Genomic DNA, 49512 nt, shown 5'->3' on the forward strand with positions numbered 1-49512 from the left:
CCGCACTGCGGCTTTATTGCGCCCGATTCGGGCTGTCGATGCAGGCTGTCATTGCTGTGCTGCTCGCCGCTTCGCATGAGCACCAGCCTGCCGGCAGTTGAAAACGGAATTGTTCAGGGCGGACTGGATACCTTCACGGGTTTGTTTGCGCCAAAAATGCACGGCACACCTTGCGTGCCTGCCGTTGATAGCTGCGCATCAGCTGCGTCAGGTGCTCTCTGGGTTCGCCATCCATCAACTCGGCGGGTAGTAGAGGGTCGCGCAGCAGTGCTGCAATCGTGTGGCGTCCCAGCAGCAATGACTCGCGCGTGGCGTCCGCCAGTGGCATCGCTGGCAACCGTCGGGCGCTTTCCTGCAACGAGTCAGCCATGGCACTGTAGCGCTGTGGCAGCTGCAGGCTGTCCCACAGCCGGTCGGCGCGGTTGCGCGCCTGTGCGTCCAGGCCCTCCATGCGCACGACCAGCGCCTGGGGCGCCAACCCCAGGGTGCGCACGCTGGCCTGTTCGGCCTTCACCCCTCCTCGGAGGTTGTCGGGGCGCAGCCACAGGCCGGGAGACAGCGCGGCAAAGCCGCGCAACTGCAAGGCGAGTTGGTGGCGCCGCCAGGTCTTTTGGTTCTGGCGGCGCACGTCGCCGTCGATGACTGCAATCCAGCCTCCCTGCCATGGCAGTTGATGGTGCTGGTGCCGCCACCAGCGATCCACGGCATCGGTCAGCGCGTGGCGGCGGCGTTCGATCACATAGCTTCCCCGTCCACTACGGCTGATCTTGCCTTGGGCCAGGAGACGCGTGAGGGCCACGCGCACCACCTGGGCCTCGATGCCCATCAGCGCACCCGCCCGGCAGATGGCCGCCGCCGAGAGCGTGCCACCGTCGGCCACCAGCAGGTCGAGCACCAGCTCGGGGGCGGTGGGTGCATTGCCAAAAATATTTCCTTGATCTTCCATATTTGAGAAATATTGAAATATTTCCTAGGATTTTGGCATTCCTTACCAACGCCAGGAGACACGATGACCAGTGACGATGTGCTGTTTTCCACCGATGGGCCGCTGTGCCGGATCACGATGAACCGGCCCGACAAGCGCAACGCGGTGCATGGCCCGATGGCCCGCGCGCTGCGCGATGCGTTTGAGCGTTTTGAGGCGGATGAGCAATTGCGGGTGGCCATCCTGCACGGCGGCGGCGGGCATTTCTGCGCCGGTGCCGACCTGGGGGCCGTGGGCGATCCGCAGTTGTGCAATGAGCTCGACCCCGATGGCGGGGGCAGCGGCCCGATGGGGCCGACGCGGATGGCTCTGTCCAAGCCGTTGATCGCGGCCGTGGAGGGTTATGCCGTCGCCGGCGGCCTGGAGCTGGCGCTGCTGGCCGATTTGCGCGTGGCGGCCGAAGACGCCGTTTTCGGTGTGTTCTGCCGCCGCTGGGGCGTGCCCTTGATCGATGGCGGCACGGTCCGCCTTCCTCGGGCCATCGGCATGTCGCGCGCGCTGGATCTGATCCTGACCGGTCGCCCGGTCGACGCCCGGGAGGCGCTGGCCATGGGGCTGGCCAACCGCATCGCGCCTCCTGGCGGCGCGCTGGCCGCGGCCGAGCTCCTGGCGCGCCAGATTGCCGGTTTTCCTCAGCGCTGCATGCTGGCCGACCGCGCTTCGGCCTACGCCCAATGGAGCCTTCCCCTGGCCGATGCCCTGCGCCAGGAGGGCCGCTGGAGCACCCCCATCGTGGCGGCCGAGGGCGTGGGCGGCGCCCGGCGTTTTGCCGAAGGCGCCGGGCGCCACGGCATGTTTGACCGCAGCGAATGAATCAAAGCCCCTTCACTGCCTTGACTTTCCCAACACCAGGAGACGAACCATGACCACCAACGCCGGCGCTGCACGCCAGCCCACCTATCTTGAGCTCATACGCCGGGGCGCCGCCTTGCATGGCGAGCGCGTGGCGATTACCTGCGGTGTGCAGAACCTTACCTTCGACCAGGTGGACGCCCTCAGCAGCCAGCTGGCCCATGCGCTGATGGCGCGGGGCGTGCGCCAGGGCGAGCGCGTCGCGCTACTGCTCAACAACGGCATCTACAGCGTGCCGACCGACTTCGCCTGCGTGAAGGCCGGACTCAACCGCGTGCCGCTCAATGCCCGGCTGTCGCTGGACGAGCACGCGCGCATGCTGCAGGAGACAGGCTGCACCACGCTGGTGTTCGGCGCCGATCTGCAGGAGCGCGCCGCCGCGCTGGCCGCCCGCCTGGGTGGCCTGCAATGCCTGGGGCTGGATGCGCAGGTGCAGGGCGGCGCCGACCTGGTCGCGCTCGCTGCGCAGCAATCTGCCAAGACGCCGGACATTGCGGTGCACCCGGACGACATCGTGCTCACGCTCTTCACCAGCGGGACGACCGGCACGCTCAAGGCGGCGCAGCACACGCAGGCGTCCTACGCCGGCGTCTGCCGCAACGTGCTGCTGAACCTGATGCCCGTGGGGCCTGACGACGCAATGCTGCACGCGGCCTCGCTGATCCATGCCTCCGGCGTGTTCGTGCTGCCGTTCTGGCTGCGCGGGGCGCGCACGGTCATCATGCCGGCGTTCGAGCCGGGCGCCTATCTGCGCCTGCTGGCCCAGGAGCGCATCACGACGATCAACATGGTGCCGACGATGCTGCAGATGCTGCTGTCCCACCCGGACTTTGCCGGCACCGACGTCTCGGCGCTCAAGGCGGTGATCTACGGTGCGTCTCCGATGCCGCGCGCGGTCATCGAGCGCGCAATGGCCGCCTGGGGGCAGCACCGTTTCTGGCAGTACTTCGGCCAGACCGAGGTGCCGCTGTGCCTGGCCGTGCTGCGTCCGGAGCACCATGTGGGTGAGTTGCTGGACGCGTGCGGCCAGCCGGCCATCGACGTGGAGCTGCGCATCGTCGGAGACGACGGCCGGGATCTGCCGCAAGGGGAGATCGGCGAGGTGCTGGTGCGCGCGCCCTCTGCGGTCTCCGGCTACCTGAACGCGCCTGCCCTGACCGCCGAGACCTTTGACGCCGAGGGCTGGGTGCACACGCGCGACATGGGGTTGCTCGACGCGCGCGGGTTCCTGCATCTGCGCGACCGCAAGTCCGACATGATCATCACCGGCGGGTACAACGTCTATCCACAGGAGGTGGAAAACGCCCTGATGGCGCACCCGGCGGTGCGCGAATGCGCCGTGGTCGGAACGCCGCACGACAAGTGGGTGGAGATGGTGACGGCCGTGGTCGCGCTGCAGCCCGGGGCGCAGGTGGACGAGGCGGCGCTGATTGCGCATGTGGCCGGGCAACTGGCGGGCTACAAGAAGCCCGGCCGCGTGGTATTCGTGCCTGAAATTCCCAAGACCGCGGTGGGCAAGCTCAGCCGCCGCGCGGTGCGCGAGCAGCTTCAGTCCTGAAACAGTGGTTGATCAGCTGCCCTTTTCGATGTCGCCAGGCAGTCACTGATGCATGCCATGCACCCACTCGCATGGAGCGGCAAACGGCGCGGTGGCTTGCGCTGAATGCAGATGTGTGGCGGAAAGGCATGGGAGTCGAACCCACCCGGCGGCGCTTGGCGCCGCCCACCGGGTTTGAAGCCCGGCCCACCCACCAGGATGGTTGCCCTTCCGTATCGAAATCTTCGTCAGGCCCTGCTGGGGTGCGCGGCCTGCGGCGTTTTCGCTGAAACCGGTTCGGCTGTGAACAGCGTGCTGTCGCTGCGCAGCCGGTGCTCCACGCCTACGCGGCGCGTGAAGCCGATGCGGTCGAAGTATTCCAGAATTTGAATGGCCCGCTTGCGTCCCAGGCCTGTTGCGTCGCGAAAAGGCGCTGCCAGTGCCACGCCGTCGTTGGCGGCGCCCACCTGGCGTGCCAGTTGCGCCAGTCGGGCCATCGTCGCGGGTGGGTAGAACAGATCCTTGACGATCTGGTGCAACTCGCCGCGGCGCGCCAGCCGTGCCAGCGTGGTGCGCACCAGCGGCTCGGGCTCGGCGGCGTTGCGGGCCAGGTCGCGCGCCCAGGCGCCCTCGAAGCCGGCCTCGGCCAGCGCCGGCGCCACCTTTTCGGCAATGCGTGTCTCCACCGCCGACAGCTGCGCGCCGTGATCCGGCAGGTGAACGACGGCGCCGCGCTGCACGACGCGCCCCTGCACGGCCAGTTGCGCCAGCAGGCCCTGCCACAGCGGCAGCGGCAGGCGCGGCAGCGCCAGGCGGCGCAGGCGCGCGGCGTCGGGGCCGAGTTCGTCGGGGGAGCGTTCATGGAACTGCGCAAGCGCCTGCAGTGCCGCGGCGTCGCAGGCCTGTACCTGCGCCGCGCCCAGCGCGTGGCCGGCGTGCACCAGCGTGCCATCCGGGGTGGCGAGGGCGTCGCCCGCGCGCAAGCCTTGCGCCGTGGCAAAGCGCGCCAGGTCCACGCCGTGGAGCGCGACCTGCAGCAGCGCGGCCAGGCGCTCTGCGGGCGTGGGCTGCTCCAGCGCGGCCAGCTCGGCCAGGCGCTGGGGTGTGCGGCGGTAGCGCGTGGGCGCCAGCGGGTCGAGCACGACGGCGCCGGCGATGGCGCGGCTGGCCGATGCGTCGCGCAGCAGCACGCGCTCGCCATGCCAGGCGCCCACGTCCTGGTGCAGCACCAGCTGCGCCAGCGCCGAGGCGCCGGGCGCCAGTTGCGCGGCATCGAGCAGCGCGATCGAGGCGTTGGTGTGCGCCGCGCCCAGGTGCAGCTGTACCTGAATACCGGAGCGCAGCGCCTTTGCCTCGCCGGGCCACAGGGTCAGGCGCACGTCGATGCGGTGGGTCTGCAACTGCACGGCGGGCGCGACCAGCCACTGGCCGCGCTCTACCTGCTCGCGCGCCAGGCCGGCCAGCGCGACGGCGCAGCGCTGGCCGGCGTGGGCGGTCTGCACCGGCTGGTTCTGCGCGTGCAGGCTGCGCACGCGCGCGCGCTGGCCGCCGGGGGCGAGCACCAGTTCGTCGCCCACGTGGATCTGCCCCGCGTGCAGCGTGCCGGTGATCACGGTGCCCGTGCCCTGCAGCGTGAAGGCGCGGTCGATGGCCAGGCGCGGTGCATGCGTGCCGGCATCCGGCGGGGCGCTGGCGGCCTGTTGCTGCGCTGCGTCGTTCAGCAGCTGGCGCAGCGCGTCCAGCCCCTGGCCGGTCTGGGCCGAGACGGCCAGGATGGGTGCGCCCTCGAGCGTCGTGCCCCGCAGCAGCGCCTGCATCTCAGCGCGCACCTCGCCGACGCAGCCGTCGGCGGCACGGTCGGCCTTGGTGATGACGACGGCGCCGCGCGTGATGCCCAGCAGCGAGAGCACGGCCAGGTGCTCGCGCGTCTGCGGCATGGGACCGTCGTCGACGGCGACGAGCAGCAGCGCGTAGTCGATGCCGCTGGCGCCGGCGACCATGGTGTGCACCAGGCGTTCGTGGCCGGGCACGTCGATGAAGCCGATGCGCTCGCCGCACGGCGTGTCCAGGTAGGCGTAGCCCAGCGCAATGCTGATGCCGCGCTTTTTTTCCTCGGGCAGGCGGTCGGTGTCCACGCCGGTGAGCGCCTGCACCAGCGTGGTCTTGCCGTGGTCGATGTGGCCCGCGGTGCCGACGATCATGGCGCCTCCATGGGCAGCGCATGCAGCTGGCGCGTGAGGTCGGCCGGGTCTTCCAGGCAGCGCAGGTCAAGCAGCAGGCGGTCTTGCGCAATGCGGCCGATGACGGGCGTGGGCAGGCGGCGCAGCGCGGTGGCCAGCGCTTCGAGCTGCCGTCCGCTGGTCTTGGTGTGCACCGGGGCAATGGCCAGGCCCGCGGACGGAAGGCGCTCGATGGGCAGCGAGCCGGAGCCGATCTGCCCCTGCAGCGCCACCTGCTCGACCTGCCAGCGGCTGCCCAGCGCCTGCTGCAGCGCGGGCAGCAGGGCCTGCGCGGTGGCCTCGATGTCGGCCAGCGGCCGGGTCAGCAGGCGCAGCGTGGGCAGCTCGCGTGTCAGATGTTCGGGGCGCAGGTACAGGCGCAGCGTTGCTTCGAGCGCGGCCAGCGGCAGCTTGGAGAGGCGCAGTGCGCGCTTCATCGGGTGTTTCTTGATGCGCTCAATCAACGCCTTGCGCCCGACGATCAGCCCGGCCTGCGGCCCGCCCAGCAGCTTGTCGCCGCTGAAGGTGACCAGGTCGCAGCCGGCGGCCAGCATTTGCTGCGGCGTGGGCTCGGGCGGCAGGCCAAGCGCCGCCATGTCGACCAGTGCGCCGCTGCCCAGATCGGTGACCACCGGCAGGCCGTGCACGTGGGCAATCGGCGCCAGCTGCGCCTCGCTGACGCTGGCGGTGAAGCCCTGCACCGCGTAGTTGCTGGTGTGCACCTTCATCAGGAGCGCCGTGTGCTCGCCGATGGCGTTCTCATAGTCGCGCGGATGGGTGCGGTTGGTCGTGCCCACTTCGACCAGGCGCGCGCCGGCGCTGGCCATCACGTCGGGCAGGCGGAACGCGCCGCCGATCTCCACCAGCTCGCCGCGCGAGACGATGGCCTCGCGCCCGTGGGCGAGGGCGGCCAGCGTCAGCAGCACGGCGGCCGCGTTGTTGTTGACGACGGTGGCGGCCTCGGCGCCGGTGAGCTCGCACAGCAGGCCTTCGACGAGGCTGTCGCGGTCGCCGCGCGCGCCGCTGGCCAGGTCGTATTCGAGGTTGTTGGGCTGGGCCATCAGCGCCTGTATTTGCGCCAGCGCCGCTTGCGGCAGCACGGCGCGCCCCAGGTTGGTGTGCAGCACCGTGCCGGTGAGGTTGAGCACTGCCTGCATGCGCGGCGCAAGACGCGCATGCACGCGCAGCGCCAGGGCGTCGGCCAGCGCGGCGTCGGTGATGTGCTGCGCAGCCAAAGTGCCGGCCACGGCCTGGCTGCGCAGGCCGGCCAGCAGCGCGCGCGCCTCCTGGGTGACCAGCGTGGCGCCGTGCGCTTCCAGCAGCGCGCTGCATGCGGGCAGGCGCAGCAGCCGGTCGAGCGCGGGCAGTGCCTTGGCGGGAACGATTGCAGCGCCATCGGGCCGCTGCGGTGCTGTGGTGGAGGGGGCGGTGTCGGTGCCTGCAAGATGCTGCGCCTGCGCCCCGTGAGCCACGGAAGGCAAGGGCTGATCCATCAATGCACTCCGGTGTCCGCCTCCTGGGCTTCTTCCTCGGCCTCGCCAAACAGCAGCAGCAGGTTGGTGCCGTGGCGCTGCATGCCGGTTTCGGACACCAGCAGATCCAGCGTCAACGAGGCCAGGTCGTCGGCCAGGGGCTCGACGTGCAGATCCTGCGCCATGTGCACGACCTTGAGGTAATGGTGGCAGGCGTCGCAGGTCTCGGCCTCGATGGATGGGCGCTGCAGCGGCTTGCCGTCGCTCTGCACGGCCTGCAGCGACTGGTACTGGATGCCGTCGGTGGCGCCGCAGTGGGTGCATTGCACGCGGTTCATGTGCCACTGCGTGTTGCACAGGGTGCAGTGCAGGTAGCGCTGGCCTTCCTGGGAGCCGCCCAGGCGTGTGATGCTGGCCACCGGCAGGCTGCCGCAGCAGGGGCAGCGCGGGCTGTGCTTGCCGGGTGCGTGGTGGGGCAGCAGCGCGGCGCCGGCGGCGGCCGCCAGCTGGGTGAAGTACAGCTGCAGGCCGGCGGCCACCAGCGGTGCGGTGGCCATGTCCAGCCCCAGCGTGATGCCGGCCAGCAGCCGGTTGGCCTGCTGCTCCAGCGTGTCGTCGTCCAGCGCCGCGGCCTGCTGCACCACGGTGCGCGCGGGGCTGTCGGCCGGCAGCTTGTCCAGCACCTGCACCAGCAGCGCGCGCAGTTGGCTGCGCCACTGCGCGTCGCGCGGCCAGTGCACCGCATCCAGCGCGGGCTCGCCCGCCTGCGCGGCCGCCTCGCACTGCGCAGCCGTCGGCGCGGGGACGTGCAGGCCGCCCTGCGCCTGCGTGTGCTGCGCCTCGCAGACCACGGCCAGCAGCATCAGGTAGTCGCGCATGGCATGGCCCGCGGCGAGCTGGCGCAGGCGCAGCGCGCGCTCGGCAAATACCTGGTCGGGGCGGGGCAGCAGCAGCGCCGGAATTTCCTGTCCGCTGCGGTTCAGGATCTCTTCAGGCGTGCGGGTGATGGTGGTCGGTGTGGGTTTGTTCAAGGTCGTGTCACTCACAAAAAAGCTGCCGCCAGTGTGTTGCACCGTGCGGCAGCTGTCGAGGGGGAAACCCAAGGGGCAAAGGGTTGTTGTCCGCCCCGTGGCTGGGTGTTGAGAATTTGTGCAGTGCGACCGGCTGTGGCTGGATTGCGCGAGCCGGCGCGCACCGTGCGTTCTCCTACTTGCGCTTGATGCCCTGGGCCTGGATCTGCTCGCGGAACCACCGTGGGTGGTGGTGGCGCGCCCAGCCCAGCGTGACGCTGCCGCGCACCATGGCGTGCAGCGTGCCTTTGACCCAGATGGCGGCGTAGACGTGGACGATGAACGTCAGCACCAGCACGAAGGCGGCAATGGCGTGCAGCGTCACGGCCACGCGTTGCAGTGGAATGGGCACGCTGGAGGCGAACCATGCCTGCCAGAACAGCAGCCCGGTGGCGAGCAGCACGATCAGGCTCAACGTGAAGGACCAGAAAACGAGTTTCTGCCCGCCGTTGTATTTGCCCGTCTTCTGCGGGATCTGCACCTTGTTGCCTTCGGAGACCACCTTGCCGGCCGTGGCCAGCCATTCGGAGTCCTCCCCGCGCCAGAGGTTGGCGGCGGCAAACATGATGAACATGCCCAGGAAGAACACGAACATCGCGATGCCCAGGTAGGGATGCAGAATGCGCGCCCATTGCGGCCCGCCCACCAGTGCGGTGAGCCAGAACAGCGCGGGGTGGAACAGCGCAAACCCCGAAACGGCGGCCAGCACGAAGCACAGCACGACCATCCAGTGGTTGGAGCGCTGACCCGCGCTGTAGCGTTGCAGCTGTAGCGGTTTCATGACTGCTCTCCTTGTGTCGCCTCGTCGGCGGCGGCCTGCTCATCTTCCTCGCTGATCTCCAGCGGGCCCTTGCGCAGATAGTGGAACCACCCGGTCAGTGCCGCTCCTGCCATGGCAGCCAGCGCCACCGGCTTGGTCCAGCCCTTCCAGACCGACACCCAGGGGCTGATGGCCGGCTGCTTGGGCAGGTGGGTCAGCTCGGGCTGGTCGGCGTGCTTGAGCACGTACATGACGTGCGTGCCGCCCACGCCCTCGGGGTTGTACAGCCCCGCGTTCTGGAAGCCCCGCTCCTGCAGCTCGCCGGCGCGCTGCTCGCCGTAGGCGACCATGTCCTCCTTGGTGCCGAAGGTGATGGCGCCGGTCGGACAGGTCTTCACGCAGGCGGGCTCCAGTCCCACCATCACGCGGTCGGAGCACAGTGTGCACTTGTAGGCTTTGTGGTCTTTCTCGCTGATGCGCGGGATGTCGAACGGACAGCCCTTGATGCAGTAGCCGCAGCCGATGCAGTGCTCGCTGATGAAGTCCACGATTCCGTTGGCGTACTTGACGATGGCCCCCGGCGATGGGCAGGCCTTCAGGCAGCCTGGATCCTCGCAGTGCATGCAGCCGTCCTTGCGGATCAGCCACTCCAGGTTGCCGGGCTCGGGCTCGACCTCGAAGAACCGCATCACCGTCCATGACTGGGGCGTGAGATCCGTCGGGTTGTCGTAGACACCGATGTTGGTGCCCACCTCGTCGCGCAGGTCGTTCCACTCCATGCACGCCACCTGGCAGGCCTTGCAGCCGATGCACTTGGAGATGTCAATGAGCTTGGCGACCTCGGGCACGTGTTCGCGTGCCTGCGGCGGCGGGGTGGTCGTGGCCGAGCGGGCGACCACATTCTGTGATTGCAGACTCGACATGGCTACACCTTTTCAATGTTGACGAGAAAGGCCTTGAACTCGGGCGTTTGCGAGTTGGCATCACCAACGAACGGGGTCAGCGTGTTGGCGATGTAGCCAGGCTTGGTCTGGCCGGTGAATCCCCAGTGGAAGGGGATGCCGACCAAGTGCACCTGCTGGCCATTGACCGGGAACGGCTTGATGCGCTTGGTGACCACCGCCTTGGTCACGATGTGACCGCGGTTGCTGCTCACCTTGACGCTGTCGCCGTGCGCAATGCCCTTTTCCTTGGCCAGCTCCTCGCTGATTTCCACGAAGGCCTCGGGCTGCACGACGGCATTGAGCCGTGCGTGCTTGGTCCAGGTGTGGAAATGCTCGGTGAGCCGGTAGGTGGTCGCGGCGTAGGGGAACTCCTCCTTCTTGCCAAAGGCGTCCATGTCGCTCTTGAACACCCGGGTCGCAGGGTTGCTGATGGCCTTGGGGTTGTCCGGGTGCAGCGGGTTGACGCCGATAGGGGTTTCAAACGGTTCGTAGTGCTCGGGGAAGGGGCCGTCGGCCATGCCGATGGCGTGCAGGCGTGCCACGCCCTCGGGGTTCATGATGAACGAGCCCATGCCGATTTCGGGCGCCGCCGTGGGCAGCATGTCAGGCACGTCGGCGCCGGTCCAGGTCTTGCCGTTCCAGTACTCGTACTTCTTGTTTGGCGCCCAGGGCTTGCCGTCCTTGTCGGCGCTGGCGCGGTTGTACAGGATGCGGCGGTTGGCGGGCCACGAGAAACCGAAGTTCTGGTACACGCCCAGGCCGGTCGGGTCGTCGAGGCTGCGTCGCGCGGTGAGGTTGCCCGCCTCGCTCCAGCAGCCCGAGTACAGCCAGTTGCCGCAGGCGGTCGAGCCGTCGTCGCGCAGCATGGCAAAGCCCGGCACCTGCTGGCCTGCCTTGACCAGCACCGCACGCGCCGCACCCGGGTTGTTCGGGTCGGGTGGCGCGAGCACGTCACTGATGGCCTTGCCGCTGATTTCGCGCAGCAGCTCGGCGGCCGACGGCACCAGTGGGCGGGTGTAGTCCCAGGCCATGTTGAGGATGGGCTCGGGCAGCGCGCCGCCGTCCTTGGCGTACATCTCGCGCAGCCGCATGAACAGCCGCGCCATGATCTCCGAGTCTGGCTTGGCCTCGCCCTGCGGCTCGACCGCCTGATCCTTCCAGATCGCGATGCGGCTGGAGTTGGTGAGCGAACCTTCCTCTTCTGCAAAGCAGGTGCTGGGCAGGCGGAAGACTTCGGTCTGGATGCTCTCGGTCTGGACGTCGTTGAGCGCGCCGTAGTTCTTCCAGAACTCGCCCGTCTCCGACTCCAGCGGGTCGATGATGACCAGGTACTTGAGCTTGGCCAGTGCCGACGACAGCTTGTTCTTGTTGGGCACCGTGGCCAGCGGGTTGAAACCCTGCGAGATGAAGCCGTTCATCTTGCCCTGGTGCATCAGCTCGAACAAATGCATCGCGTCGTAGCCGCCCGGGAACTTGGGAACCCAGTCGTAGCAGAAGTTGTTCTCCGGCTGCGCTGCCTTGCCGTAGTACGACTTCATCAGGCTGTTGAAGAAGCGCGGGAAGTTGCTCCAGTAGTTGAACTGGTTGGGCCGCATGGCCTTGGGCGTGAGCCGCTTGATGTAGCCCTCGTAGGTGGTATCGGAATCCATCGGCGCACCTAGATAGCCCGAAAACACCTCGGCATAGGCGTTCATGTCGGTCACGCCCTGCACGTTGGAGTGTCCGCGCAGTGCGTTCACCCCGCCGCCCGGGCGCCCCATGTTGCCCAGCAGCAGCTGGATCATGGCCATCGTGCGGATGTTCTGGCTGCCTACGGTGTGCTGCGTCCAGCCCAGCGCATACAGGATGGTGCTGGTCTTGTCGGGCGCGGACATCTCGCCGAGCATCTCGCAGATCTTCAGGAACTTGTCCTGAGGCGTTCCGCAGATGTTGCTGACCATCTCGGGCGTGTAGCGGCTGTAGTGCTTCTTGAGCTGCTGGTAGACGCACAGCGGGTTCTGCATCGTCTCGTCGACCAGCACGTAGCCGTCCTCGCCCAGCTGGTAGCCCCAGGTGGACTTGTTGTAGGAGCGCGTGGCCTCGTCGTAGCCGCTGAAGATGCCGTTGTCGAGCTTGAAGCCCGGCTTGGTCAGGAAGGTGGCGTCGGTATTGAACTTGACGTAATCGTGGTGGATCTTGTCGTTGCTCAGCAGCCAGTTGATGACGCCGCCCAGGAAGGCGATGTCGGTGCCGTTGCGGATTGGCGCATAAAAATCGGCTACCGCAGACGTGCGGTTGAAGCGCGGGTCGACCGAGATCAGCTTGGCCTTGCGTTTTTGCATGGCCTCGACTACCCACTTGAACCCCACAGGGTGCGCTTCGGCGGCATTACCGCCCATTACTATGATCAGATCGGCATTTTTAATGTCGGTCCATGAATTGGTCATCGCTCCGCGACCGAATGTCGGGCCCAGACTGGTCACCGTCGGTGCGTGTCAAACGCGTGCTTGTGTGTCGATTCCTACCATGCCAAGGCCGCGCGCGACTTTGACCGTGAGATAACTCGATTCGTTGCTCGAAGAACTGCAGATCAGGAAACCGGTGGACAGCCAGCGGTTCACGATGGTGCCGGCGGCGTTCTTGGTCTCGAAGTTGGCGTCGCGGTCGGCCTTCATGTGCTTGGCGACGCGGGTGAGCGCCTCGTCCCAGCTGATGCGCTTCCATTCCTTGCTGCCGGCTTCGCGCACCGACGGGTACTTGATGCGGGCGGGCGAGTTGATCATGTCCATCACTCCCGCGCCCTTGGGGCACAGAGAGCCGCGGCTGACCGGGTTGTCCGGGTCGCCCTCGACGTGGATCACGTGCTCGGTGGCGTTCTTGGACTTGTCGCCCAGCTTGTAGATCAGCATGCCGCAACTGACGGAGCAGTAGGGGCAGATGCTGTGCGCCATCGTGGCGCTGGCGAGTTTGAAGGCTCGGGTTTCGGCCAGGGCAGCGGCGGGTGAGAATCCCATCGCCACCAGGCTGGACCCGACCAATCCCGCCGCGCTGACGCGGAAGAACTGTCTGCGGTGCATGTCCATGTCGGTATCTCCTTTTTGTTGGTATGTGCGCCGCGGTGGGCGCTACCAGCCCCGTGGGGTAGGGATGGACGTCCCTAGGGCAAACCCAGTGTAGAACTGGGGTATCGCCCTTGCGACAAGGTAAACCCTAGTATCTTTGTACAGAATTTGATAGCGGCGGATCGCGGTGGCTGGCGGCTTGCAACGGCAGGCGGGTGGCGCGGCAAAGGATGCGGAACATGGCTGATTTCGGGCCTTCGGCCTGGGTGCTGGGCTGGCGTGCGTTGTGGCGCGACCTGCGCGCGGGCGAGTTGCGCCTGCTGGTCGTGGCCGTCATGCTGGCGGTCGCGGCGCTCACCTCGGTGGGATTTTTCGCCGACCGGCTGCAGGCGGGGCTGGCGCGTGACGCGCTGCAGCTGCTGGGTGGCGACGTGGTCGTCGCCAGCGACCAGCCCACGCCGGCAGCATTCGTGCAGCGCGCCCAGGCGCTGGGGCTGGACAGTGCCACCACGCTGGGCTTTCCAACCATGGCGCGCGCCGGCGACGCACAGGGCGGTGCCAGCCGTCTGGTGGCGCTCAAGAGCGTGGAGACGGGCTACCCGCTGCGCGGCGTGGTGCAGACCAGTGGCGCGGTCAACCAGCCCGGCGCGCCGACGCAGGGAATTCCCGCGCGTGGCGAGGTCTGGGTCGATGCGCCGCTGCTCGAATCGCTCGGCCTGCAACTGGGCGACGAGCTGCTGCTGGGCGAGTCGGCACTGCGCGCCACGCGCATCATCACGCTGGAGCCCGACCGCGGCAGCGGCTTCATGAGCTTTGCGCCACGTGTCATGCTGAACGCCGCAGACCTGCCGGCCACGCAGCTGGTGCAGCCGGCCAGCCGCATCACCTACCGTTTTGCCGTGGCCGGTGCGGCGCCCGCGGTGCAGCGTTTTGCCGACTGGGCGCAGCAGGAGGTCAAGCGGCCGGGCGTGCGCGGCGCGCGCGTGGAGTCGCTCGACAGCGGCCGCCCCGAGATGCGCCAGACGCTCGATCGCGCGCAGCAGTTCCTCAACCTGGTGGCGCTGCTGGCCGCGCTGCTGGCGGCAGTGGCTGTGGCGCTGTCGGCGCGCGGCTTTGCGCAGTCGCACCTGGATGCGGCGGCGCTCTTGCGCGTGCTGGGCCAGAGCCAGCGCCAGATCGCCGGTGCCTACCTGGTCGAATTTGCTCTGATCGGCCTGTGCGCCAGCGCGCTGGGCGTGCTGCTGGGGTTGGCGGTGCACCAGGTTTTCGTGCTGCTGCTGGCCGGCCTGGTTCAGACAAGCCTGCCTGCACCCAGTGCCTGGCCGGCCGCAGCCGGCCTGGGCGTGGGGCTGACGCTGCTCGCCGCGTTCGGTCTGCCGCCGGTGCTGCAACTGGCGCGCGTGCCGCCGCTGCGCGTCATCCGGCGCGAACTGGGCGGCGTGCGCAGCGCTTCGCTGGGCGTGCTGGTGCTGGCTGCATGCGGATTTGGCGCGCTGCTGCTGGCGCTCAGCCGCGACCTGCGCATGGGAGCGATTGCCGTCGGCGGTTTTGCCGTCGCCGTGCTGTTGTTTGCACTGCTGGCCTGGCTGGCCGTGGCGCTGTTGCGCCGAGTGGTGAACGAGCAGCGCGCGCCGCGCTGGCTGGTGCTGGCCACGCGCCAGATCGCCGCGCGCCCGGCTTACGCGGTGGTGCAGGTCTCCAGCCTGGCAGTCGGGCTGCTGGCGCTGGTGCTGCTGGTCCTGCTGCGCACCGACCTGATTGCCAGCTGGCAGCAGGCCACGCCGGCTGACGCGCCCAACCGCTTCGTGCTCAACATCCTGCCCGAGCAGGCGCAGGATTTTCGCGCCCACCTGGCGCGCGCCGGCGTCACGCAGCTCGACTGGTATCCGATGTTCCGCGGGCGGCTGGTGGCGATCAACGGCCGCGCGGTGCAGGAGGGCGACTATGCCGACGAGCGCGCGCGCGGCCTGGTCGAGCGCGAGTTCAATCTCTCGCACGCGGCCGAGCCGCCGCCGTACAACGCCATCATTGGCGGGCACTGGACGCCCGATGAGGCGGGCGCGGTCAGCGTCGAGGAAGGCATTGCCAAGACGCTGGGGCTGAGGCTGGGCGACCGGCTCAGCTTCGACATGGGCGGCGTCGTGTCCGAGGCGCGCATCACCAGCCTGCGCCATGTGGACTGGAGCTCGATGCACGCCAATTTTTTCGTGATGTACCCGGTCGCCAGCATGCCGGACGTGGCCATCACCTACCTGGCTGCCTACCGCGCGCCCAGCCTGGCCGGCTTCGACAACGCGCTGGTGCGCGACTTTCCCAACATCACCAACGTGGACATGAGCGCGACGCTGGCGCAGGTGCAAGGCGTGCTTGGGCAGGTCATCCGCGCGGTGGAGTTTCTCTTTGCCTTCACGCTGGCCGCCGGCCTGGTCGTGCTGTTTGCCGCGGTGACTGCCACGCGCGAGGAGCGCGCGCGCGAATTCGCCATCATGCGCGCCGTCGGTGCGCGCGCCAGCCTGCTGCGCCAGGTGCAGCGCGCCGAGCTGCTGGGCGTGGGCCTGCTGGCCGGCCTGCTGGCCAGCCTGGTGGCCGTCGCCGTGGGCTGGCTGCTGGCGCGCTGGGTATTCGACTTCGCATGGGCCATCCGCCCCTGGGTGCCGCTGGCGGGCAGCGCCGCCGGGGCGCTGCTGGCCTGGCTGGCGGGCTGGTGGGGGCTGCGCAGCGTGCTGGCGCGGCCGGTGGTCGAGACGCTGCGCCGCGCCTCGTCGTGAACACGCTCCGGGGACGGCAGATGACAGCGACGACGGACGACTCACCATGGATGCCCGACTGGCGCGAGGCACCCGAAGGCTTTGACTGGCTGGCGCAGGACGCCGACGGCCGCTGGTTCTGGTACCGCACCGAGCCGCAGCTGGGCTGGGCCGGCGGTGTGTGGCGCTCCAACTCGCGCAACCAGCAGCCGGCCGGCCAGGGCGTGGTGCTGGGCGACTGGGCCGACTCGCTGCAGACGCGCCCGCGCTGAGCGCCGCCGTATCCCGCGCGGATTGGTAGATTCAAGGCATGACCTTTGCAACGCCACCCGCCCCCGAACTCGATGAAACCGGCCAACAGCGCATGGTGCAGGCGCTGCAAGCGTGGCTGCAGCACGACTGCGGCGCGCCGGTGCAGCAGGTGCAAACCCATTTGTCGCAGCTGCTGCTCACGCCCGCGCATGCCTACAAGATCAAGAAGGCGATTGCGCTGCCGTTTGCCGACTTTCGCAGCCTGCAGTCGCGTCGGCATTTCTGCCAGGAAGAGCTGCGGCTGAACCGTCGCCTGGCGCCGCAGCTGTACCTGGACGTGATGCCGGTGCTCGGCAGCGAGAGCGCGCCGCGGCTAGGTGACCCAGACCCAGACGCGCGAGCCGACTCGGCGCAGGCCATCGACTGGGTGCTGCGCATGCGGCGCTTTGCATCCGACGTCGAAGCCGCGGCGCTGCTGCGCGCGAACCGGCTGGACGGTGCGCTGGTCGAGGACTTCGGCGGCGCCATCGCGCACTTTCATGCCGGCGTCCCTGCGGCCGCGGCGGGTAGCCGCCTGGGCAGCGCCGCACAGGTGCGCCAGGCGGTCGATGACGTATTCGCCACGCTGCAGCCATTGCTGCTGCCCGCCGAGCAGGACTGGCTGCAGCGCCTGCGTGCGCCGTTTCAGAACCAGGCGCCGCTGTGGGAGCGCCGCCAGGCGCAAGGCCATGTGCGCGAAGGCCATGGCGACCTGCACCTGGGCAACGTGGTGCAGTGGCAGGGCGCGCTCACTGCGTTCGACTGCATCGAGTTCAGCGACGCGCTGCGCTGGACCGACACGCTGGCCGACATCGGCTTTTTCACGATGGATTTGCACGCCCACGGCCGCGCGGATCTGGCGTGGCGCTGCCTCGACGCCTATCTGACCGTCAGCGGCGACTATGACGGCCTGGCCGTGCTGCGCCCTTACGAGATCTACCGGGCGCTGGTGCGCCTGATGACGCAGCGGCTGCGCACGCAGCAGCAGGCGGGCCAGGGCGCGGCGGCGCCGGTCGGCCCCGACTACCTGGCCTGCGCCCGCCAGCTGGCGCAGCCGCAGCGCCCGTGCCTGCTGCTGATGCACGGGTTGTCGGGTTCGGGCAAGTCCAGCGTGGCAGCTGCGCTGCTGGCCGCGCTGGGCGCGGTGCGCCTGCGCTCGGACGTGGAGCGCAAGCGCCTGCACGGCCTGCAGGCGCTTGACGACTCCGCGGCGCATGGGCTGGACATCTATACCGCCCAGGACAGCGAGCGCACCTTCGATCGGCTGCTGCAACTGTCGCGTGCGCTGCTGCAGGCGGGCTACCCGGTCATCGTCGACGCGGCCTTTCTGCGCCGCGGCGAACGCCAGCGCTTTCTGGCACTGGCACGCGAGCTGGGTCAGCCCCATGCCATCGTGCACTGCCGCGCCGACCTGAACGTGCTGCGCGCCCGCGTGGCGCAGCGCCGCGCCCAGGGGCGCGACGCGTCCGAGGCTGACCTGCAGGTGCTGGAGCAGCAGCTGCGCCGCGCCGAGCCGCTCACGCCGGATGAGCGCGCGCTGGCCATCACGGTCGACACGGCGCAGCCGCTGGACGTGCAGGCGCTGCGCAGCAGGTGCGAGGCGCTGCATGCGGCACAATGAAATCATTGTCATTTTGTAACTTGATCCAGGAGCCGACCATGACGACCTTCGACGTATTGACCGACGCCCAGCGTGCCGATCTGCGTGCGCGGCTGGAGGAGCGCAAGGAGCAACTGTTGCAGGAGCTTGGCGCGGTGCAGCAGCGCACGCTTGACGCCGCCGCTGCCACGGCGCGCGGCGATGCCGAGCCTGCCGGCAGCCCGCGCGACCAGGCCAACCAGATGGCGCGAACCATGGTGTACGAGGCCGAAGCGGGGCGCGACCACGCCGAGCTGGTGGCCGTGCGTGCGGCGCTCGAACGTCTGGGCGACGGCAGCTACGGCGAATGCACCGACTGCGGCCAACCCGTCGGCCTGGCTCGGCTGCAGGCGCAGCCACAGGCCGCGCGCTGCATTGTCTGCCAGACGCTGGCCGAGCAGCGCTGAACAGGGTCGCCCGGCGTGGCGCCACCGATCAACCAGGGAGGAAAAAAACCATGACGACAACGGGATGGATGACGCTGACCGCGCTGGGAGTGGTCGTGCTGTGGGCTGTTTTTGCCTACAACCGGCTGGTGATGCTGCGCAACCGCATTGCCAACGCGTTTGCGCAGATCGACGTGCAGCTCAGGCGCCGCTACGACCTGATTCCCAACCTGGTGGAGGTGGCGCGCGGCTATCTGCAGCACGAATCACGGACGCTGGAGGCGGTGATTGCCGCGCGCGGCCAGGCAGTGAGTGCCGCCCAGGCGGCGCGCGCCCAGCCCACCAGCGCGCCGCTCGTGGGCGCGCTGGCCAGCGCCGAAGGGCTGCTTGGGGGCAGCCTGGGCCGCCTGCTGGCCGTGGCCGAGAACTACCCCGACCTGAAGGCTGACGCGACGATGCGCGAGCTCTCCGAAGAGCTGAGCAGCACCGAGAACCGCCTGGGATTTGCGCGCCAGGCCTACAACGACCAGGTGCTGCAGTTCAACGACGCGGCCATGCAGTTTCCAGCGCTGATCGTCGCGCGCCTGCTCGGCTTTGCACCGGCGGCGATGCTCGAATCCACGCGCAGCGACGCCGAGCGCGAGGCGCCGCGCGTCAGCTTCGGCTGATTCTTCTCCAAAATGCGCTTTTGGGATCGGCAAGACGCGGCGCGCACCCGCACGCGTCGCCTGCTGCTGGCGTTCGCGCTGGCGGTCGTGCTGCTGCTGGTGGCGGTACACGCGGCGCTGGTGCTGGCCTGGCTGCTGCTGCGCATGGCGCTGGGGTTCGACCTGCCGTTTCCGGCCGGTTTTCTGGCAACCAATGTCGGTGTGTCGCTGATGCTGGTGCTGGGCGGCTGGTGGATAGAGACCTCCAACCTGAGCGCAGGCGGCGTCGAGCTTGCGCGGCGCGTGGGTGCGCGCGAGGCGCGTCCGGGCATCTCGCACGCCGACCAGCGGCTGTGCAATGTGGTCGACGAGCTGTGCATTGCCGCGCAGATGTCGCGCCCGCAGGCCATGGTGTTGCCGCGCGTCACCGCGATCAACGCGTTTGCCGCCGGCTGGGACGAGAGTGACGCGGTCGTCGCAGTTTCGCAGGGCGCGCTGGACTGGCTCACGCGCGAGCAGCTGCAGGGCATGGTGGCGCACGAGCTGAGTCATTTGCACGAGGGCGATACGCGGCTGAACATGCAGCTGGCGGGCATGGTCTTCGGGCTGGAGCTGATCTTCAATTTTGGCGACACGGTGCGCGAGCGCGGCGGCCTGGCATGGTGGTTCGGCAGCGCCATCATGGTGGCGGGCAGCGCCGGCTGGCTCGCCGGGCGGCTGCTCAAGGCCGCGGTGTCGCGCCAGCGCGAATACCTGGCCGATGCGCGCGCCGTGCAGTGGACGCGCAGCCGCGACGGCCTGGGCGGCACGCTGCGCAAGGTCATGGCGCAGCAGCAGACGCTGGCGGGCCAGCGCACCACGGCGACGGCGGGCAACGCGGCGCTGGCGCACCATGCGGTGCAGCACATGCTGCTGGTCGAGCTACCCGGCTGGGACGGGCGCTGGCGCCACTATCTGGACAGTCACCCGTCGCTCCAGGAGCGCGTGCGCGCCATCTACGGGCGGGCGATGGGGCCGCTGCCGCTGGTGGCGGCCAGCGAGGCGCCCGAGCCGGGCGTGGCTGCTGCACCAGGGCCGCGCCGCGCGCCAGCTGCGACTGCAGCGGCGCCGCTGGCCGCCCGCTGGGATCCGACTCAGCTGCCTGATTGATTTGTTCTACGGCTGCATCGGCCAGGGCCGCTGCGGGCCGCGCAGCTGCTCGAAGGCATGCGCCAGGCGCAGCACGCCCAGGTCGTCGAAGCGCCGCCCGGCGATCTGCAGGCCGATCGGCAGGCCCGAGCTGCTGCAGCCGCAGTTGATCGACGCGGCCGGCTGCTCCGACATGTTGTACGGCACGGTGAAGGCGATGTGCTCCAGCGGGCGCAGCGGATCGTCGGTGGGCGCGGCCAGCTCGGCGTCGAACGCGGTAATCGGCGCGACCGGCGAGAGTACGAAGTCATAGGGCGCGCAGGCGCGCACCGTGGCCACGCGCGTGGCGTGGAACTGCTGGCTGGCGTTGAATACCTCGGCGCCGCTCAGCGGCGCGGCGCTGTCGGCCCATTGGCGGATGAAGGGCAGCACCTTGTCGCGCTGCGCCGGCAGCAGCTTTTGCATGTCGGTGAACGAGCGCATGCGCCAAAAATGATCCATGCCGTCCAGCATCGCGCGCGTGAGAAACGGGCGCATCGGCTCGATGTGGGCGCCTGCGTCCTGCAGACGGCGGGCGGCGTCCTCGACGGCGGCGCGCACCTCGGCGTCGACCGGCAGGCCGCAGCCCGCGTCCAGCAGCAGGCCCAGGCGCAGGCCCTTGAGCCAGTGCAGGTCGCCAGCGGTGGCCGACTGCCAGTCGATGGCCTGCGGAGGCAGGCTCATGCTGTCGCGCGCGTCCGGCTGGCTCAGCACCTGCATCATCAGCGCGGCGTCGGCGACGCTGCGCGTCATCGGGCCGGCGGCGCGGCCGGTGTAGGGCGGGTCGATGGGCACGCGCCCCAGGCTGGGCTTGAGGCCGAAGACGCCGCACCAGCCGGCGGGCAGGCGGATCGAGCCGCCGATGTCGGTGCCCAGGTGCAGCGGGCCGTAGCCCGCGGCCGCCGCTGCGCCCGCGCCGGCGCTGGAGCCGCCCGGGCCCTTGCGCGTGTCCCAGGGGTTGCGCGCCAGCGCATGAAACGACGACAGGCCCGAGGACAGCATGCCGTAGTCGGGCATGGTGGTCTTGCTGACCAGCACCGCGCCGGCCTCGCGCAGGCGCGCGGCCGGCGGTGCGTCCTCGTCGGCCGGCACCAGGGGCAGCGCGGCCGTGCCCAGCGGCGTGGGGTCGCCGGCGGTGGCGATGTTGTCCTTGAGCGTGAGCGGCACGCCGTCCAGCAGCCCGCAGGGCGCGCCGCGCAGCCAGCGCTGCTCGCTCTCTCGCGCGCGCTCCAGCGCGGCCTCGGGGCGTGCCAGCCAGGTGGCGTGCAGCTGGGGTTCGCAGCGCTCGATTTGCGCGATCACGTCGCGCACCACGTCCACCGGCGACAGGCTGCGGTTGCGGTAGCGCTCCAGCAGCGCGCAGGCGCCGAGGGCATGCAGCGCGCTCATGACCAGGACAGCGCCGACAGGTCGTTGGCGAAGATGGGCATGTCGCGCCAGAGGCCGTGCACGCCCTTGGCCGCCACGGTGACCCATTGCGGCTGGTACAGATAGACGTTGACGCAGTCCTGCGCCAGCAGGCGCTGGGCCTGGCCCAGCAGGCGGGCGCGGTCGGCGGGCTGCTGGGCGTGCTGGATTTGTGCAAACAGTGCGTTGAATGCGTCGGAGTGGTAGCCCCAGTAGTAGTCCGGCTTGGTGTAGTTGGCCAGGTCGAAGGGCTCGACGTGCGAGATGATGCTCAGGTCGTAGTCCTTGTTGGTGTAGGTGCCGCTGAGCCACTGCGCCCACTCGACGTTCTGCGTCTTGACCTGGATGCCCACCTTGGCCAGTTGCGCGGTGATGACCTCGCCGCCCTGGCGCGCGTAGGCGGTGGGCGGCAGCGTCATGGTGAGCTGCAGCGGCGTCTTCACGCCAGCCTCGGCCAGCAGCTTTTTGGCCTTCTCGGGGTCGTAGGGGTTGATGCCGGTCGTGTCCACGTAGCCGAAGGCGCCGGGTACGTAGTGGCTGCCGATGGGCACGCCAAGGCCCTCGGCCGCGCCCTGGATGACGGCCTTGCGGTCGATGGCCACGGCAATGGCGCAGCGTACGCGCTGGTCGTTCAGCGGCTTGCGCGCGTTGTTGACCGCGACGATGGTCTTGGCGCGCGAGCCGCCGACGATGACCTGCAGGCGCGGGTTGGCCTTGAGCTGTGCCAGGCCGCGCGAGGCGACGCGCGGGAACAGGTCGACGTCGCCGGCCAGCAGCGCCGCCACCTGCGCGGCCGGGTCGGGGATGAAGCGGAAGGTGGCGCTCTTGATGCGGATCTTGGCCGCCCGGCGCCAGTCGCTCCAGGCAGCCAGCGTGATCGAGGCGCCGCGGCTCCAGCGCGCCAGCCGGTAGGGGCCGGTGCCCATGGGCTGGGTGGCGTTGGTGGCGGCGCTGGTCGGCTCGACGATGATGGCCGTCGCCTGGCCCAGCAGGAACAGCAGGTCGGGCTCGACGTCGCGGTTGGTCACGACGACGGTGTAGTCGTCGAGCACTTGCGTCGCCAGGCCGGCGAACAGGTTTTTGTCCTTGTTGGTGCTGTCGCTGCCCGCGGCGCGTTCGAACGAGAACTTGACGTTGTGTGCGTTGAACGGCTGGCCGTTGTGAAAGCGCGCGTCGCGGCGCAGGCGGAAGGTGTAGGTGCGCAGGTCGGGCGAGACCTCCCAGCTCTCGGCCAGCAGCGGCACGACGCTGCCGTCGGACTGGATCTTGGTCAGCGTCTCGTAGAGGTTGTAGAGCGTGACCTCGGCAATCGACGAGGCGGCCGCTGCCGTCGGATCGAGGCCGGTGGGCTCCAGCGCCAGGGCCAGCGTGATCTGGTCTTTTTTGCCTTGCGCGAGGCTGTGCAGCGGAGTGGCCAGGGCGCTTGCGGCCAGTGCGCCCGAAACCAGGGCCGTGCGGCGGGTGAACATGGGTGACATCTCCTTGTGCGGGTCGGGCGGGGGTTTGGTTGTACTACAGCGGCGCCGGATCCAGCCGCGGCACGGCGTCGAGCAGTGCCTGCGTGTAGGGATGCTCTGGCCGGGTGAACAGCTGCTGAGTGGCGCCGCGCTCGACGACCTCGCCCTGGCGCAGCACCAGCGTGTCCGGGCACAGGTGGCTGACGACGGCCAGGTCGTGGCTGATCACGAGGTAGGTGATGCCGTGCGCCTGCTGCAGATCCAGCAGCAGGTTGAGCACCTGGGCCTGCACCGACACGTCCAGTGCGCTGACCGGCTCGTCGGCGACGATCAGGCGCGGGCGCGTGATCAGCGCGCGCGCAATTGCAATGCGCTGGCGCTGGCCGCCAGAGAATTCATGCGGGTATTTGCCCGCGTCGCCCGAGCGCAGGCCCACGTCGTGCAGCACCTGGGCGCAGCGCTCGCGCAGCTGCGCGCGCCCGACGGGCGCCAGCGCGCGCAGCGGCTCGGTGACGATGGCCTGTATGTTCTGGCGCGGGTCGAGCGAGCCGTAGGGATCCTGGAACACCATCTGGAAGTCGCGCCGCGCCGCACGCAGTTGCCGCGCCGGCAGGCGGTGCAGGTCGCGCCCGAGCAGCTGCACGCTGCCGGCCGTTGGTGTGTCCAGCGCCATCACCAGCCGCGCCAGCGTCGACTTGCCCGAGCCCGATTCGCCGACGATGGCCAGGTTGCGCCCGGCGTGCAGGTCGAAGCTGACGCCGCGCAGCGCCTGCAGCTGCGGGCGCGGACCCCACAGGCGTTGGCGCGGCAGCGGGTAGTGGTGCGACAGGTCGCGCACGCGCAGCAGCGGCTGGTGCGGGGCGGTCATGCGCTCTGCCCTCCGGCATCGAGAGTGGGCAGCGTGTCCAGGCGGATGCAGCGCGCGCTGTGGCCTGCGCCCAGGTCGACCGCGGCGGGCAGGCGCTCGCTGCACGCGGCGATGGTCCAGGGACAGCGTCCGGCAAACGGGCAGCCGGGCGGCAGGTCGCCCAGCGCGGGCACGGTGCCGGCAATCGTCGGCAGGCGCGCGCCGGCGTGGGGCGCGGCGCCCAGGCGCGGGCGGGCGGCAAACAGGCCGCGCGTGTAGGGGTGGGCCAGGCGGGCAAAGACCTGGGGCGTGGGGCCGGCCTCGACCACGGTGCCGCCGTACATGACCAGCGTGCGCTGCACGTGGCGGGCGATCACGCCCAGGTCGTGCGAGATCAGCACCAGCGCCATGCCGCTCTCGCGCACCAGCGCGCCGATCAACTCCAGGATCTGGCGCTGCAGCGTGGTGTCCAGCGCGGTCGTCGGCTCGTCGGCAATCAGCAGGTCGGGGCCGCAGGCCAGCGCCATGGCGATCATGATGCGCTGGCGCTGCCCGCCCGAGAACTGGTGCGGGTGGTCGCCCAGGCGCTGCGCGGCCTGCGCAATGCCCACGCGTTCGAGCAGCGCCACCGCCTGCGTGCGCGCCTGGCGCGCCGACAGGCGCTGGTGCAGGCGCAGCGGCTCGGCCATCTGGCGGCCGACGGGGTGCAGCGGGTTGAGCGCGGTCATCGGCTCCTGGAACACCATGGCGATGCGGTTGCCGCGCAGCCGGCACCAGGCGGCGTCGGCCAGGCCGCGCAGTTCCTGGCCGTGCAGGCGGATGCTGCCCGACAGCTGCGCGCCCTCGGGCAGCAAGCCCATCAGCGCCAGCGCGGTGAGCGACTTGCCGCAGCCTGACTCGCCGATCAGCCCCAGCGTCTGGCCGCGCGCGAGGGTGAAGCCGACGTCGTGCACCGCGCGCACCAGGCCGCCGGCCGTGGGCAGGGCAATGGCCAGGTTCTCGACCTGCAGCAGTGGCGTGCCGTTTTTGTCCATCGCGGTCACCGTGCGCGCGCCAGGCGCGGGTCGAGCAGGTCGCGCAGCCCGTCGCCCAGCAGGTTCAGGCCAAGCACTGCCAGCGCAATGGCCAGGCCCGGCCAGACGGCCAGCAGCGGTGCCTGGAACATCAGCGTCTGCGCCTCGCTCAACATGCGCCCCCACGAGGGCTGGGGCGGCTGCGTGCCCAGGCCCAGGTAGGACAGCGCGGCCTCGGCCAGGATGGCCAGCGCGAACTGGATGGTGGCCTGCACGATGAGCACCGGCGCGATGTTGGGCAGCACGTGCTCGATGGTGATGCGCCAGCCGCCCTTGCCGCAGGCGCGCGCGGCCAGCACGTACTCGCGCGTCCACACTGCCTTGGCCGACGCGCGCGCCAGCCGCGCAAACGTCGGTATGTAGAAGATGCCGATGGCGATGATGGCGTTGACCATGCCCGGCCCGTAGACGGCGGTGAGCATGATGGCCAGCAGCAGAGCGGGAAAGGCAAAGGTGAAGTCGGCCACGCGCATGACCAGCTCTTCAATCCAGCCGCGTCGCGCTGCCGCCAGCAGGCCCAGCGCGACGCCGGCGACCAGGCCGATGCCGACGGCGATCACGCCGACGGCAATCGTCGCGCGCGCGCCGACGAGCAGCTGCGACAGCACGTCGCGCCCGTAGGCGTCGGTGCCCAGCCAGTGGCTGGCGCCGGGCGCCTGCAGCGCCGCGTCCATCTGCACCTCGGCGGGCGGCCACGGCGTCCAGACGAAGGACAGCAGCGCGGCGGCAAGCAGCGCCGCCGTCAGCAGCGCGCCGATGGCAAAGCTCTTGTGGCGCAGCGCGCGCCGCAGAAAAGGCGTGGCGGTGCTCACAGCCCGGCAGCCTTCACGCGCGGGTCGATCGCCGCGTACAGCAGATCGACCGCGAAGTTGACAACGACGACCATGGCCGCCAGCAGCATCACGCAGTTGCGCACGACGACCAGGTCGCGGTTGGCGATCGCCTGGAAGATCAGCCGGCCTAGGCCGGGCAGGTAGAACACGTTCTCGACGACGATGGTGCCGGCCAGCAGGTTGGCGAACTGCAGGCCCATGACGGTGACGACCGGAATCATCGCGTTGCGCAGCACGTGGCGCCACAGCGCGGCGCGCCGGCTCAGTCCCTTGGCGCGCGCGGTGCGCACGAAGTCCTCGCGCAACACGTCCAGCACGGCCGAGCGGGTCACGCGCGCCAGAATGGCCGCCTGCACCACGGCCAGCGCCAGCGCCGGCAGTGCCAGCGCCTGCAGCGCGGGCCACAAGCCGCCGCCGTCCTGCGCGCTCCAGCCCGGAAAGCCGCCGGCGGAGAACCACTGCAGCTTCACCGAGAACAGCAGGATGAGCAGGATGGCGAACCAGAAGTTGGGAATCGCAATGCCCAGCTGCGCCAGCGCCATTACGCCCGCGTCGCCGGCGCGGTTGTGGTGGGCCGCAGCATAGACGCCGGCGGCAAGCGCCAGCACGCAGGTGAGCAGCATGGCCAGCAGCGCCAGCGGCACCGTCAGCGCCAGGCGCTCTGCAATCAGCTCCGCCACCGGTGTGCCGTAGGCGTGGCTCACGCCCAGGTCGCCGCGCGCCAGGCCCGCCAGCCAGTGGCCGTAGCGCTGCCAGGCGCTCTGATCCAGCCCCAGTTGCGCGGTGAGTGCCGCCACCGCCTCGGGCGCGGCGTCCGGGCCCAGCAGCATCTGGGCGGCATTGCCGGGCAGCACTTCGAGCACCGCGAACACCAGCGCCGATGCGGCCGCCAGCGTGGCGGCCAGCGTCAGCAGGCGGTGGAGCACGAAGCGAGCCATGGATCTGTCAGGCGGCGGGCGGGGGCACGCTGGCCGCGCGCGCGGGCTTGGGGCGCGCAGGCGTCACTGTGTGGATCTGCTGCGCTGCCTTGTCCATCGCACCATCGACCAGCAGCGGCCAGGCCTTGAGGGCGCGTTCCATCGCCTCCTCGATCTGCTGGCGCTGCTCGGGCGCGGGTTTTTTCAGCACCCAATGGATGACCTCGGACTTGACGCCCGGGTGGCCAATGCCGATGCGCAGCCGCCAGTAGTCGCCCGAGCCCAGCTGGGCGTGGATGTCGCGCAGCCCGTTGTGGCCGCCGTGGCTGCCGCCGCGCTTGAGCTTGACGGTGCCGGGCGCGAAGTCCAGCTCGTCGTGCGCGACCAGGATTTCCTCGGGCGCGATCTTGAAGAAGCGCGCCAGCGCCGCCACCGACTTGCCCGACAGGTTCATGAAGGTCTGCGGCTGCAGCAGCCAGACGCTGCGCCCCTGCACGCTGGCGCGCGCGGCCAGCCCCCAGTAGCTGCGCTCGGGCACCAGATGCACCTTGAGCTCGCGCGCCAGCGCGTCTATCCACCAGAACCCCGCGTTGTGACGCGTGTTCTCATACTCGGGTCCGGGGTTTCCCAGGCCGACAAACAACTTGATCATGGCAGCGATTATCCCGACCTGGACGGAGCCTGGCGCACAAACGCCAACCCGATTGGCAACGATCCTCGGCCCACCCTTGCAAACCCGCCACACTGGCTGCAACTGTCGATGCATACAGCTATCTCGTAGAGTGCGTCATGGCCATGAACCGAGTGCAATTCCAGCGGGGCCTGTCGCTCGTTGAGTGCAGGTGGCCGCCCTCGCCGTCCACTTGGCGTTTCTGGCTCTGCTACTCAGAGCGTGTTTACGCTCTTACCGGATCAGCACCACCCCGAGCGCCAGCAGCAGCAGGATCACGCCCGTCGCCCGCTCGATGCGGGGCACCTGGCGGGTGAAGCGCGCGACCACCCGGGGGTGGCCGATGGCGACGGCCACGGCCAGGTCCCAGGCGAGCACGGCGGTAAACATCCAGGCGCCGTAAAACCACCGTACGCCTGTGGCGGCATCGCCCAGCAGCGCAAACAGGCTGGCGTAGAACAGCGCGTTCTTGGGGTTGAGCAGGCCCGAGGCCAGGCCCATGCGCAGGCCGGCGCTCCAGCGCGGCAGGGCGGTGTGCCAGCCCGGCATGGGCAGGTCGCGATGCGCTGCGGCAGGCGCGCGCAGCAGCTGCCAGCCGAGCCACGCCAGGTAAGCGCTGCCTCCCCACTGCAGGACCAGCCACAGCGCGCCGCCGGGGCGCAGCAGTGACGTGCCGGTGAGTGCCAGGGCAATGAACAGCCCGTTGGCCAGGGCAATGCCCAGGCAGATGCCGCTGGCACGGCGCCAGCCATGGGCCAAGGCGCCGCGCGCGATCAGGAAAAAGTCCGGGCCCGGACTCAGCAAGGCCAGGAAATGGGCTCCGGCGACCATTAAGAACGTGTTCAAGGTCTCCCCATGGGATCCGCAAGGCAGCAAAAAGCCGCAATCGAGGCGCGCGCCGCAGGCCATGCTGGCGGCCTGGACAAGGCGCGCAACGAAGAGTGCGGTTTTTTGCTGCCTTGCCCGAAGGGTTGCCCCGCCAAAGCAGCATCTGCGGCGTTGCAAATGCTCGCCGGGCCACCAGCCCGGCTGCGCTTTGCGCCTTGCACCTGCCGCTTTGGCGGGGCAACGGGCCCCATGGGGAGACCTTGAACACGTTCTAAGAATTGCTCCAGCACCAGCGCTTCGCTCCTCGGGTTGGGTGCGATGCCCTGCGCACCGCGCGGCGAAGTCTCGGGTGCGGCGGCGGCCGCGTCTTGGAAAAAAAGAACCCGCGGAGCGCCGGCGGCGGCGTCAGTCGTGCTGGTGGCTGTGCTGGCCGGCGTGCTGATAGCGGCGCGGAGTGGCCGCGACGCGTTCGTGGAAGCTGTGATGGAAATGGCTCTGGTCGTAAAAACCGACTTCGTGGGCCACGGCGGCCAGGGGTTTGCCCGCACGCAGTCGCTGCCGGGCCGCGTTGATGCGCAGGTCGATCTGGTAGGCGTGGGGCGTGAGGCCGGTGGCCGCGCGCATCGCCCGCGTCAGCGCCTGGGGCGTCATGCCCGCCAGCTGCGCCAGCGTGGGCAGCGGCCAGGGGTCGCAGGGGCGTTCGTGCAGCGCCGACAGCACGCGCGCGACGGCGGCGCTGGGGCGGGCGGGCCCGGGGACGGGCAGGGCGTCATGCCGCCAGGCTCCGTGCAGCAAAAAGTCCGTCAGGGCCTGGGCCTTGTGCGCGGCGGGCGCGCTGGAAAACAGCGTGGCGTTGAGCGTGCAAAACGCCCCATAGGCCACGGCCGAATGCAAAACATGGGCCTGCCCCGGCAGGCCGGACGCGCCGCCGTGCTGCAGCACTTGTGCCGCCCAGGCGGCGTCCAGGTGCAGCATCTGGTAGCTCCAGGTGCTGCCCGGCACGGGGTTGCAGGCGTGAACGCGGCCGGCCGGCACGCTCACCAGGCTGCCGGCCGCGAGCGGCGTGCTGTGTCCACTGCTGCGAAAGATGCTCTCGCCCTCATCGACCACGCCGATGGACAGCGTGGCATGGCTGTGGGCGCGCCGGGACTCGGCGAAGGGCAGGGCCGGGTCGCGCCAGAATTGGGGTTGTGCCGAAGGCAAAGCGTTCACGGTGGGTGGTTTACAGCCCGGTCGCTGTACGCAGCGCTTGGGCCTTGTGGTCTGCGTTCACATCGCTGCGTGATATGAACTCCGCCCCAAAGCCCAAGGTTTGCCTTCGGCAAACGCCGGGCTTTACAGCCCGGCCGCTGCACGCAGCGCTTGGGCCTTGTCGGTTCTTTGGTCTACGTTCACATCGCTGGCGCGATATGAACTTCGCCCACGTACGGAAAGCCGCGCTGCGCGCAGGGGGCTTACAGCCCCGCAGCGGCACGCAGTGCCGCTGCCTTGTCCGTACGTTCCCAGGTGAACTCGGGCTCTTCGCGGCCGAAGTGGCCGTAGGCGGCGGTCTTGGCGTAGATGGGGCGCAGCAGGTCGAGCATCTGGATGATGCCCTTGGGGCGCAGGTCGAAATGCTCGGCCACCAGCTGGGCGATCCTGTCGTCGGCGATGACGCCCGTGCCTTCGGTGTAGACGGTGATGTTCATCGGCCGTGCCACGCCGATGGCGTAGGCCAGCTGCACCTGGCACTGGCGCGCCAGGCCCGCGGCGACCACGTTCTTGGCGACGTAGCGTGCGGCGTAGGCGGCAGAGCGGTCGACCTTGGTCGGATCCTTGCCAGAGAACGCGCCACCGCCGTGCGGGCAGGCGCCGCCGTAGGTGTCCACGATGATCTTGCGTCCGGTCAGGCCGCAGTCGCCCTGCGGGCCGCCGACGACGAAGCGGCCGGTGGGGTTGATCAGGTACTTGGTGTCCTTGAGCCACTCGGCGGGCAGCACCGGCTTGATGATCTCCTCGATGATGGCCTCGGTGAAGCTGGCCTTCATCCGGGTGGCGGTTTCGCTCTGGTCGGGGCTGTGCTGGGTGGACAGCACGACGGTGTCGATGGAGTGCGGCTTGCCGTCGACGTAGCGCATCGTCACCTGGCTCTTGGCGTCGGGGCGCAGGAAGGGCAGGCGGCCGTCTTTTCGCAACTGGGCCTGGCGTTCGACCAGGCGGTGCGCGTAGTGGATGGGCGCGGGCATCAGCTCGGGCGTCTCGTCGCAGGCGTAGCCGAACATCAGGCCCTGGTCGCCGGCGCCGGTGTTCAGGTGGTCGTCGCTGGCATGGTTCACGCCCTGGGCGATGTCGTTGCTCTGCTTGTCGTAGGCGACGAGCACTGCGCAGCCCTTGTAATCGATGCCGTACTCGGTGTTGTCGTAGCCGATGCGGCGGATGGTGTCGCGCGCGATCTGGATGTAGTCGGGCGTGGGCGCATCGGACTTGATGCTGATCTCGCCGGCCAGCACGACCAGGCCGGTGTTGGTCAGCGTCTCGGCGGCCACGCGGCCGCGCGAATCGACGGTGAGGATGGCGTCCAGGATGGCGTCCGAGATCTGGTCGGCGACCTTGTCGGGATGGCCTTCGGAGACGGATTCGGAAGTAAAGAGAAAGTCGTTCGCCATTTGAATAAACTCCTGTGTTTTCGGCTTTTGGGGCGTTGCCCACAGCCTTTGGAGTCTGAGGCGAACGCTTTAGCAGTGGTGTTTAACGTCGCCCTGCAAGTTGCTCGGGTTAACTCAGCGACATCCAACATTCTAATGCAGCCCCTGTTTCGCCTTTTTGCCGTCATGCCTTTGTGGCTGGTGCACGCCGTCGGTGCACTGCTGGGCTGGCTGGCGTTTGCCGCGTCGCCCACCTATCGGCGCCGCTTTCTGGCCAACGCCGCCCAGGCCGGCTACCGCTTTGCCCAGGTGCGCGCCGCCGTGGCGCATGCCGGGCGCATGGTGGCCGAGGCGCCGCGCCTGTGGCAGGGCGACGCGCTGCCGCCGTGCGAGGTGCGCGGTGCTGATTGCGTCGAGCAGGCCTGGGCCGCAGGCAAGGGCATCGTGTTTCTGACGCCGCACATCGGCTGTTTCGAGCTGTCGGTGCAGGAGGGCGCGCGGCGCTGGGCGCCCGCGCATGGGTCGTTCACCATTCTCTACCGCCCGGCGCGCCAGCCGTGGCTGGCGCGGGTGATGGAGGGCGCGCGCAGCCGGGGCGGCATCCAGGCGGTGCCGACCACCCTGCACGGCGTGCGCCAAATGATCAAGGCGCTGCGCGCCGGGCGCGCCGTCGGTCTGCTGCCCGACCAGGTACCGCCCGAGGGGCTGGGCCAATGGGCGCCGTTCTTCGGCCGCCAAGCCTACACGATGACGCTGGCCGCGCGCCTGGCGCAGCAGACCGGTGCCGCCGTGATCCTGGCGCGCTGTGAGCGGCTGGTGCGCGGGCGTGGCTATGTGCTGCACCTGCAGGCATTGGAGTCGGCACTGGGTGCGCCGCTGGCGCCTACACTCGACGCCGCCGTGCTGCAGATCAACCAGGCCATGGAATTCCTGATTCGCCAATCTCCCGAGCAATACCTGTGGGGCTATGCGCGCTACAAGCGGCCGCGCCCACTGAATCCGTCCGCCCCCGCTCCCGCGGAGCCGTCGGCATGAAGGCGCGGCTGGGGATTGCGCTGCTCAACCTGCTCGGGCGCCTGCCGCTGCCCTGGCTGCGCGCGCTCGGCGGCTTCATCGGCCGCGTGCTGTTCGTGCTGGCCAGGCCGCGGCGCAAGGTGGCGCTGCGCAACCTCGCGCTGTGTTTTCCCGAGGCGAGCGAGGCGCAGCGCCGGGCCTGGGCGCGCGAGACCTTCGAGGTGTTCTGCCAGACCTTTCTGGATCGCGGCTGGCTGTGGAGCGGCTCCGAGGCGCTGGTGCGCTCGCGCGTCACACTCGCCGGCGCGGTGCATGAGCTGGACGGCGACGCACCGACCATCGTCTTCGCGCCGCATTTCTACAGCATGGACGCGGGCGGCCTGGCGCTGCCGCTCAACACCACGCGCGAGTTCACCTCGATCTTCGCCACCCACCCCAACCCGGTGCTGGACGCCTGGTTCATGAACGGGCGCCAGCGTTTCGGCAAGGTGGCGATGCTCAACCGCGCCGACGGCGTCAAGCCCATCATCCAGTGCCTGCGCAAGGGCGGGCTGCTGTACCTGCTGCCCGACATGGACTATGGCCCGACCGATTCGGTCTTCGTGCCGTTCTTCGCGGTGCCCGAGACGGCGACGATTCCGTCGCTGTCGCGCTTTGCCCGCCTGGGCCGGGCCAAGGTGGTGGCGCTGTACAGCCGCATGACGCCGCAGGGCTACGAGGCGTGCCTGACGCCGGCGTGGGAGCATTTCCCGACCGACGATCATGTGGCCGACACCGCGCGCATGAACCGCGAGCTGGAGGTGGCGATCCGCACCATGCCGGCGCAGTACTACTGGGTGCACAAGCGCTTCAAGACGCGGCCCGAGGGGCAGGCATCGTTTTATCGGTAAATCCGGCTCAAACCCTTGTGGAGCAATTGGGCGAAGCTATTTTTTGAATAGCAAAAAATCCTGCATCGCCTGCTGCACCAGCAAGGGTTTTTCGTGCACCAGCCAGTGGGAGGCGCCGGCGACCGGCTGCACCTGGAGCTGGGGCACCCAGTCTTGCAGGCCGTCCAGCAGCGCAGGCAGCAGGGCGGGGTCGTCCATGCCCCACAGCACCCGCGTCGGCACGCCGATGCGCAGCATCTCGGGCGGCAGCCGCACCGAGGCCGCGCCCGGGTCGCCCGCGCGTGGCGGGCGAAGCGGACTGGCGCGGTAGTAGTTGCACGCGCCGGCCAGGCCCTGCTGCCACAGTGTGCGGTATTGGGCGCGCATCGCGGGCGTGAGCCAGACGGGCGGCTGGCCGGCCGGGTCGTCGAAGAAGACGAACAGGCGGCGGAAGTCGTCCTCGGCCAGCAGCGCCTCGGCGTCCGGGCGGCACAGGAAATGCATGTACTGGCTGGCCGCCTGCTGCGCCGGGTTGTGCGCCAGTTCGCGGACAAAGGCGCCGGGGTGGGGCGCGTTGATGATCAGCAGGCGATCGAGTAGCGCCGGGTGCTGGTTGGCAACGGCCCAGGCGACGGCGCCGCCCCAGTCGTGCGCCACCAGGCAGGCCAGCGGCGCGCCGGCGCCCTCCAGCGCGATCAGCGCGGCGATGTCCTGCACCAGGTGCTTGGCGCGGTAGGCCTCGGGCGCGGCCGGGCTGCTGGACGCGCCGTAGCCGCGCAGATAGGGCGCGATGCAGCGGTAGCCGCCGTGCGCGGCCTGGGCGAAATGCGCCAGCAGCGCATCCCAGACGAAGGCGCCCTCGGGGAAGCCGTGCAGGAACAGCAGTACCGGCCGGCCGCGCTCGCCGGTGACATGGCAGCGCAGCAGGGTGCCATGGGGCAGGGCGATGTCTTCCCGGGTGTGCATGAGATCCTTGATTGATAGCTGCCGGCGCTTGCCAGGCAAGGGCTGGAGGCTGCGAAAACGTCAGGATTCTGGCGGTGATGGCGCCTCGGCCGCCCCGGGCGTGTCGGCGGCCGCCCCGGGCGGGTGGCACCACTGCCACAGCAGCAGCGCCACGTCGTCCACGCCCTGCTTCTTCAGGGCCGAGAACAGCCGCACCTCGCCGCCGCCGGCCTGCAGGCGGATGATGGACAGCGCCTTGGTCTGCTCGGCGCGGGTCAGCTTGTCGGCCTTGGTCAGCAGTACCAGGAACTTGAGCCCGGCCTCGACGCGCGGGCGCACCGCGTCGAGCAGCGCCTCGTCGAGCTCGGTCAGCCCCAGGCGCGGGTCGCACAGCAGCACGATGGCCGTCAGGCTCTCGCGGCTCACCAGGTAGTTGAGCATCACGCGCTGCCAGCGCAGCTTGTCCTCGCGCGAGACCGCGGCGTAGCCGTAGCCGGGCAGGTCGGCCAGCACCGCGTCGGTGGTGTTCTGCCGGCCCAGCGCGAACAGGTTGATGTGCTGGGTGCGCCCCGGCTTCTTGGAGGCGAACGCCAGCTGGCGCTGCTGTGTGAGCGTGTTGATGGCGGTGGACTTGCCGGCGTTGGAGCGGCCGACGAAGGCGATTTCGGGCACGTCGACCGCGGGCAACTGGTGCAGTTGCGCGGCGGTGGTGAAAAAGCGCGCGGTGTGCATCCAGCCCATGGCGGCCTTGGCGGTGATGGTGGGCGGGGCGCCGGCGGGGGCGCTTGCGCGCTCTGTTGTTGACATAGATCGGATGGGAGGGACTGGAGCCAGATAGCGGGCATTGTAGAATCGCGAGGTTTTTGCGCCTACAACACAAGACCCTCGATATGAAGCTGCTTGCCTCCTTGCTGATGACTGCCGCTGTGGCCATCCCTTCGGTTGCCGCGTTTGCGGCCGATGCTGCCAAACCCGACCTGGTCAAGGGCCAGGAGAGCTATGGCCAGGTATGCGTGGCCTGCCACGCCGAAGACGGCAACGCCACGATCACGACTTACCCCAAGCTGGCGCAGCAGCACCCCGAGTACCTGGTCAAGCAGCTCGAAGACTTCAAGTCGGGCAAACGCGTCGATGCCGTGATGCAGGGCATGGCGGCCATGCTGGAAGAGGCGGACATGCGCAACATCTCCGCCTGGTTGGCCACGCAAAAGGACAAGCCGGGCGCTGCCAAGGACAAGGATCTGGTCACCCTGGGCGAGCGTATCTGGCGCGGTGGCATCCAGGATCGCCAGATCGCGGCCTGCGCCAGCTGCCACAGCCCCAATGGCGCCGGCATTCCGTCGCAGTACCCGCGCCTGTCGGGCCAGCACCAGGACTACACGGTCAAGCAGCTGTCGGACTTTCGCGATGGCAAGCGCGCGAACAACAATGTGATGCACGACGTGGCGGCCAAGCTCAACGACCACGAAATCCAGGCGGTTTCCGACTACATCGCCGGATTGCATTGATTCCCATCAAGGCTTCAGGGGTGTCCGGCTGCGTCCGGGGAACCTGCAGCCGATAATTGCACCCAAACGGGCGGGCTCATCTACCCAGATGGCTCGCCTTTCGTGCGATAGGGCCTTGCATTTCTCCATGACTGACACCACCCACGGCGGCCTCAACCTGCGCTGGCATACAGCGTGGCGCCGCTTCTTCGAACTGCTGGCGTCGATGCGTTTCGCCATCGCGCTGCTGACCGTGATCTGCATCGCCTCGGTGATTGGCACCGTGATGCAGCAGCACGAGCCGGTCAACAACTACGTCAACCAATTCGGCCCGTTCTGGGCGGCGCTGTTCATGGCGCTCAAGCTCAACGCGGTCTACAGCGCCTGGTGGTTTCTGCTGATCCTGGCGTTCCTGGTCGTGAGCACCTCGCTGTGCATTGCACGCCATGCGCCCAAGTACCTGGCCGACATCCGCAATTTCAAGGAAAACATCCGCGAGAAAAACCTGCTGTCCTTCGGCCTGAAGGCGCAGCAGACGCTGGCGGGCGAGGCGCCCGTCGATGCGGCCCAGCGTATCGGCAAGCTGCTGGTGGCGCGCGGCTGGAAGGTGAAGCTGCAAGAGCGCAAGGGCGCCACCGGAACGGGCTGGATGGTGGCGGCCATGGCCGGGTCGGCCAACAAGCTGGGCTACATCGCGGCGCACAGCGCCATCGTGCTGATTTGCCTGGGCGGGCTGCTGGACGGCGACCTGATGGTGCGCGCGCAGATGTGGTTTGGCGGCAAGACGCCGTATGCCGGCAGCGGCCTGATCTCCGAGGTCAAGCCCGAGCACCGCCTGTCGGTGGCCAACCCGACCTTCCGCGGCGACCTGGTCGTCACCGAGGGCACGCAGGCGAGCATGGCCATCCTGCGCCAGTCCGATGGCGTGCTGCTGCAGCAGCTGCCATTCTCCATTGAACTCAAGAAGTTCACCGTCGAGCATTACTCCACCGGCATGCCCAAGCTGTTTGCCAGCGACGTGGTGATCCACGACCTGGTGACCGGCGAGAGCACGCCCCAGCGCATCGAGGTCAACCACCCGGTGAACTACAAGGGCGTGGAAATCTACCAGTCCAGCTTTGACGACGGCGGCTCGCAGCTGCGCCTGCGCGCGCGATCGCTGCGCCCGGGCAACGGCGACTTCGACGTCGGCGGCGTGGTCGGCGGATCGGCGCAGCTCGATGCAGCCCAGGTGGGGCAGGATATGGCACTGGAGTTCAGCGCACTGCGCGTGATCAACGTCGAGAACATGGGTGACGACGGCGGCGGCTCGGGTGCCGACGTGCGCCGCGTCGACCTGCGCGGCGCGATCGAGTCGCGCCTGGGCGCGGGCAACAAGACGACCTCCAACCGCGAGCTGCGCAACGTCGGCCCCAGCGTGGGCTACAAGCTGCGCGACGCGTCGGGCCAGGCGCGCGAGTTCAACAACTACATGCTGCCGGTGGACTTGCAGGACGGCCAGTCGCCGGTCTACCTGATGGGCGTGCGCGAGAGCCAGTCCGAGCCGTTTCGCTACCTGCGCGTGCCGGTGGATCGCGAGGGTGGCATGGACGACTTCCTGCGCATGCGCCGCGCGCTGCTCGACCCGGCACTGCGCATGCAGGCGGTGCAGCGCTATGCGCGTCAGGCGGTCGACCCCGCGCGCACCGAACTGGTCGAGCAGCTGACCGATTCGGCGCAAAGGGCGCTGGTGCTGTTCGCCGGCGGCGTATCCAGCGACGGCCGGCCCGAGGGCGGGCTCAAGGCGATCTCCGACTTCATCGAGGCCAACGTGCCCGAAGCCGAGCGCGAGCGCGCCGGCGAGGTGCTGATCCGCATCTTGAATGGCAGCCTGTTCGAACTGGCGCAGATGACGCGCGAGCAGGCCGGCCTGGCGCCGCTGCCGTCCGACGCGCAGACGCTGTCCTTCATGACCCAGGCGGTGCTGGCGCTCAGCGATGCGCAGTTCTATCCGGCGCCGGCGGTGTTCACGCTGCAGGACTTCAACCAGATACAGGCCAGCGTCTTTCAGGTGGCGCGCGCACCGGGCAAGCTGGTCGTGTACCTGGGTTGCTTCTTCCTGATCGTCGGCGTGTTCGCCATGCTCTACGTGCGCCAGCGCCGCGTCTGGGTGTGGCTGGCGCCGCAGGACGGCGGCGCCCGGGCGACGATGGCGCTGTCCAGCAACCGCAAGACCCTGGATGCCGGCCGCGAATTCGCGCAGCTGCGCGACGCATTTTTTGGTTCATCACCCGATGGAGGCACGCAATGAATACGGCCACGACGACGCTGACGCTGAGCGACGGCTATTTTTCCCGGCGCAGCCCGATGGACTGGCTGTTCGCGCTGCTGGTCGCCGGCGGCGGTCTGTACGCGCTGCAGCGCTACGGCGCCTACATGGACGTCTATGAGAAAGGCATTCTGCTGGCCGCCATTCCCGGCGCCATCTGGCTGGGCTGGTTCTGGCGGCCGCTGCGCACGCTGATGCTGGTCGTGGCGGGGGCCTCGCTGCTGGCGCTGGCGCTGTACCAGCAGGGCGGCGCGGGAGATCTTGCGCGTTCCGAGCAGGTGTTCTGGCTCAAGTTCTTCCTGTCGAGCCAGTCGGCCATTCTGTGGATGAGCATGCTGTTCTTCATGGCCACCGCGTTCTACTGGATCGGCATGTTCTCCGACAACCAGGGCGAGACCATGATGCGCCTGGGCTCGGGCATCGTCTGGGCGGGCGTGGCTATGGCGCTGATCGGCACCATGGTGCGCTGGTACGAGAGCTATTTGATCTCGCCCGACGTTGGCCACATTCCGGTGAGCAACCTGTACGAGGTGTTCATCATGTTCAGCTGGATCACCGCGGTGTTCTACCTGTACTACGAGCAGCGCTACGGCACGCGCGCGCTGGGCGCCTTCGTGATGCTGGTGGTCAGCGCCGCCGTCGGTTTTCTGCTGTGGTACACGGTGGTGCGCGAGGCGCACGAGATCCAGCCGCTGGTGCCAGCGCTGCAAAGCTGGTGGATGAAGCTGCACGTGCCGGCCAATTTCATCGGCTACGGCACGTTCGCGCTGGCGTCGATGGTCGCGTTTGCCTACCTGATCAAGCAGCAGGCCAGCGAGACGCGCTGGTTCAAGCTGGCGCCGCTGTGGCTGCTGGGCGTGGTGCTGTGCTTCGAGCCGCTGGTGTTTCGCAGCCAGGGCGTGCAGGGCGGCAGCGCCTACTGGATGGTGTATTTCGGCGTCTCGGCGCTGATCGTCGGCAGTATTTTGTTTGGCCGCCGGCGCATCGCGATGCGTCTGCCGGAGCTGGAAGTGCTCGACGACGTGATGTACAAGGCGATCGCCGTCGGCTTTGCCTTCTTCACGATCGCCACCGTGCTCGGCGCGCTGTGGGCCGCCGAGGCCTGGGGCGGCTACTGGAGCTGGGATCCGAAGGAGACCTGGGCGCTGATCGTCTGGCTGAACTACGCCGCCTGGTTGCACATGCGCATGATGAAGGGCCTGCGTGGCACGGTGTCGGCCTGGTGGGCTCTGGTGGGCCTGGTGGTCACCACGTTTGCCTTCCTGGGCGTCAACATGTTCTTGAGCGGCCTGCACAGCTACGGAACGTTGTGACGTGAGCGCCCGGCGGCATCGCGTGGTTTGGTGCAGACTGCTGATCTGTCCGTTCCGTGTTTCGCGAGGCCGCCATGCCCATCCTCTCTGCCACTGCGGCCCAGCCCCGGCCCAGTGAAATCACCCCCCAATCCGTTTATTCCCGGCGCCGCCTGCTGACGGCTGGCGCTGCGGCAGGCCTCGCCTGGTTCGCACATGCCGGTGCCGCGGCGCCTGCGCCCGCCGATGCGGCGACAGCCCTCGTCGGCGAGCGTTCTCGGATCGCTGGCGCGGTCACGCTGGAAAAACCGACCGACTGGCAGGACGCCACCGGTTACAACAACTTCTACGAATTCGGCACCGACAAGGCCGACCCCCGGCGCAACGCGGCCACGCTCAAGACCCGACCCTGGACCGTGGTCGTCGACGGCCTGGTGCAGCGACCGATGCGCGTCGATATCGACGACCTGCTGCGCCTCGCTCCGATGGAGGAGCGCATCTACCGCCTGCGCTGCGTCGAGGGCTGGTCCATGGTCATTCCGTGGGTGGGGTATTCGCTGGCGCGGCTGCTCGACCATGTTCAGCCGCTGGGCAGCGCGCGCTACGTGGAATTCACGACGCTGGCCGACAAGGCGCAAATGCCCTACGTGGGCTCGCGCATGCTCGACTGGCCCTACACCGAAGGCCTGCGCCTGGATGAGGCGCGCCACCCGCTGGCGCTGCTGACCTTCGGCATGTACGGCCAGGTTCTGCCACGGCAGAACGGCGCGCCGCTGCGGCTGGTCGTGCCATGGAAGTACGGCTTCAAGAGCGCCAAGAGCCTGGTGCGTATCCGGCTGACCGAGCAGATGCCGGCGACGACCTGGAACAAGGCCGCGGCGCGCGAATATGGCTTCTACGCCAACGTGAACCCCGACGTCGACCACCCGCGCTGGAGCCAGGCGACCGAGCGGCGCATCGGCGAGGACGGCCTGTTTGCCCGCAAGCGCAAGACGCTGCCCTTCAACGGCTATGGGGAGCAGGTGGCGGCGCTGTACGCCGGCATGGACTTGCGTGCCAACTACTGAGACTGGGCGCCGGCGGCCGGTGGCCGCCGCATCGCGGTGCGACGCGGTGCTGCGCCACCGCCTGGCCAAGCCGCTGGTGTGGCTGCTGTGCCTGCTGCCGCTGGCCGGGCTGGTCTGGGGCGCGGCAACCGGCGGCCTGGGCGCCAACCCGGCCGAGGCGCTGCTACGCCGCAGCGGCGACTGGACGCTGCGCCTGCTGTGCGTGGCGCTGGCCGTGACGCCGGTGCGGCTGCTGTTGGGTTGGCCGGCGCTGGCGCGCTTTCGACGCCTGCTGGGCCTGTTCGCCTTCTTCTATGCGGTGCTGCACCTGCTGTGCTGGGCCTGGCTGGACCAGGGACTCGATGCTGCAGCAATGGCGCACGACGTGGTGCAGCGTCCGTTCATCCTCGTGGGCGTGGCCACGTTCGTGCTGCTGCTGGCGCTGGCGGCTACCTCGCCTGCCGCGGCGGTGCGCCGGCTGGGCGCGCGACGCTGGCGGCGGCTGCACCGCTGCGTGTACCTGGCGGTGCTGCTGGCACTGCTGCATTTCTTCTGGATGCGCGCGGGCAAGCGCGACTGGGCCGAGGTGCAGGTCTATGGCGCGGTGGTCGCCGCGCTGCTTCTGGCGCGGCTGCTGCCGTGGGTGCGCCGGCGCTGAATAGGCTCAGGGCAGCAGGCGCTCGCAGCGGTAGATGTCGGCAATGTCCTCGCGCTCGCGGATCAGGTGGGCCTGGTCGCCGTCGACCAGCACCTCTGCCGGGCGCGCCCGCGTGTTGTAGGTGCTGCCCATGGCGCTGCAGTAGGCGCCGGCCGACAGCACGGCCAGCAGGTCGCCGGGCGTCACCGCAAGCGTACGGTCGCGGCCTATCCAGTCGCCGCTCTCGCAGACCGGGCCGACGATGTCCCAGGTCTGCTGCTGCGCGCTGCTGCCGGCGTGCAGCGGCACGATGGCGTGGTAGGCCTCGTACATCATCGGGCGCGGCAGGTCGTTCATCGCGGCGTCAACGATGCAGAAGTTCTTCTGCTCGCCGGGCTTGAGGTAGAGCACCTCGGTCAGGCACACGCCGGCGTTGCCCACCAGCGAGCGGCCCGGCTCGATCAGTATCTTGCGCTGGCCGTGGCCGCGTGCGTCCAGCCTTGTCAGCAGCGCCTGCCACAGCGCGTCGGCCGCGGGCGGCGTCTCGTCGTCGTACATGATGCCCAGGCCGCCGCCCAGGTCGATGTGGTCGATCGCAATGCCCGCTGCCTGGATGGCGTCGACCAGGTCGAGCACGCGGTCGAGCGCGTCCAGGTAGGGCGCGGCCTCGGTGATCTGCGATCCGATGTGGCAGTCGATGCCGATGATCTTCAGGCCCGGCAGCTGCGCGGCGCGGCGGTAGGTGTCCAGCGTGCGCTCGTGCGCAATGCCGAACTTGTTGCCCTTGAGGCCGGTCGAGATATAGGGGTGGGTCTTGGCGTCGACGTTCGGGTTGACGCGGATGCTGATCGGCGCGCGCGTGCCCAGTTCCAGCGCGACCGTATTGAGCACTTCCAGCTCGGCCTCGCTCTCGACGTTGAAGCAGCCGATACCCGCGGCCAGTGCCTGGTGCATCTCGGCGCGGGTCTTGCCGACGCCGGAAAAAATGATCTTGGCTGGGTCACCGCCGGCGGCCAGCACGCGCTGCAGCTCACCGCCCGAGACGATGTCGAAGCCGCAGCCTTGGCGCGCAAAGCCTTGCAGGATGGCCAGCGACGAGTTGGCCTTGACTGCGTAGCAGATCTGCGAGCGCCGGCCTTGCAGGCCGCGCTGGTAGGCCGCCAGCGCCTGCTGCATCGCGGCCTGCGAGTAGACGTACAGCGGCGTGCCAAAGCGCTGTGCCAGGTCGGATAGGCGCGCGCCCTCCAGGTACAAGTCGTTTGCGCGGTAGTGCAGTTGGGGGTGTCCGGGCAGCGGGCGGGTGCTCATGGTCATTGTTCGGTCGCTGGCTCCGCGCGGGGAGCGGTCTGGGGCGTGGCGGCGAGCGCCGCCGATGCCGGGTTGAGGGTTTGCGGCAGGGTGGCGCGCTGCGCTGCGGCGGGGCTGTCGGGCAGGTACAGCGGGCCGCTTTGCCCGCAGCCCGTCAGGGCTGCGGCGGCGGCCAGCCCCAGGAGATGGCGGGCTTTGAGCATGGGCGCAAATTGTAGTGGTGTGGTGCCCGCGCGGCGCGGCCGGCGCCCGTCAGCGCTTGAACAGATCCAGGATCTGGCTGCGCTCGGAGTCGCTGGGCGCGGACGTGCCGCCGTCGCTGGCCGCCATGGCGTCTTCCATGCCCAGGCTGGCCACGCCGGTGTTGCGCGCGTATTCGTCGTAATACCACTCGCCGCTGACATTGACCACGCCCGCTGGCACGACCGGCTCGGTGACCGGAACGTCCTTGAGTGCGTAGCGCATGAAGTCGATCCACACCGGCAGGCTCAGGCCACCGCCGGTCTCGCGCCGGCCCAGGTTGCGCGGCGTGTCGTAGCCAATCCAGGTGACCGCGGCCAGCGTGGGCTGAAAGCCGGCGAACCAGGCGTCCATCGCGTCGTTGGTGGTGCCGGTCTTGCCGTACAGATCGGGGCGTTTGAGCGTGGCCTGCGCGCGCGCTGCGGTGCCCGAGCGGGCCACCTCCTGCAGCAGGCTGTCCATGACGAAGGCGTTGCGCGCGTCGATGGCGCGCGGCAGGTCGGCCGGCGTCGGCGGCTGGAAGTGCGACAGCACCTCGCCCTTGTGGTCGGTCACGCGGGTAATCAGGTAGGGGTTGACGCGCAGGCCGCCGTTGGCGAACACCGCAAAGCCGGTCACCAGCTGCAGCGGCGTGACCGAGCCCGCGCCCAGCGCCATCGGCAGGTAGGCCGGGTGTTTGTCGGCGTCGAAGCCAAAGCGCGTGACCCAGTCCTGCGCCGTCTTGGGGCCGATGGCCTGCAGCACGCGCACCGACACCACGTTCTTGGAGCGCGCCAGCGCGGTGCGCAGCGTCATCGGGCCGTCGTACTTGCCGTCGTAGTTCTTGGGCTCCCAGGGCTGGCTGCCGGTGGCGCCGGCGCTGAAGAACAGCGGAGCGTCGTTGACGACGGTGGCGGGGGTGAAACCTTTCTCCAGCGCTGCCGAGTAGATGAAGGGCTTGAACGCCGAGCCCGGCTGGCGCCAGGCCTGGGTGACGTGGTTGAACTTGTTCTTGTTGAAGTCGAAGCCGCCGACCAGCGCCTGGATCGCGCCGGTGCGCGGGTCGATGGCGACGAAGGCGCCCTCGACCTCGGGCAGCTGGGTGATCTGCCACGCGCCCTTGGGGCCGGGCGCCTTGAGGATGCGGATGACCGCGCCGCGGCGCACGCGGATGTTGGGCGCCGCCTTGTCGCTCAGGCCCGATTCGGCTGGCTTCAAGCCCGCGCCGGTGATCTCCAGCGGTTCGCCGTCGCCGCGCATGGCGACGATTTTCCTGGGGCTGGCTTCGAGCACGACGGCGGCGAGCACGTCGCCGTTGTCGGGGTGGTTGGCCAGGACATCGTCGATCAGCGCATCGAGCTCCTCGGCGCTGGCACCCGCGGGCAGGTCGATGAATTGCTCGGGGCCGCGGTAGCGCTGGCGGTACTCGTAATTCATGATGCCGCGGCGCAGCGCCTCGTAGGCCACCTCTTGCTGGCCGGCGTCGAGCGTGGTGTAGACGTTCAGGCCGCGGGTGTAGGTCTCCTCGCCGTACTGGGCATAGACCAGCTGGCGCGCCATCTCGGCTACGTACTCGGCGTGGGTACGCGCGTCGTTGGACGGCGAGCGCAGCTTCAGCGGCTCGGTCCTGGCCTCCTGCGCCTGCTCGGCGGTGATGTAGCCGTTCTCCTGCATGCGCTCGATGATGTAGAGCTGGCGGATGCGCGCGCGCTTGGGGTTCTTGACCGGGTTGTACGAGGAGGGCGCCTTGGGCAGGCCCGCCAGCATGGCCGCCTCGGCCACGCTGATCGACTGCAGCGGCTTGCCGAAATAGATCTCCGAGGCCGCGGCAAAGCCGTAGGCGCGGTTGCCCAGGTAGATCTGGTTCATGTAGATCTCGAGGATCTGGTTCTTGGTCAACAGGTGCTCGAGCTTGAAGGTCAGCAGGATCTCGTAGATCTTGCGGGTGAAGGTCTTCTCGGTCGACAGGTAGACGTTGCGCGCCACCTGCATCGTGATGGTCGATGCGCCCTGGCTCTTGATGCGCCCCAGGTTGGCCAGCACTGCGCGCAGCATGCCGCGGTAGTCCACGCCGTTGTGCTGGAAGAAGCGCGAGTCCTCGATGGCCAGCACCGCGTTGGTCATCACCGGCGGAATGTCGTCGATCGGCGTCAGGTTGCGCCGCTCCTGGCCGTACTCGCCGATCAGCATGCCGTCGGCCGAATACACGCGCAGCGGCAGCTTGGGCCTGTAATCGGCCAGCTCGGAGATGTCGGGCAGGTTGGGATAGGCCACGGCCAAGCCCAGCGCCACGGCGATGACGCCGGCCACGCCGGCCGCGGCGATCAGCGCGACCAGGCCCGCCAGTCCGCGCACCAGCCAGCGCATGCCCGAAGCGGGTTTGCGCGGCGCGGTTTTTTTGGACTTGGATTTGTCGGGAGTGGCTTGGTCGGAAGAAGAAGCAGAAGGCATAGGTCAGCCCGGGTTGGGGAGCTGAACATTATAGAAATGCACCCAAAGTCACCTTGTTGCGCCTGTTTCTCAATGGTGTCGCGATGTTTGCGTCGCTCGCGGCGGCCCGGCCGTTCGTCGGATTTTGACAACGCGGGCGCTCCGCTTGAGGGATAAATCGCTTTGATGTCAATGGCCCTTACTGCTAGGATCAATGCGAAGTGTTAGGTTTTGTTGCGTTTGTCAGAAAAAGACTGTGGGAGGTCGCTTGAGTACCATCGGGTCGTTGTTCAGTCGCCCGTCGGCCCCGATGCTCGGGATCGACATCAGCTCCTCCAGCGTCAAGCTGGTCGAGCTCGAACGCGACAAATCAGGGGGGTGGATCCTGGAGCGCTGCGCGATCGAGTTGCTCGAGCGCGGCTGGATCACCGATGGAAACATCGAGAAGTTCGACGAGGTGGCCGATGCGCTGCGCAAGCTCGTCAAGAAAAGCGGCACCCGTACCAAGAACGTCGCGCTGGCGCTGCCGTCGTCGGCGGTGATCACCAAGCGTGTGACGCTGCCCGCCAACCTCAGCGAACAGGAAATGGAAGTGCAGGTCGAGTCCGAGGCCGGCCAATACATCCCGTTCGCGCTTGAAGAAGTGAGTCTGGATTTCTGCACCATCGGCCCCAACAAGAACATGCCGGGCGAGGTCGACGTCCTGATTGCCGCCTCGCGCAAGGAGAAGGTGCAGGATCGCCAGGGCCTGGCCGAGGCCGCGGGCCTCAAGCCCGTGATCGTCGACATCGAGCCCCATGCCTCGCACCTGGCGGCGCAGCGCCTGATCGACGGCCTGCCGGGGCTCAAGGACGGCGCGGTCGTCGCGCTGTTCGAGATCGGCGCGATGACCACCAGCATGCAGATCATCCGCGGCGCCGAGGTGCTGTACGAGCGCGACCAGGCCTTTGGCGGCGCGCAGCTGACGCAGCAGATCGTGCGCCAGTACGGCTTTTCGTATGACGAGGCCGAGGCCAAGAAGCGCAGCGCCAACCTGCCTGACGACTTTGCCGACACCGTGCTCAAGCCCTTCGTCGACAGCCTGGCGCAGGAGGTCGGGCGCGCGCTGCAGTTCTTCTTCACCAGCACGCCGTTCAACAAGGTCGACCACATCCTGCTGGCCGGCGGCTCGGCGGCGCTCTCTGGCGTGACCCAGGCCGTGGCCCAGGGCACGGGCTTTGCCTGCACCGTGGCCAATCCGTTCCAGGACATGCAGATGGGCGCTTCGGTGCGCCAGAGCCAGCTGGCGCGCGAAGCGCCGTCCTACCTGACGGCGTGCGGGCTGGCGCTGCGGAGGTTTGACCAGTGATACGCATCAACCTGCTGCCCCACCGCGAGGTCGCGCGCAAGCGCCGCCGCGAGCGCTTTCAGTTCACCATGGTGGGCTCGGCGCTGGCCGGCCTCCTGATCGCCGGGCTGATCTACTGGTGGTTCCAGCTGATGATCGACAACCAGCAGGATCGCAACCAGTACCTGCGCAGCGAAATCAAGGTGTTGGACGGCCAGATCAAGGAGATTGCCAATCTGGAGCAGGAAATCACCGCGCTGCGCGCGCGCCAACAGGCCGTGGAGGATCTGCAGGCCGACCGCAACCTGCCGGTGCACCTGCTCAACGAACTGGTGCGCCAGCTGCCCGACGGCGTCTTTCTCACCAGCCTCAAGCAGGTCGACCAGGTCATTACGCTGCAAGGGCGGGCACAGTCCAACGAGCGGGTGTCGGAGCTGCTGCGCAACCTGACCGACAACACGCCCTGGTTCTCCAAGCCCGAGCTGGTGGAGATCGTCGCGGCCAACGTCGCACTGTCGCCCAAGGATCAGCGGCGCGTGGCGCAGTTCAATCTGCGCTTTCGCCTGGTGCGCAGCAGCGAGGCGAACAAGGCCATGGAAGCGGCGGCCAAACAGGGCAAGGAAAAGTAAAGCATGGCAACCCGAAAGACCGCACGATCGGCGCCACGCGTCGACCTGGGCCAGCAGTGGCAGCAGTTGCAGCGCCAGTTCCAGGATCTCGATCCCAAGGATCCCTCGCTGTGGCCGGTGGTGCCGCGCGTGCTGCTGTGCCTGTTCATCGCCGTCGTCGTGGCCGTGGCGCTGTGGTTCGTCTGGCTCAGCGACTACCAGGACGAGCTGGAGACGGCGCAGCGCACCGAGCAGACGCTGCGCGACGACTACCAGAAGAAGCTGGTCAAAGCCGTGGGGCTGGAGGCGCTGAAGAAGCAGCGCGAGCAGGTGCAGCAGTACGTCGCGCAACTGGAGAAGCAGCTGCCGAGCAAGTCGGAGATGTCGGCGCTGCTGTCCGACATCAACCAGGCGGGTCTGGGGCGCAGCCTGCAGTTCGAGCTGTTCCGCCCGGGCCAGACCGTCACGCGCGACTATTACGCCGAGCTGCCCATTGCGATCCGCGTCGCCGGCAAGTACCACGACATGGGCGCTTTCGCCGCCGACGTGGCGCACCTGTCGCGCATCGTCACGCTCAACAACCTGTCGATCGCACCGGCGGGCAAGGACGCCGCGGGCGGCGCACTCAAGCTGGAGGCGACGGCGCGCACCTTCCGCTACCTCGACCCCGACGAGATCCAGGCGCAGCGCGACGCGGCAGCCGCCAAGAACAAGAAGGGCAAGAAGAAATGACGCGACGATGGCCCACCCTGGCCCGCGTGGCCGCATTGCTGGGCGCCTGCACGCTGCTGGCTGCCTGCGTTCCCGGCGACCAGGACGATTTGCGCCAATGGATGAAGCAGCTGCGCGCGACGACCAAACCCCAGATCAAGCCGCTGAGCGAGCCCAAGGAGTTCCATCCGCAGGACTACGTGGCGGGCAGCGGCTCCGATCCGTTCGACCCGATGAAGCTGACCCAGGCGCTGCGCCGCGAGTCGGCGCAGCCCTCGGCCAATGCCTCGCTGATCACACCCGAGCTGTCGCGGCGCAAGGAGCCGCTGGAGGCCTATCCGCTGGACGCCATCAAGATGGTGGGCAGCATGGACAAGGAGGGCGTGCCCACGGCGCTGGTCACCGTGGACAAGCTTTTGTACCAGGTGCGCGTGGGCAACCACCTGGGGCAGAACTACGGAAAAATCGTTGCCATTACAGAAATCGGCATCCAGCTGCGTGAAATCGTGCAAGACCCCGCGGGAGACTGGATCGAGCGCATGACGACGCTGGAATTGCAGGAACAGGGAAAGAGGTGAAACCATGATTCAAGGAACAGCGCGCATACGCCAGTGGCTGCGGGGAATGGGCACGGCGCTCCTTGTCGCATTGGCCAGCACCGCGGCGCAGGCCGCCGGCTCGATCGAGACGGTCGCCGGCTTCGTGCAGGGAGGCTCGGAGGTCTTGCGCATCGACATGTCGCAAGAACCCGAGGCAGTGCCAGCGGGCTTCGTGGTGCAAAGCCCGGCGCGCATTGCGCTGGACTTCCCCGGTGTGGGCAACGCCACCGGCCAGTCGCTGGTGCAGATCAACCAGGGCAACCTCAAGTCGGCCAACATCGTGCAGGCCGGCGAGCGCACGCGCGTGGTGCTCAACCTCAAGCAGGCGACGACCTACCGCGCCGAGGTGCACGGCAAGAGCGTGGTCGTGGTGCTCGACCCGGTCGCCGGCGGCGCCGTCGTGCCCAGCGCCACGCAGCCCACGTTTGCCGAGAGCCACAACAGCGACGTGCAGGCGCTCAGAGACCTGGACTTCCGCCGCGGCACCGACGGCGCGGGCCGCGTCATCATCGGCCTGGGCAGCAATCAGGTGGGCGTCGATCTGCAGCAGCAGGGCAAGGGCCTGGTCGTCGAATTCATGCGCTCGTCGCTGCCCGAGGGGCTGCGTCGGCGCCTGGACGTGTCGGACTTCGGCACGCCGGTGCAGACCATCGCCGCCACCCAGCAGGGCGAGCGCGTGCGCCTGACGATCGACGCCGTCGGCGACTGGGAGCACAGCGCCTACCAGAGCGACAGCCAGTTCGTCGTCGAGGTGAGGCCCAAGAAGGTCGACCTGTCCAAGCTCACGCAGGGGCCGAGCTACACCGGCGAGAAGCTCTCGCTGAACTTCCAGAACATCGAGGTGCGCTCGCTCCTGCAGGTGATCGCCGACTTCACCAACTTCAACATCGTCACCTCCGACACCGTCACCGGCGCGCTGACGCTGCGCCTCAAAGACGTGCCTTGGGACCAGGCGCTGCAGATCATCATGGACGCCAAGGGCCTGGGCATGCGCAAGAGCGGCTCGGTGCTGTGGATCGCGCCCAAGGACGAGATCGACGAGCGCACGCGCAAGGACTACGAGGCCGCGCGCGCCATCGAGAAGCTCGAGCCGCTGCGCACCCAGGGCTTTCAGCTCAACTACGCCAAGGCCAGCGACATGGTTAGCCAGCTGACGGCCGATTCCAGCGGTTCCGGCTCGGGCAGCGGCAGCAGTCGCAACAACCGCTTCCTGTCCGAGCGCGGCAGCGCCCTGGCCGAGCCGCGCACCAACCAGCTGTTCGTGACCGACACCGCGTCCAAGCTCGAAGAGGTGCGCCAGCTGCTGTTGACGCTGGACGTGCCGGTGCGCCAGGTGATGATCGAGGCGCGCATCGTCGAGGCGCGCGACACTTTCGGGCGTTCGCTGGGCGTGCGCCTGGGGGGTGCTGCCGTCGGCAGCAACAAGTCGTTGACCTCGTCCCAGTTCCTGCCGGACACCAGTTCGGGCTCGACGGTGAAATTCCCCAGCGGCAATTTCGTGAACCTGCCTGCCGGCCTTTCGAACTCCGCCAGCGTCGGGCAGTTCGCGCTGTCGATCTTCAACACCTCGATGTCGCGCTTCCTGTCGCTGGAGCTGTCGGCCATGGAGGCCGATGGCCAGGGCAAGATCGTCTCCAGCCCGCGATTGATCACCGCCGACCAGACCAAGGCGCTGATCGAGCAGGGCACTGAATACCCGTACACGGTGACCGCGCCCAACGGCGCGACGACGATCTCGTTCAAGAAAGCGGTGCTCAAGCTGGAGGTGACGCCGCAGATCACGCCCGAGGGCAACATCATCCTGGACCTGGACGTCAACAAGGACAGCCGCGGCGAGACCACCGAGCAGGGCGTGGCCATCGACACCAAGCACATCCAGACCCAGGTGCTGGTGGAGAACGGCGGCACCGTCGTGATCGGCGGCATCTTCGAGCTGGAGGAGACCAACCAGGTCAACAAGATCCCGGTGCTGGGCGACGTGCCGGTCATGGGTAACCTGTTCAAGAGCCGCACGCGCCAGTCCGACAAGCGCGAGATGCTGGTCTTCATCACGCCCAAGGTCATCTCCGACCGCGGCCCGGTGCGCTGAACGCGGCACGCACATCCTGGATCGACCCCGGCCGCGCGCCGGGGTTTTTTCATGCATGATCAAAGGCTGCCGCCCCTAGTACGGCAACCTGGAAGTAGAGGAACACAATGAAAGCGATGGATTCGTGCCCAGGGCAAGGCGCAAACCGCAGCGATAGCCGTAGCTATCGCGAGGATTTGCAACGCCGCCATGGGTGCGAAGACGCGCTTT

Annotated in this window: 42 protein-coding genes and 1 tRNA gene; 20 read left to right on the forward strand and 23 right to left on the reverse strand. The window is 68.7% G+C overall.

Annotated features, from left to right (window positions below; translation table 11 throughout):
- Positions 1–133: 133 nt before the first annotated feature.
- Positions 134–946: a PaaX family transcriptional regulator gene (locus tag ABD767_RS13615; RefSeq protein WP_103045203.1), complete on the reverse strand. Its 813-nt coding sequence runs from the start codon at positions 944–946 to the stop codon at positions 134–136.
- 63 nt (positions 947–1009) lie between these two features.
- Between ABD767_RS13615 and ABD767_RS13620 the strand changes: the two genes are divergently transcribed.
- Together ABD767_RS13620 and ABD767_RS13625 are read left to right on the forward strand one after the other, a co-directional pair.
- Positions 1010–1798 (forward strand): crotonase/enoyl-CoA hydratase family protein, encoded by a 789-nt coding sequence (locus tag ABD767_RS13620; protein WP_103045202.1) that lies wholly within the window; start codon positions 1010–1012, stop codon positions 1796–1798.
- A 49-nt stretch (positions 1799–1847) separates the two neighbouring features.
- Positions 1848–3395 (forward strand): AMP-binding protein, encoded by a 1548-nt coding sequence (locus tag ABD767_RS13625; RefSeq protein WP_103045201.1) that lies wholly within the window; start codon positions 1848–1850, stop codon positions 3393–3395.
- Between the two features lie 116 nt (positions 3396–3511).
- On the opposite strand, the gene ABD767_RS13630 is transcribed toward ABD767_RS13625, so the two are convergent.
- The 7 genes from ABD767_RS13630 to fdnG all read right to left on the reverse strand — a co-directional run bounded on the left by ABD767_RS13630 (position 3512) and on the right by fdnG (position 12901).
- A tRNA-Sec gene (locus tag ABD767_RS13630) sits at positions 3512–3607 on the reverse strand.
- A 15-nt stretch (positions 3608–3622) separates the two neighbouring features.
- Positions 3623–5575, reverse strand: coding sequence for a selenocysteine-specific translation elongation factor (gene selB / locus ABD767_RS13635; protein WP_103045200.1), 1953 nt, complete (start codon positions 5573–5575; stop codon positions 3623–3625).
- Positions 5572–7086, reverse strand: coding sequence for an L-seryl-tRNA(Sec) selenium transferase (selA, locus tag ABD767_RS13640; protein ID WP_103045199.1), 1515 nt, complete (start codon positions 7084–7086; stop codon positions 5572–5574). The genes selB and selA overlap by 4 nt, the downstream gene beginning before the upstream one ends.
- Positions 7086–8096, reverse strand: coding sequence for a formate dehydrogenase accessory protein FdhE (gene fdhE, locus ABD767_RS13645; protein WP_344869800.1), 1011 nt, complete (start codon positions 8094–8096; stop codon positions 7086–7088). The genes selA and fdhE overlap by 1 nt, the downstream gene beginning before the upstream one ends.
- A gap of 175 nt (positions 8097–8271) precedes the next feature.
- Positions 8272–8916 (reverse strand): formate dehydrogenase subunit gamma, encoded by a 645-nt coding sequence (locus ABD767_RS13650; RefSeq protein ID WP_103045198.1) that lies wholly within the window; start codon positions 8914–8916, stop codon positions 8272–8274.
- Entirely contained in the window at positions 8913–9818 is a 906-nt protein-coding gene (gene fdxH / locus ABD767_RS13655; RefSeq protein WP_103045197.1) for a formate dehydrogenase subunit beta, read from the reverse strand. The genes ABD767_RS13650 and fdxH overlap by 4 nt, the downstream gene beginning before the upstream one ends.
- A 2-nt stretch (positions 9819–9820) precedes the next feature.
- Positions 9821–12901 carry a formate dehydrogenase-N subunit alpha gene (gene fdnG / locus ABD767_RS13660; RefSeq protein ID WP_146031462.1) on the reverse strand — a complete coding sequence of 1027 codons (3081 nt, stop codon included), beginning with the start codon at positions 12899–12901 and terminating at the stop codon, positions 9821–9823.
- Positions 12902–13119: 218 nt separating this feature from the next.
- Between fdnG and ABD767_RS13665 the strand changes: the two genes are divergently transcribed.
- From ABD767_RS13665 to ABD767_RS13690, 6 genes are read left to right on the forward strand one after another with little or no spacing between them, the layout of a single operon-like run.
- A complete protein-coding gene (locus ABD767_RS13665) occupies positions 13120–15648 on the forward strand; it encodes an ABC transporter permease (RefSeq protein WP_344869801.1) in 2529 nt (842 codons plus the stop codon).
- Between the two features lie 20 nt (positions 15649–15668).
- Positions 15669–15899 (forward strand): hypothetical protein, encoded by a 231-nt coding sequence (locus ABD767_RS13670; protein ID WP_344869802.1) that lies wholly within the window; start codon positions 15669–15671, stop codon positions 15897–15899.
- Positions 15900–15937: 38 nt separating this feature from the next.
- A complete protein-coding gene (locus ABD767_RS13675; protein WP_344869803.1) occupies positions 15938–17539 on the forward strand; it encodes a bifunctional aminoglycoside phosphotransferase/ATP-binding protein in 1602 nt (533 codons plus the stop codon).
- Positions 17540–17577: 38 nt separating this feature from the next.
- The gene (locus ABD767_RS13680) at positions 17578–17964 is read left to right on the forward strand and encodes a TraR/DksA family transcriptional regulator (RefSeq protein WP_344869804.1); all 387 of its coding nucleotides are present in this window, start codon (positions 17578–17580) and stop codon (positions 17962–17964) included.
- Between the two features lie 50 nt (positions 17965–18014).
- Positions 18015–18611: a LemA family protein gene (locus ABD767_RS13685; RefSeq protein WP_103045193.1), complete on the forward strand. Its 597-nt coding sequence runs from the start codon at positions 18015–18017 to the stop codon at positions 18609–18611.
- A gap of 12 nt (positions 18612–18623) precedes the next feature.
- Positions 18624–19739, forward strand: coding sequence for a M48 family metalloprotease (locus ABD767_RS13690; protein ID WP_344869805.1), 1116 nt, complete (start codon positions 18624–18626; stop codon positions 19737–19739).
- 6 nt (positions 19740–19745) lie between these two features.
- Here ABD767_RS13690 and ABD767_RS13695 read toward each other — a convergent pair whose 3' ends face one another.
- From ABD767_RS13695 to metK, 10 genes are all read right to left on the reverse strand, one after another.
- A complete protein-coding gene (locus ABD767_RS13695) occupies positions 19746–21146 on the reverse strand; it encodes an amidase (protein WP_344869806.1) in 1401 nt (466 codons plus the stop codon).
- Positions 21143–22633 (reverse strand): ABC transporter substrate-binding protein, encoded by a 1491-nt coding sequence (locus ABD767_RS13700; RefSeq protein WP_344869807.1) that lies wholly within the window; start codon positions 22631–22633, stop codon positions 21143–21145. Before ABD767_RS13700 ends, ABD767_RS13695 begins: the two co-directional genes overlap by 4 nt.
- Positions 22634–22676: 43 nt before the next feature.
- The gene (locus tag ABD767_RS13705) at positions 22677–23489 is read right to left on the reverse strand and encodes an ATP-binding cassette domain-containing protein (protein ID WP_344869808.1); all 813 of its coding nucleotides are present in this window, start codon (positions 23487–23489) and stop codon (positions 22677–22679) included.
- Positions 23486–24502, reverse strand: coding sequence for an ABC transporter ATP-binding protein (locus ABD767_RS13710; protein WP_344869809.1), 1017 nt, complete (start codon positions 24500–24502; stop codon positions 23486–23488). Before ABD767_RS13710 ends, ABD767_RS13705 begins: the two co-directional genes overlap by 4 nt.
- Before the next feature lie 5 nt (positions 24503–24507).
- Positions 24508–25353: an ABC transporter permease subunit gene (locus ABD767_RS13715; RefSeq protein WP_103045187.1), complete on the reverse strand. Its 846-nt coding sequence runs from the start codon at positions 25351–25353 to the stop codon at positions 24508–24510.
- Positions 25350–26312, reverse strand: a complete 963-nt coding sequence (locus tag ABD767_RS13720; RefSeq protein ID WP_344869810.1) for an ABC transporter permease — start codon at positions 26310–26312, stop codon at positions 25350–25352. Before ABD767_RS13720 ends, ABD767_RS13715 begins: the two co-directional genes overlap by 4 nt.
- A gap of 7 nt (positions 26313–26319) precedes the next feature.
- Positions 26320–26943 carry an aminoacyl-tRNA hydrolase gene (pth, locus tag ABD767_RS13725; RefSeq protein ID WP_103045185.1) on the reverse strand — a complete coding sequence of 208 codons (624 nt, stop codon included), beginning with the start codon at positions 26941–26943 and terminating at the stop codon, positions 26320–26322.
- 252 nt (positions 26944–27195) lie between these two features.
- Complete coding sequence (locus ABD767_RS13730) at positions 27196–27792, reverse strand: LysE family translocator (protein ID WP_344869812.1); 597 nt, start codon at positions 27790–27792, stop codon at positions 27196–27198.
- A 402-nt stretch (positions 27793–28194) separates the two neighbouring features.
- Positions 28195–29001 carry a helix-turn-helix domain-containing protein gene (locus tag ABD767_RS13735; protein WP_344869813.1) on the reverse strand — a complete coding sequence of 269 codons (807 nt, stop codon included), beginning with the start codon at positions 28999–29001 and terminating at the stop codon, positions 28195–28197.
- A 242-nt stretch (positions 29002–29243) separates the two neighbouring features.
- Complete coding sequence (metK, locus tag ABD767_RS13740) at positions 29244–30434, reverse strand: methionine adenosyltransferase (protein WP_103045589.1); 1191 nt, start codon at positions 30432–30434, stop codon at positions 29244–29246.
- A 135-nt stretch (positions 30435–30569) separates the two neighbouring features.
- On the opposite strand from metK, the gene ABD767_RS13745 reads away from it, so the two are divergent.
- Both ABD767_RS13745 and ABD767_RS13750 read left to right on the forward strand, forming a co-directional pair.
- On the forward strand, positions 30570–31448 hold the full coding sequence (locus ABD767_RS13745; RefSeq protein ID WP_344869814.1) for a lysophospholipid acyltransferase family protein: 879 nt from the start codon (positions 30570–30572) through the stop codon (positions 31446–31448).
- Positions 31445–32317 (forward strand): lysophospholipid acyltransferase family protein, encoded by an 873-nt coding sequence (locus tag ABD767_RS13750; RefSeq protein ID WP_344869815.1) that lies wholly within the window; start codon positions 31445–31447, stop codon positions 32315–32317. The genes ABD767_RS13745 and ABD767_RS13750 overlap by 4 nt, the downstream gene beginning before the upstream one ends.
- A gap of 36 nt (positions 32318–32353) precedes the next feature.
- On the opposite strand, the gene ABD767_RS13755 is transcribed toward ABD767_RS13750, so the two are convergent.
- Positions 32354–33262, reverse strand: a complete 909-nt coding sequence (locus ABD767_RS13755; RefSeq protein WP_344869816.1) for an alpha/beta fold hydrolase — start codon at positions 33260–33262, stop codon at positions 32354–32356.
- 60 nt (positions 33263–33322) lie between these two features.
- Positions 33323–34048, reverse strand: a complete 726-nt coding sequence (yihA, locus tag ABD767_RS13760) for a ribosome biogenesis GTP-binding protein YihA/YsxC (RefSeq protein ID WP_344869817.1) — start codon at positions 34046–34048, stop codon at positions 33323–33325.
- 83 nt (positions 34049–34131) lie between these two features.
- Between yihA and ABD767_RS13765 the strand changes: the two genes are divergently transcribed.
- The 5 genes from ABD767_RS13765 to ABD767_RS13785 all read left to right on the forward strand — a co-directional run bounded on the left by ABD767_RS13765 (position 34132) and on the right by ABD767_RS13785 (position 40032).
- The gene (locus tag ABD767_RS13765; RefSeq protein WP_103045584.1) at positions 34132–34749 is read left to right on the forward strand and encodes a c-type cytochrome; all 618 of its coding nucleotides are present in this window, start codon (positions 34132–34134) and stop codon (positions 34747–34749) included.
- A 127-nt stretch (positions 34750–34876) separates the two neighbouring features.
- A complete protein-coding gene (locus ABD767_RS13770) occupies positions 34877–37018 on the forward strand; it encodes a cytochrome c biogenesis protein ResB (RefSeq protein ID WP_344869818.1) in 2142 nt (713 codons plus the stop codon).
- Positions 37015–38349, forward strand: a complete 1335-nt coding sequence (gene ccsB, locus ABD767_RS13775; RefSeq protein ID WP_103045582.1) for a c-type cytochrome biogenesis protein CcsB — start codon at positions 37015–37017, stop codon at positions 38347–38349. The genes ABD767_RS13770 and ccsB overlap by 4 nt, the downstream gene beginning before the upstream one ends.
- A 74-nt stretch (positions 38350–38423) precedes the next feature.
- Complete coding sequence (gene msrP, locus ABD767_RS13780; RefSeq protein ID WP_344869819.1) at positions 38424–39395, forward strand: protein-methionine-sulfoxide reductase catalytic subunit MsrP; 972 nt, start codon at positions 38424–38426, stop codon at positions 39393–39395.
- Positions 39396–39414: 19 nt separating this feature from the next.
- Entirely contained in the window at positions 39415–40032 is a 618-nt protein-coding gene (locus ABD767_RS13785; protein WP_344869820.1) for a protein-methionine-sulfoxide reductase heme-binding subunit MsrQ, read from the forward strand.
- A 6-nt stretch (positions 40033–40038) separates the two neighbouring features.
- Here the strand turns inward: ABD767_RS13785 and lysA are convergent, their stop codons facing one another.
- From lysA to ABD767_RS13800, 3 genes are read right to left on the reverse strand one after another with little or no spacing between them, the layout of a single operon-like run.
- Positions 40039–41319, reverse strand: a complete 1281-nt coding sequence (gene lysA, locus ABD767_RS13790; RefSeq protein ID WP_344869821.1) for a diaminopimelate decarboxylase — start codon at positions 41317–41319, stop codon at positions 40039–40041.
- 2 nt (positions 41320–41321) lie between these two features.
- A complete protein-coding gene (gene lptM / locus ABD767_RS13795; protein WP_103045578.1) occupies positions 41322–41522 on the reverse strand; it encodes an LPS translocon maturation chaperone LptM in 201 nt (66 codons plus the stop codon).
- Positions 41523–41571: 49 nt separating this feature from the next.
- A complete protein-coding gene (locus ABD767_RS13800; RefSeq protein ID WP_344869824.1) occupies positions 41572–43905 on the reverse strand; it encodes a penicillin-binding protein 1A in 2334 nt (777 codons plus the stop codon).
- Between the two features lie 373 nt (positions 43906–44278).
- Between ABD767_RS13800 and ABD767_RS13805 the strand changes: the two genes are divergently transcribed.
- The 5 genes from ABD767_RS13805 to ABD767_RS13825 are packed head-to-tail and all read left to right on the forward strand — an operon-like array spanning position 44279 to position 49302.
- The gene (locus ABD767_RS13805; protein WP_425549926.1) at positions 44279–45316 is read left to right on the forward strand and encodes a pilus assembly protein PilM; all 1038 of its coding nucleotides are present in this window, start codon (positions 44279–44281) and stop codon (positions 45314–45316) included.
- Positions 45313–45924 carry a PilN domain-containing protein gene (locus ABD767_RS13810; RefSeq protein ID WP_344869822.1) on the forward strand — a complete coding sequence of 204 codons (612 nt, stop codon included), beginning with the start codon at positions 45313–45315 and terminating at the stop codon, positions 45922–45924. Before ABD767_RS13805 ends, ABD767_RS13810 begins: the two co-directional genes overlap by 4 nt.
- Positions 45925–45927: 3 nt before the next feature.
- A complete protein-coding gene (locus ABD767_RS13815) occupies positions 45928–46635 on the forward strand; it encodes a type 4a pilus biogenesis protein PilO (protein ID WP_103045574.1) in 708 nt (235 codons plus the stop codon).
- On the forward strand, positions 46632–47192 hold the full coding sequence (locus ABD767_RS13820) for a pilus assembly protein PilP (protein ID WP_344869823.1): 561 nt from the start codon (positions 46632–46634) through the stop codon (positions 47190–47192). The genes ABD767_RS13815 and ABD767_RS13820 overlap by 4 nt, the downstream gene beginning before the upstream one ends.
- Before the next feature lie 4 nt (positions 47193–47196).
- Positions 47197–49302, forward strand: coding sequence for a type IV pilus secretin PilQ (locus tag ABD767_RS13825; protein ID WP_425549927.1), 2106 nt, complete (start codon positions 47197–47199; stop codon positions 49300–49302).
- The last annotated feature ends 210 nt before the right edge of the window (positions 49303–49512 follow it).

This window comes from Comamonas faecalis, from assembly GCF_039538025.1.
Lineage (GTDB): Bacteria > Pseudomonadota > Gammaproteobacteria > Burkholderiales > Burkholderiaceae_C > Comamonas_C > Comamonas_C faecalis.

Excerpts from the sequence above, each read along its gene's own strand:
- ABD767_RS13615 (WP_103045203.1), bottom strand. The coding sequence starts at position 946 with ATGGAAGATCAAGGAAATATTTTTGGCAATGCACCCACCGCCCCCGAG.
- ABD767_RS13620 (WP_103045202.1), top strand. The coding sequence starts at position 1,010 with ATGACCAGTGACGATGTGCTGTTTTCCACCGATGGGCCGCTGTGCCGG.
- ABD767_RS13625 (WP_103045201.1), top strand. The coding sequence starts at position 1,848 with ATGACCACCAACGCCGGCGCTGCACGCCAGCCCACCTATCTTGAGCTC.
- selB (WP_103045200.1), bottom strand. The coding sequence starts at position 5,575 with ATGATCGTCGGCACCGCGGGCCACATCGACCACGGCAAGACCACGCTG.
- selA (WP_103045199.1), bottom strand. The coding sequence starts at position 7,086 with ATGGATCAGCCCTTGCCTTCCGTGGCTCACGGGGCGCAGGCGCAGCAT.
- ABD767_RS13650 (WP_103045198.1), bottom strand. The coding sequence starts at position 8,916 with ATGAAACCGCTACAGCTGCAACGCTACAGCGCGGGTCAGCGCTCCAAC.
- fdxH (WP_103045197.1), bottom strand. The coding sequence starts at position 9,818 with ATGTCGAGTCTGCAATCACAGAATGTGGTCGCCCGCTCGGCCACGACC.
- ABD767_RS13665 (WP_344869801.1), top strand. The coding sequence starts at position 13,120 with ATGGCTGATTTCGGGCCTTCGGCCTGGGTGCTGGGCTGGCGTGCGTTG.
- ABD767_RS13670 (WP_344869802.1), top strand. The coding sequence starts at position 15,669 with ATGACAGCGACGACGGACGACTCACCATGGATGCCCGACTGGCGCGAG.
- ABD767_RS13675 (WP_344869803.1), top strand. The coding sequence starts at position 15,938 with ATGACCTTTGCAACGCCACCCGCCCCCGAACTCGATGAAACCGGCCAA.
- ABD767_RS13680 (WP_344869804.1), top strand. The coding sequence starts at position 17,578 with ATGACGACCTTCGACGTATTGACCGACGCCCAGCGTGCCGATCTGCGT.
- ABD767_RS13685 (WP_103045193.1), top strand. The coding sequence starts at position 18,015 with ATGACGACAACGGGATGGATGACGCTGACCGCGCTGGGAGTGGTCGTG.
- ABD767_RS13690 (WP_344869805.1), top strand. The coding sequence starts at position 18,624 with ATGCGCTTTTGGGATCGGCAAGACGCGGCGCGCACCCGCACGCGTCGC.
- ABD767_RS13695 (WP_344869806.1), bottom strand. The coding sequence starts at position 21,146 with ATGAGCGCGCTGCATGCCCTCGGCGCCTGCGCGCTGCTGGAGCGCTAC.
- ABD767_RS13700 (WP_344869807.1), bottom strand. The coding sequence starts at position 22,633 with ATGTTCACCCGCCGCACGGCCCTGGTTTCGGGCGCACTGGCCGCAAGC.
- ABD767_RS13705 (WP_344869808.1), bottom strand. The coding sequence starts at position 23,489 with ATGACCGCCCCGCACCAGCCGCTGCTGCGCGTGCGCGACCTGTCGCAC.
- ABD767_RS13710 (WP_344869809.1), bottom strand. The coding sequence starts at position 24,502 with ATGGACAAAAACGGCACGCCACTGCTGCAGGTCGAGAACCTGGCCATT.
- ABD767_RS13720 (WP_344869810.1), bottom strand. The coding sequence starts at position 26,312 with ATGGCTCGCTTCGTGCTCCACCGCCTGCTGACGCTGGCCGCCACGCTG.
- pth (WP_103045185.1), bottom strand. The coding sequence starts at position 26,943 with ATGATCAAGTTGTTTGTCGGCCTGGGAAACCCCGGACCCGAGTATGAG.
- ABD767_RS13730 (WP_344869812.1), bottom strand. The coding sequence starts at position 27,792 with ATGGTCGCCGGAGCCCATTTCCTGGCCTTGCTGAGTCCGGGCCCGGAC.
- metK (WP_103045589.1), bottom strand. The coding sequence starts at position 30,434 with ATGGCGAACGACTTTCTCTTTACTTCCGAATCCGTCTCCGAAGGCCAT.
- ABD767_RS13745 (WP_344869814.1), top strand. The coding sequence starts at position 30,570 with ATGCAGCCCCTGTTTCGCCTTTTTGCCGTCATGCCTTTGTGGCTGGTG.
- ABD767_RS13750 (WP_344869815.1), top strand. The coding sequence starts at position 31,445 with ATGAAGGCGCGGCTGGGGATTGCGCTGCTCAACCTGCTCGGGCGCCTG.
- ABD767_RS13755 (WP_344869816.1), bottom strand. The coding sequence starts at position 33,262 with ATGCACACCCGGGAAGACATCGCCCTGCCCCATGGCACCCTGCTGCGC.
- yihA (WP_344869817.1), bottom strand. The coding sequence starts at position 34,048 with ATGTCAACAACAGAGCGCGCAAGCGCCCCCGCCGGCGCCCCGCCCACC.
- ABD767_RS13765 (WP_103045584.1), top strand. The coding sequence starts at position 34,132 with ATGAAGCTGCTTGCCTCCTTGCTGATGACTGCCGCTGTGGCCATCCCT.
- ABD767_RS13770 (WP_344869818.1), top strand. The coding sequence starts at position 34,877 with ATGACTGACACCACCCACGGCGGCCTCAACCTGCGCTGGCATACAGCG.
- ccsB (WP_103045582.1), top strand. The coding sequence starts at position 37,015 with ATGAATACGGCCACGACGACGCTGACGCTGAGCGACGGCTATTTTTCC.
- msrP (WP_344869819.1), top strand. The coding sequence starts at position 38,424 with ATGCCCATCCTCTCTGCCACTGCGGCCCAGCCCCGGCCCAGTGAAATC.
- lysA (WP_344869821.1), bottom strand. The coding sequence starts at position 41,319 with ATGAGCACCCGCCCGCTGCCCGGACACCCCCAACTGCACTACCGCGCA.
- lptM (WP_103045578.1), bottom strand. The coding sequence starts at position 41,522 with ATGCTCAAAGCCCGCCATCTCCTGGGGCTGGCCGCCGCCGCAGCCCTG.
- ABD767_RS13800 (WP_344869824.1), bottom strand. The coding sequence starts at position 43,905 with ATGCGCTGGCTGGTGCGCGGACTGGCGGGCCTGGTCGCGCTGATCGCC.
- ABD767_RS13805 (WP_425549926.1), top strand. The coding sequence starts at position 44,279 with ATGCTCGGGATCGACATCAGCTCCTCCAGCGTCAAGCTGGTCGAGCTC.
- ABD767_RS13815 (WP_103045574.1), top strand. The coding sequence starts at position 45,928 with ATGGCAACCCGAAAGACCGCACGATCGGCGCCACGCGTCGACCTGGGC.
- ABD767_RS13820 (WP_344869823.1), top strand. The coding sequence starts at position 46,632 with ATGACGCGACGATGGCCCACCCTGGCCCGCGTGGCCGCATTGCTGGGC.
- ABD767_RS13825 (WP_425549927.1), top strand. The coding sequence starts at position 47,197 with ATGATTCAAGGAACAGCGCGCATACGCCAGTGGCTGCGGGGAATGGGC.